The sequence below is a fragment of the Neobacillus notoginsengisoli genome, assembly GCF_003515685.1.
In the GTDB taxonomy this organism is placed as follows: Bacteria; Bacillota; Bacilli; order Bacillales; family Cytobacillaceae; genus Bacillus_D; species Bacillus_D notoginsengisoli.
Map to the genome: position 1 here is coordinate 57672 of NZ_QWEG01000009.1, position 57429 is coordinate 115100.

Consider the following 57429-nt stretch of genomic DNA (forward strand, 5'->3'; position numbering starts at 1 on the left):
CCTATCGAACTCAAGAAACTGAATAGGGCACCAGTTAAAATGAGAAAAGCGGCAATCATTTCACTCAGGGCGCTTGGGTTCAATGGCTACACCTCTTTCCAGGAACCTTGCAAAAGCAAGTGTTCCTATAAATGATAAAATCCCGATCAGCAAAATGACTTCAAAAAACGCGTGTGTCCTTAGAATGACGGAACTTACGGCAACGGCGGCGATTGAAGTTATGCCTATTGTGTCCAATGCTTGAATCCTATCCGGTATGGATGGTCCTTTGATTAATCGGTAGAAGGTCACTAGGATTGATAAAGCCAAAAAGAATAAAGAAATTTTTAAAATTAATTCGAACATTTCCGCGTCACCCTCTTGATCGAGTTTTCAAACCGTACTTTTGAATTCAAAATCGCCTCATTCGAATCAGACGTATCCAGTACATGTACAAATAACGTCTTGTTGTCTTCTGAAACGTTGATGACGACAGAACCTGGGGTCAACGTTACGAGGAGGGATAGGAGTGTCACCTCAATATCGGTTTCCAGGTCTGTTTCTAGCGTTATCGTTCCTGGGGCAATCGCTAGTGTCGGCCTAATCACATGGCGGATCACCATATAACCGGAAATAAATAATTCTTGAATAAAGACAGCAGCTAATTTAATGATATTTAAAAAAGTAATCAAATAAAAATTTTCCGGAAGGAAGCGCCGCATTAAAAACAAGACAAGCATTCCAACGAAATAGCCGCTAATAAAGGTCAAGACGCTCCAATCTTCTTGGAGAGCTGTCCAAAGTAGAGCAATAAACAGATTGGTTAATACCTGTAAAGGCATATCGACCACCCTTTTCTGCAAGATTTAAAGACTGGCTATCAATTCGGCCCTACCCAGTTATTACCGAGAACCGCCTCAATATAGAGGGAAGGATTCATTAAGCTTTCAACGGCCAGATCACTGAAGGCATAAATGCCTTCCGCACCAACCCCAAGCGCAATTGTCAGAGCTGTCAGAGCTGCGATGGGAAAAAGTAACCCTTTCGTTTTTCCTTTTTCATTTTCTTCATATAAATAGGATTCTCCCCAAAAGCCATTCATAAAGATTTTCATAACGGAATACAGGACCATTAAGCTTGTTAGTAGACCAATCGCACCAAGCCAAATGTAGCCGGCTTCAAATGTCCCTTCCGTGATAAAGACCTTGCCGATGAATCCGCTTAGTGGCGGGATTCCTGCGAGTGACAGCGCAGCTATAAAGAACATCCATCCTAAATAAGGATACGTCTGGATCAAACCGCTGATGTCCCTTAGGTTTGCTGTACCTGTAATAGCGATAATGGTACCGCCGATAAGGAAAAGAAGGGCTTTAACAATGATGTCGTGAATCAGATAATAGATGGCGCCTGTCAGTCCTTCCGGAGTGCCGGAAGCCAATCCAGCTAAAATAAATCCAACGCCGACAATCACGTTATACGTAATGATTTTCTTAATATTCCAATACGCAATCGCGCCGATTGCTCCTAAAACCATGGTTAAAGCGCTCATGATACCGATAATGAGATGCGTCACATTAGGCTCGTGGTAAAACACAAGTGTAAACATTCTTATAATCGAATAAATCCCAACCTTGGTCAAAAGCGCCGCAAATATAGCTGCAATGGCTGTCGGAGGGGCGCTGTACGAACCAGGAAGCCAAAAGAATAAAAGCAATCCTGCTTTTAAACCGAATACGATTAAAAACAGCAGTGAAATGGCTGTCAAAAGGCCGTTCTGCCCCGCTTCAGCTACACGGACTGAAAGGTGGGCGAAATTCAATGTTCCAATGGTCGCATATAAATAGGCAATGGCAACAAGAAAGAGGGATGACGATAGAACGTTCACAAGCACATATTTTATAGATTCCCTCAATTGTATACGGGTTCCGCCAATTGAAATAAGCACATAGGAAGAAATCAACATAACCTCAAAGCAGACAAAAAGATTGAATAGATCCCCGGTTAGAAATGATCCGTTAACCCCTGTGAGCAGGAATAAAAACAAGGGGTAAAAGTAGTGCGTTTCACGGCCTTTTCCGATGGAACGGAAGGCGTAGATGAGACAGAACAAGGATACAATACTACTCGTTAAAAGAAGCAGGGCGGAAAACATATCTGCAGCAAAACTGACGCCAAAAGGAGCTTCCCATCCGCCAATGTGCAGAACCTGGATGCCACTCGCTTTAATTTGAGAAATTAATACTGCTGATACTGCCCCGGTCCCGGCAATCGCAAGAATTCCCAGCACGCGCTGGACGTTTATTTTTTTTCTAATAATGACCATGAACATCCCTGTGATTAAAGGGATAATGATGGGCAGTATGAGTAAATTATTCATTTTCATTACCTCTCATTTGTTTCGTGTCATCCGTGCCAAGCACTTTGTATGCACGATAGCTCAGGACTAGGAAAAAGGCGGTTATCCCAAAGTTAATGACAATTGCTGTCAAAATAAGCGCCTGCGGCAGGGGATCTGTAAAAGTAGTGCCGCCCATTCCTAAAAGGGGCGGACCGCCAGTCTTTAAGCCCCCCATTGTAAGGATGAGCAAGTTGACAGCATGGCTGATAATCGAAGATCCTAAAATTATTCTTAATAGATTTTTTGATAAAATTAAATAGGTTCCAATGGTAAAGAGGATGCCTATAAGCACTGAGATTAAAGTTTCCATACCTATCGGTCCTCGCTTATTGTGATAATGATGGTCATGGCAGTCCCAATGACGGCCAAGGCTACCCCAAGGTCAAAAGCCATAGCCGTTGCGAGCTCAGTTTTGCCGAAGAGGGGGAGGTTGTAATAATTGAATGCCTGCGTTAGAAATGCGTCGTCATAGATCATTCCACCCACACCTGTCAAAATGGCAATCAATACGCCTGTTGCGGCCATGGCCTTGAAATCAACTGGCATGTTTTCACGTACCGATTCGATATCAAAAGTCAGGAAAAGAAGTGTAATCGCACAAGCAAGCGCAAGGCCGCCTACAAAGCCGCCTCCCGGTGCATGGTGGCCCGAAAAGAAAAGGTTAATTGCAAAGGTGAGAATGATGATAACCGCAATTCTCGTCACACTTCTTAGAATGACGTCATTTTGTTTCTTCATTCTTCCCACCCCTGTCCATTTCAAGTTTTATTAGCGTAAAGACTCCAAGAGCCGCAATCGTGAGAACGGCTATTTCCAGCATCGTATCCATTCCCCTGAAATCAACAAGAATCGCATTCACGATATTTCTCGCGCCGGCAAGCTCATAGGAGTTCTTATAATAGCTTGAGATAGGCTCAAACAGCCTGTTGCCATTAGCAGACAAGGCAAACAGGGTGACGGTAACCCCAACGCCAAGCGAAATGACAAAATTTATGGGCTTAAATGGAATGCGTCCGCTTCCTTTGAAAATTTTCGGCAAATGATAGTAACATAGAAGAAACAAAGCAGTTGTCACCGTTTCAATGACCAGTTGCGTCAATGCTAAATCTGGTGCCCTGAAAATAACAAACAACACCGATACAAGGTAACCCAATCCTCCAAGGGCGATAACGGCTGTCATGCGTGATTTTGCAAAAAGGACCGTAAAAGCAGCTGCAAGTAACGCTACGGCAATGGCACCTTCAAAAAGGCTAATTGACGAATTATTTGCTGAATGAATGGAAAGCCGGTTTGAAACAAGAAGCGCACCTCCACCGAACAGGATGAAAATCCCAAACGCATAGGCGAGGTAATCTCTTGTATAACCCGTCATATATCGCTCAGTCAGGAAGCGGGAGCCTTCCTCGCCCTTCTCAAGCCCTAACGCATAGAGATTATTCAGGGTGAGGGATTGAGGATACCTCCACAACAATCCGACCCATTTTCTTAAAAACCTATAAAGGAAATACCCTGCTACTACAACGCCGATTGTCATTAGTAGTTCAGGATTAACCCCGTGCCAGGCACTAATTTTTTTTGCAAACAAACCTTCCGGCAACCCTGGTAATACCGCATGTGCAGCTGGCTGCAGCAAGTATTCAGAAAGGGTGTTCGGAAAAAAGAAGATGCCTATAACAAGCGCAGCCAATACGATTGGCGGGATCAGCATCCCGAGGGGAGCTTCATGGGGCTTTTTATCCAATCTTTCTGGCTTATATTTCCCCCTGAATGTCTTAAAGACAAGGACCATGCAGTAAATGAAAGTGAACACACTGGCAGCCCATGCGAGGAGCGGGAAAAGAATCCCATATGTATCCATGCTGAAAATCGACATCCTGGATGCGTTCAGCATCGCTGTAAAAAACATCTCCTTGCTCAAAAAGCCATTAAATGGCGGAAGGCCGGCCATGGCAAAAGCTCCAATCACGGCAAGCGTAAAGGAGACGGGCATGATTTGCATCAAGCCGCCCAGCTTCCGGATATCACGCGTACCGGTTTCATGGTCGATAATTCCGACCACCATAAAAAGCGCACCCTTAAAGGTCGAATGGTTGATTAAGTGAAATACGGCTGCCAATACAGCAACAGCATAGACGGAGGACTCGTTTCCTCCTGTAAAATACAAAGCCGCTGACCCCAAGCCGAATAAGCTCATAATCAGGCCTAATTGGCTAATGGTTGAATACGCCAAGAGCGCTTTTAAATCTGTTTGTTTAACCGCATTCAACGAACCATAAAGCAAAGTGGCAAGGCCAACCCCGGAAACGAGCCAGAACCATTCCGCCTCTCCTCCAAAAACGGGCGTAAAGCGGGCAACTAAATAAATGCCCGCTTTGACCATTGTGGCTGAATGTAAATAGGCACTAATCGGAGTAGGAGCTTCCATTGCCCCCGGCAGCCAGATGCTGAACGGGAACTGGGCAGACTTGGTAAAAGCCCCAAGCAAAATTAACATCATCGCCGGCAGGAAAAGGGAGTGAGAAGTGATGTCCCCTGTATTGGCAATTATTTCCCTAATGCTGTAAGTGCCGGTGATCATCGAGAGCATAATAAAGCCAGCTAACATGGCAAGCCCGCCAAAAATTGTAATCAACATAGATTTTTGCGCTCCATAACGTGAGCGTTCACGCTGATACCAATAGGCAATAAGTAAGAAGGAAGATATGCTTGTCAACTCCCAAAACACATAAAGAAGAAGGAGATTGTCAGAGAAGACGACCCCGAGCATCGCGCCCATGAACAAAAGCATGTAGACATAGAAATTGTGGAGCGCTTCCCTGTGCTTGGACATATAATAAATGGAGTACAGGATGACAAGGGCACCAATGCCTGTAATCAGTAAACCGAAAATAAGGCCGAGCCCATCCATATAAAGGCTATAGTTAATACCAAACGATGGCATCCAGGGAACAGAACGTAAGAGGTCCTCACCTTGAGAGATGCGTGGCATAAAACGGAGCAGATATAGGAAGATCGTGATTGGGACGAGTAAAACAAACCATCCAGTATGTACCCGTGGAGCAAAATATTTATACAATACAGGTACAAAAATGGCGAATAAAAAAGGAATCATAATCATGAAGTGCAAGGTATGCAATTTAACCGCCTCCTTTATATATATATGTGGCAGTGGAGTCTAGTTTTTTCTGCCCGTATGTAAGAGATTTGGGAGCCAATGGGATTGACTAGCATTATGGCTTAAGATATAGTCAAGCAGAGCCATTCTCTATTCAATATTTGTTAAGTACTTCACATCTATACAGAGGTGACATCAAAATGGAAAAAATCAAGGGACGCATGGACGAAAGCATCCTCGTCTGTGTCTATTACGGCCCAAATGGTGAACGGCTGATTCAGCGTGGCTGCAAAATTGCGAGTATGCTGGACTGTCCGCTTTACATTTTAACCGTAGACCCAAAGCCGTTCAGTGAAATGGATGCAGAAAAATCTCACTATATTGCCAAGTGGAATAAAATAGCCGAAGCCCATGACACCGTTTCGTTTATCTTAAAAGATAATGAAAAAAGGCCGATTTCAAAGGTGATCGCTCAGGTGGCCAGGGAAAAGCAGGTTACACAAATTATCCTGGGCCAGACAGCGCAAAGCAGATGGGAGCAAATTGCAAAAGGATCGATCATTAACTCATTGTTGAGGGAGATTCCATTTGTCGATTTGCATATCATCTCGGTTCCACGTTATTTAAAGGAAGCAGAAGGTCACTATGAAAAGGGTGTACGCGCATACCTTGTCAAAGACGATGAAAACTACAGGATGATTTTTAAGCATACAAAGGACGTATTATTTGAAGGAATCTTCTTTAAGGAACAGGGAACGGATTTCAACACAGGCGTTTTCAAGTTTATGAAAGATCAGCAGATGCTTCATGTCCAAGTCATAGACGATTCTGTTGAGGTTCTTGAAAACGTTGAAATGGAATTGGATATTCCGGAAGAAGATGATGAATAGATAAGGATTGGGCCTCCGCTAAAAAAGCGGAGGTCTTTTATTTATAAATTTACATCCACACGTAAAAATGGATCCTCATCCGTTTCGATTCCAATATATTTTAGTGTCTCTTTTGGACTATGGTGGTTAAAGACCGCCATTAAGATAGAAATCGCGATACCTTTGCGATAAGCATGGTAACCGAACGTTTTTCTAAGTGTATGCGTCCCGATTTTTCCGGAGACTCCGACCTTTTTTGCAGCTTGATTGATAATTCGATAGGCTTGCTGACGGGTAATCGGAAGTTCATTCTTTTTGGACTTGAACAAATAATCGTTCTCTTCAAGCTGATGCCGCACGAAATAGATCCTGAGTTCAGTCTGAATACTGCTATTTAGATAAAACGCTTTTGGCTTCTCGCCATCGTCCTGAATAAATAAGAATTCCTTAAAAGATTCCCCGTCCCGCACATCTTTAACCTTTAGGGAAAGTAAGTCGCAAACCCTAATTCCAGTATTAATCCCCAATACAAAAAGCAATACATCTCGCTGTGAATGTCCTCTTAATTCTTTCTTCATGGCCTCGATTTGATCGAGGTCCTTAATAGGGTCCACGTACTCCACACGTATACCTCCCAATGTTACATAACGTAATATTATCACAATTTATGTAACATAACAAAACGATAAACTCACCGAAACGAAGATTTTTTTCTTGGGGAAAAGCAGGGGATAGTTGTTGATTTTATTTACAGACTCTCCGAACAGGAAAGCCCACTCCTTCAGGGGTGGGATGGGAGTGAGGCCGAGTAAGGGAATTTGGAATCCACAGCTTTTCGGGACAACAAGCATCCAGAAGCCAGGATAAGGCGTCATGATCTATTTTCATCCAACATGCTATTTCTTGTCTCTTTGCTTCAGCTATAGTATAATCAAAGTAGGAACATACGTTTGTTTAGGGAATGTTTGAAATGGCCATTCCACGCTCACCCTGCTTTGTTCTCACCTTGGAGCTCGACAGCCACCACCGCTTGTTTTCCGCTGCCGACAAAGAATTGGAAATCCTCCGTGTTATCTACAACACCGTCCTTGGCAACTATCTGAAGCTGGAAAACCAGATGAAACGGCAGAAGGAATATAAAAGATGGATCCGGCAGCTGAAGGGAATCAATAGGAAGCTGGCACGTGACGAGGAAAACCCCTTCCTGCAAAATGAGCTGAAATGCGTACGGGAAAAGCTCAAGGGCTTAAGGGATCAATATCAGCTGACCGAATATGCCTCCCATGCTTGGATAAAGAGCAATCGTAAGCATTTCGGGGACAGGGTAAACGCGGCCGTCTCCCAAAAAACTGCTTCCCGCGCCTAGCTTGCCTTCAGGAAGAAACTGTTCGGGAAGGCAAGGAAAGTCATGTTCCTCCAAAAAGGGGAAATGGTAAGCTTCGAAGGAAAAACAAACACTACAGGCTGGCGGTATATCAACCAGCATCTCGTCTATAACGATATGTCCACCCCGTTGAAATGGAAGGGGAATGATTACTATGTATCCGAAATCCTCTCACATCTCGAAAAGAAAACCCCATTCACCTATACCATCAAGAAAAAAGGGGAAACCCAAACCATCAACGATTTTTATCATGTCAAATACGTCCGGATTGTAAGGAAAATGACCCGTGGAAACGTACGTTTTTTTTGCTGACCTGGTTATCGCAGGCTCCCCCCCGTCAAGAGGCAGGAAGCTCGGGAGAGGGAAAGTAGGGCTTGATATCGGGACGGCGACCCTCGCTGTTTCCTCCCTTAAAAAAGTGGCCCTCTTCAACCTGGCAGAAGAGGTGAAAGACCTAGCGAAAGAAATCAGACTGGCCCAGAGAAGGATGGACCGTGCCAAACGTGCGATAAACCCCGGCAACTATCACGAAAACGGCACGGTGAAAAAAGGAAGAAAAGGCTGGCAGTTATCAAAACCGCTATCGAAAACAACGTGCGAGGGTAAGGGAACTGAACCGCAAGCAGGCCGCCATTAGGAAACTCTCACACCGGTTACTTGCGAATGCCCTGCTTCCGCTCCGGGATGCATACTTCATTGAAACCATGAACTTCAAAGCCCTGCAAAAAAGGGCAAAGGAAACAAAGGTCTCCGAAAAAACCGGTAAAGTTGCCAGGAAGAAACGGTTCGGCAAGACCATTGGCCACAGGGCACCCGCTATGTTTGTCAGCATACTTGAACAGAAGGTGAAGAGCCTTGGCGGGAGTTTCAAAAGAGTGAATACACAAACCTTCAAAGCAAGCCAGTACTGCCATGTCCGGAACGACTTCACGAAGAAACCACTGTCAGAACGATGGCATGTGATTGATGATGAGACAAGGGTCCAAAGGGACCTGTACTCCGCCTTTTTGTTAATGAACGCAAATTCTTTAGGAACAACAAAAGCAAAAAGGGATACATGCTTGAAGACCTTTCCACTATTCAAGAGCCTCCACGACCAGGAAATCAACTCAGTCAAAAAAGAGAAAAGAAGGATCTTCAATTCCGGGATTAAACTGTAAAGAAAATCCCCTCATAGGCGGTGTGATGCCACCGGGCTTGCGAAAGCGAAAAGATACGGCCGCTAATGGCAGCAAGGGCTGCTTTGGCCGTGAAAGTCCTGAAGGAAATTGTCCCAGTGTCCTGGCCCTAGATGCCGAGCGTATCAAGATACGTACTGTGGCTGCCGGCAAGGAAGAAGGCAATGGATTCAGAACCCCACGGGTATAGCCCGTGGGAGTATCAGCTTCTTAATATACTAGTTCAATCAATAAATTTTGCGAGAAAATAAAAAAGGAGCAGCAATTGGCTGCTCCTTGATTTTTTATTCTTGGGGAACTCCTGCATATTCTCCATTAATAAATACATGATATTCAATTCCACCAGCAGCATTCACGAAAGGAACGCCGACCATAACCAACGCGGGAAAAGGATTAATAACTTCGATAGAATGGGCTCCATTCCAGCTATATCCCTTTGCCCAAAGATCCGCTTTTACAACTTTGAAATTTTGGCTGCTTAATAATCCTGCAACTTTTACATTTCTGTCAGCTCCGGATATAGGAACCCATGTATGGCAATCACAAGGCTCTTCCGCTGCCTGTACTGCATTTCCAGGAACACCAAACACTCCAAATGCCAAAGCACCGCTGAATAAAACTGCTAACAACTTTTTCTTCATTCTTTAACCTCCTTTTTTAATACCTATATAGGATTCTACTTATATTTACAAAATCCTCCCTTATGCGAGGAAAAAGTTTCAAAAAGGAACATATTATGTCAGATTGGTGACTTTCAAGATTTGGAAAAAAGTCAGATGATTTGTGAACTTTTTGTGACAATTTACTGTTAATTCTGTTAATATAGTGGTAAAAGGTAGATGGAGGTTGGGGGATGGGTAAAATTCTTAAGTTTTTCTATTTGGCGCTTGGGGTTTATTGCATGGTTAGTTTTGCAGTTCTTTTAGTTCAACACGAATATCAACAAATGGTTTTATCCTTTTTTCTGGCTCTTTTTAATTTTGGTTTGTATTCTCTCTTTAGGAAAGAAGGAAGCGTTCCCCAGTTAAGATTAATCAGGGGGGGCAGAAGGTAGCAAAACCCGCCATATATTATTTAAAGGAAGATGAAAAAAGCAGGCCTCCGTTTTGGAAACCTGCTTTCATATTGAAACAAACAATTAATGGGAGTGGCCAGAGGTCAGCACCCAGATGGAGCCTGCCACAATAACAAAAGCCAGGAAAAAGGCATAGAGCATATTGATGGAATTGACAGTCTTGTTTTCTCCTTCCCTCATATGCATAAACAATAGCAATTGAATCGAGGCCTGAATGAAGGCAAGAGATCCAATAAACCACATAATGATCTTAGGCGGAAGAGAAGTCATCAATGCAACCCATGCGGCTCCAAACGTTAGAATAAGTGACAGAAAAAATCCAAAGACATGGCTAATAGGAAAGCGTTTTGCATGTTGATTCATTTAATTCACCAACCCTGCTAAATAAACAAATGTAAAAATGAAAATCCAGACAACGTCAAGAAAGTGCCAATACAAACCAAAAATGAAGGCTTTACGTGCCGTAATAGGTGTCAAACCTCGCTTCAGCAGTTGGACAATTAACAGAAGCGCCCAGCCAATCCCGATTGATACGTGAAGGCCGTGTGTGCCAAGCAAGACGAAAAAGCTTGAAAGGAACGCACTTGTCTGCCACGTCGCTCCTTCATGAACATAATGGGTGAATTCACGGATTTCCATGAACATAAATCCTGCTCCGAGAAGGAGAGTCAGGAGGAACCAGATAATCATTCCTTTCATATTACTCCTGCGCATTTCATAAATCGAAAGCCCCATCGTGAAACTGCTGGCCAACAAAAGGAAGGTTTGGATCAGGACGTCCCTGACGACAAAAATGTCCTGCTGGGTCGGACCACCCGCATAGCGGTGGCCCAACACACCATAAACACTGAAAAGGGTGGCGAAGAGGACAATTTCAGCACCAAGGAAAATCCAAAATCCAAGGATGTTCATTTTGTTTTGCTCGGTCTGCAATTCCAGAGGAACTGTCGTATGCACATTAGCTGACATGGCTCTTCACTCCTTTGCTTTTTCGTCTCCACTTGCGTTCAGTTTCTGCAATTTCGTCCTTGTGAACATGGAAGCCATCGTTGTAATCGAAGGATCGGAAAGCGAGCCCGGCAAAAATGCCAATCGCGGCCACACCCGCAGCGATTGTCCATTCGAAGACAAGCAGGAATCCGGCAAGTCCGAATACAACTCCCATATAGATTGGAATCCAGGTATTGCTTGGCATGTGGATTTCTTCAATCTCAGAATCATCTAATGGTTTTATTTCATTATTTCTCTTCATATGCCAAAACGCATCGAGTGACTTAACCTCTGGTATGCTGGCAAAATTGTAGTGCTGAACAGGGGTTGCAGTCGCCCATTCAAGCGTCCTTGCATCCCATGGATCGTTTCCAACATTTCTATCTGCATGGCGAGAACTGTAGTAGATGTTATAACATAATGCTGCAAAGCCAGCAGCCAGGATAACAGATCCAATTGCTGACAGAAGCATCAGCGGGCCGAAGCCTGTTTCAGCTGAATACGTATAGGCGCGGCGGACAGCACCGTCAAGGCCAAGGAAGAACATCGGCATGAAAGTTAAATTGAAACCAATGTTAAACAGCCAGAAATGCCATTTGCCGATTCGTTCATTCAGCATGAAACCGAACATTTTCGGCCACCAGAAGTACATGCCTGCAAAGATTGGGTACACGACCCCAGGAATTAAAACGTAGTGGAAGTGTGCCACAAGGAACAAAGTATTATGGTATTGGTAATCCGCTGCCGCCATTCCAAGCATGACGCCAGTTACCCCGCCAATGACGAACGTTGGCACGAATGCGAGCGACCACATCATAGGGGGAGTAAACTTGATCCGGCCTTTTCGCATTGTGAACAGCCAGTTGAATATTTTCACCCCGGTCGGAATCGCAATCGCCATTGTTGTAATCGAGAAGATCGAGTTGGCTGCCGCGCTGTTGCCCATCGTGTAAAAGTGATGGACCCAAACGAGCATACTCAATCCGGAAATCAATACAATCGAAAGGACCATCGACTTGTATCCATAAAGTGTTTTTCTCGCAAAAGTCGAAATGATGTCTGACAGCATCCCAAAAGCAGGAAGGACGACAATGTAAACTTCAGGATGCCCCCAAAGCCAAAACAGATTGGCCCACAGCATGTCAATCCCGCCGCCGGAAACTGTAAAGAAGTGTGTGCCAAAGACCCTGTCAAACGTCATCAACGCAAGAGCAACCGTAAAAATCGGGAAGCTTGCGGTAATAATGATTGACGTAATGAAGGTGGTCCAAGAAAACATAGGCATTCTCAACAGTGTCATCCCTTTCGTCCGCATCTTAAGGATGGTGACGACAAAGTTGATACCGGTCATCAGTGTACCGGCCCCGGCGATTTGCAGGGCAACTGCGTAAAAATTGTTCCCAATTCCTGGGCTGAATTCCTTTCCCGCAAGAGGGAAGTAGGAGGTCCAGCCAGCATCAGGAGAACCACCAATGACGAACGACAGGTTAAATAGCATCGCCCCGCTGAATGTCAGCCAGAAGCTAAGTGCATTCAGCTGAGGGAAAGCGACGTCACGTGCGCCAATCTGAAGCGGGACGGCGAAGTTCATCAGCCCAATCAGAAGGGGCATGGCAACGAATAGAATCATAATGACCCCATGCGTTGTAAAGACTTCGTTATAGTGCTGCGCGTTCAAAAACCCATTTTCCGGAACAGCCGTCTGGGCTTTCATCATCAAGCCATCAACACCGCCGCGGAAAAACATGAGGACGCCGACAAGAATATACATAATCCCGATCTTTTTATGGTCAACCGTTGTCAGCCAATTCGTCCATAGCCATTTCCACTTTTTGAAATAGGTAATACCTGCGACAATCCCAATTGAAGTAAGAAGGATTGCGATTTGAGAAGCAAAAATCAAAGGATCCCCAGTGACGAAAAATTCATCCCATTTAATTCCCATGATGCTCACCTCCGTGTGAATCCTCGGTTGAAGAACCGGAATGATGGCGGCTCCCGCCATCAGAATCTTTTAATCTGTTTTTATAGTTATTTTTGTCTTCGAAAATCTTCCCGGGCCAGCCGTGGCCTCGGTCATACATTTCGGGATTCAGATAGTTTTTCGAATTGTGGTCGGAATGGTCAACCCATTCCAAATGAGTGTTAGAGAACGTCTCACGTCCAAGATGAGATGGTTCAAGTTTCTTTTCGTACTCTTTTTCGGTCATCTGTGGCGCAGTCTCTTTCACTTCTTTGACCCACTTGTCGAAATCTTCCTTCGTTTGGACTAATGTTTCGAACTCCATTTCGGCAAAGCCGCGTCCGTTGAAGTTGGTGTTTTTGCCAACATAAGAGCCAGGATTGTCAGCGACCATGTAAAGCTGAGTTTCAGCATGTGCCATCGTGTATTTCTGGCCCGCAAGCTGTGGAATCCAAAAGCTTTGCATAGTTCCAGCGGAAGTCAATTTAAAGTCGATTGGCCTATCCTCCGGAATATTGACATAATTGATTGTCTCAATGCCCTGCTCCGGATAACTGAATATCCATTTCCAATCAGCGGATGTCACATGAATGACTAATGGCTTCTGGTCCTCATATCCTTTAGGCACTTTTTCAGTCGCATAAATGGTTTTAACCGTAGGAATGGTTAGAGCTACGATAATAACAATCGGAATGATCGTCCAAATCACTTCAAGTAGCGTGCTTCCGTGCTCTTCAGGCGGTTCGTAGTCCATATTTTCTTTCTTTTCGCGGTATTTCCAGACAATATAGATGAAAAGCGCGAAGACTACACCCGTAACAAGAAGCATCAAGACGATAGAATAGTTAATTAATCCCATGATTTCTCTTGCAACCGGTCCCTGTGGATCGAATACTAAAAGGTTGTTCTCACAGCCGGATAAAAGAAGGGCGGAAAAAATAAAAAGCAATAAAACGGAGAGCCCTTTCGTTCTGTTCATTCTCTTTGCTCCTTTCAATAAACCAGTTTGTTCAACTAATCACAATCAACCTCGGTCGCTATTTTCGGTATGCCAATCAGGACACGATAAGTGTGATAAAAGTCACAATAAATAACTTATAAGCTATTTTAACATGTAAATAAAGCAATAGAATAATGGTAATTTTGAACAAAATGTGAATTAAAATATTGCTATTTTTACCTATTGTAACCACTTGTATTTTGCTGGAAAAAATCGAATAATTTGTGAAACTTTTAAAAGGGATGTAACATGAAAAGAAAATGACAGTGGAGGCTTTTATGGGACGAGAGTTAAATATGCTTGGAGAGAAAATACTCGAACGGAAAAATGAAATTGCCAAAAAGGTACATGAAATCAGAATTTCAGATGCAACTGAAGAACAAAAGCAATTACTGCTGTCTATGATTAATGAAAAAGAAATCATAGAAGTCCGCGCGGGCTTTGTTTCGATGTTTGGTGAAGCATTACTTGATGGGGTTAGCAAAGAAGAGGCATATGAAAAAATTGAAAAATGGGCGAAAGAAACTGGAGAATTTACATACAGTATGGGAATTCCACTTGATGAAGCTCTGAAAGACACAAGTTATTACAGAAGTTTTATTTATGAGGTCCTGGAAGAGGAAGTCCTTCGCCATGATATGTCTGTAAAAACAGTGTTCGAGGTTGCCAGAAAGATAGACCCGCTGTTGGACCATGCTGTATATTGCTTTAGCCTTACGTATGTCCATTATTATAGAAATACAATGGAAGCTTCGAAAAATGCATTCCTTGAATTATCGGTTCCAGTCGTGCCGCTTACAAATGGAATCGCGATCCTGCCGTTGATCGGAAATGTCGATACTGAGCGGGCTCAGCTCATTATGGAAGAAGCGCTCGATGCCGCTGTAAAACTAAAGCTGAATACATTAATAATTGATCTCTCAGGTGTCATGATTGTCGATACAATGGTAGCAGACCAGTTGTTTAAAGTCATTTCCTCCCTCGAATTGCTCGGTGTCCAATCAGTCTTGACCGGAATCAGACCCGAAATTGCCCAGACAGTGATCAAAATGGGGATTAATTTTGCAAATGTCAATATTAAAACAAATCTTCAACAAGCATTTGAAGAGCTAGACCGGAAAAACAAAAAGCATCTGTAAAGATTAGTCTTCCTAAGCAATCTACAATTGTTAAACTTCTAAAAAATCAATCCATCATATAGATAAGAGCATTCTGAATCGAATTCGGGGTGCTCTTTTTTTGTTATTCCTACAGCCAAGTTGTTAAAAGTCTTTTTAGTAGAAAAAGATAAATTGTCAAATGTTTGTGAACATTTTGTTAACTTGTTTCAATGTAATTTGATATGAAGACTCGAGCAACTTACGATAAAAGGAAGTAAGAATTCAGAGGATAGGGGGAAACAGCATGGAGTTGAAAAGGAGAACTTTGTTAAAGGCCTCAGCCATTTCACTGGCCATGGCAGCGGCAGGCTGCAAACAAAAAGAAGGAAAACCTGCTGCAATAAACGATGTCCAGGCAGCTTCAATCGAACCCGATGAATGGAAAAAGACGGTATGCCGTTTTTGCGGGACAGGCTGCGGAATTCTTGTTGGCGTAAAAGACGGAAAAGTTATTGCGACAAAAGGAGATCCCGAAAACGGATCGAACAAAGGATTAAACTGTGTAAAGGGCTATTATATAGGAAAGATTTTATTCGGGGAAGACAGATTGACCAAACCGCTGATCCGGGAAGATAAGTCCAAAAAAGGGACAATGGATGGATTTAGGGAAGCTTCCTGGGAAGAAGCACTCGACTTAATTTCAATGAAGCTTCTTGAGGCTTATCAAGCAGACCCAAAATCAATCGCATTCTGGGGCTCCGGCCAGCAGAGTATTATGGAGGGGTATGCTAGCGTCAAATTTTGGAAAGCGGGTCTTTTAAACAACAATATCGATCCGAACGCAAGGCTTTGCATGGCAAGCGCGGTGACCGGATTCATGTCCACATTCCAATCGGATGAGCCGATGGGTTCGTTTCGGGATCTGGATGAAACGGATGTGTTTGTCACTTGGGGAGCGAATATGGCGGAAATGCATCCTGTTCTCTACTCAAGGCTGACGGCGAGAAAACTGAGCGCGCCGGGAACAAAGCATTATGATTTGACGACAAGGAAATCCCGGACTTCGGAAACAGCTGACAAAACACTTGTTTTTCGGCCGCAGACTGATCTTGCAATCGCCAATGCAATTGCAAACTATCTAATTCAAAATGAAAAGTATGATAAAAAGTTTGTGGAAGCGCATGTACAATTCAAAGCAGGGACAGAAAATCTCGGCCACTCATTTAAGGACGATTACGATGCAACCGAACCCGGCGCATCGGCTGATAAAGACTGGACTATCCCTTTTGAAGAGTACAAAGAAAGGCTTGAACCGTACACATTTGAGTATGCTTCCAAGATTTCAGGAGTCCCTGGAGCGGATATTGAAGCCTTAGCATTGGAATTTGCCGACCCTGGCAAAAAAATCGTTTCTCTCTGGACGATGGGTGTAAACCAGCACACGAGAGGAACATGGATGAACAATTTGATTTACAATCTTCATCTTCTTACAGGGAAAATCTCAAAGCCTGGAAGCGGACCATTCTCACTCACTGGGCAGCCGAGTGCTTGCGGAACTGCTAGGGAAGTCGGTGTCTTTTCACATCGCCTGCCATCCGATTTAGTTGTGAAAAATCCTGAACACAGGCAGTATGCCGAGCTGATCTGGAACCTGCCAAAAGGGTATTTGGATCCGATTGAAAAGCCGGGTTATCATACAGTGAAAATGTTCAGGGAGCTTGGCAAAGGAAATGTCAAATTCCTCTGGAGCATGTCCAATAACTGGGGCCAGACAATGCCAAAGCTGAATAGGTTCCGCGGCCAAGATGCGGACGGAAAGGGCGTTCTGGACGGTTTCATCGTCGTTTCAGAGGTTTATCCGACGAAGTCGACTGAGCTAGCCGACGTCGTTCTGCCTGCTGCCATGTGGGTTGAACGTGAAGGCCAGTTTGGAAATGCGGAGCGAAGAACGAGCGTTTTTGAAAAGTGCATTGATGCCCCAGGAGTAGCAAAATGGGATCTTTGGGCCATCGTGCAAGTTGCAAAAAGAGTCCTCGAAGGAAAGAAGATTGGCAGCAAGCCTGCCTTCGATGTTCTGTTCGGAATGGTTTGGGATAAAGCAAAAAATGATATGCTCGAAGACCAGCGCGAGGTAAATAAAATTCTTTGGGAGGAATACCGGCAGTTCACGAATCCTCATGAGCACACGAACCCAGAAGTTCAGGAGCTTGGCAAAAAGCTGAAAGTAAAGGCAAAGCAAATGGCGCCATACGAAGAATACGTGAAAAAGAGCATGTGCTGGCCGGTTAGGAACATGAACGGTCAATGGATTGAAACCAACTGGCGATATGCGGACGGTAAACAGGAAGATGGGTTCGATCAGGTGGGAATCGAGGATTTTGGCAAAAAGGGAACGGTCGATCAGATTGATTTTTATAAATCTGCGGAGCACCGTCCATCGGTCATTTTCAGGCCATTCGAAGATGCTGCCGAAATACCGGATGAGGAATATCCATTCTGGCTTTGTACAGGAAGGGTCCTCGAACATTGGCACAGTGGCAGCATGACTAGGAGGGTCCCCGAATTGCATAGGGCAGTACCGGAAGCTTTATGCGAAATCCATCCTGACGATGCATCAACCCTTGGCATTTCAGAAGGCGATAAGGTAAAGGTTGTCTCAAGACGGGGGGAAGTTGAAGTGAAGGCCGTTTTGAATGGAAGGGGCAACCCGCCAAAAGGCCTGATTTATGTTCCGTTTTTTGCTGAAGAAACGCTGATTAATCTCGTCACACTTGACTGTTACTGCCCGATTTCAAAACAGCCAGATTATAAAAAATGCGCCGTCAAGGTCGTAAAGGCATAGGGGGAAAGAACAATGAAATTGCATGAATTGGCTTACCTCGGTTTGTTTTTTGTCGTCCTCTTAACTGCGATTGGCGTGACAAAACTTTCAGAAGTGAGGGAAACCGCCCAGGTGCCGAAAAGCCAGGTGTCAGCACTTGTCCAGCTAGATGAAAAAGAAAGGCCGGATGCCGCGACGATGCAGCTGATCAGTCCGCCTCCGACTCAGCCTTCAGACCATGTAAACAGGTGGAATCCAGAGCTTCATCATGAAAGCTGCCTTGCATGCCACGGGAAGTCTGGGACAGGCGCACCAACGCCACCCGAGAACCATTATATTGATAGTGACCAGAAAGGGACTATTTTCAGGGATAATTGCATCCAATGCCATGTTACACAAAATGATAAAAAACCCGCCTTCAACCGTGAGAGTTAAGAGGCAGGTTCGACTAAGGTATGAATGGGAAGGGGGCATAGCTAATGGTCATATCAGGCCTCTATATCGATACAATTGAAGGGATGGCAATGTCGGCCGCTATCGCAATCAATAAGCTGAAGGGTGTCGAAGTACACCATGTCGAAGACGACAAAAAGATTGTTCTCACAATCGAAACTGAAACAATCGATGAAAGCTACCGAATTTCCGATTCCTTCAAGAAAATTGACGGTGTTTTGGGAACTTGCCTAGTGTTTAGTAATTTTGAAGAGGAGCCTTTCTACAAAGAGGCGGACAAAAAATGAACGGCCAAGTAAATAGGCGCAAATTTTTAACATTGAACCTTGAGGCGGCAGTCGGGTTTTTAGGGAATGTGCTTTTGCCAGAAATAGAACAGGAGCGTGACTATTTCAGGCCGCCCGGCGCCGGGGATGAGCTGTCCTTTCTTACATTCTGTACGAGATGCGGTGTTTGCAGGGATGTATGTCCAGAGCAGTCCATTTCCTTATTTACGGTATCGAGCGGTGCAAAACTCGCCCATACGCCTTATCTCGACCCAAATCTTTCACCATGCACATTTTGCGGAAAATGCATCGATGCCTGTAAGGTTGACGCATTAAGTAAGACCTCCCTTTCTTTAGAGAAGGCAATAGGCAAGGCAAGAATCATTGAATTAAATTGTCTCGTATATAAAGGCGTTATTTGTGATTACTGTGTTCAGGCCTGCCCCCGAAAAGGAGAGGCAATCCGGGTTGAAAACGGTAAACCATTGATTACTAGCGGGTGCGACGGCTGCGGGCTATGTGTTAAGCATTGCATATCTGATCAAAAAGCTATCTTGGTAGAACTGCTTTCTTGACATGTTTGTTCCTTTTTCGAATTACATGTTCCCTTGTCATTCCGGCATACTAAGGATAAAACCCGAAAGTGGTGGCATAATGGTCAAATGGGATGAACAAGGAGCTCCAAATAATAATCTTTCTCCAAAAACAATTAGAACGTCCAAGCTATTGGGCAAGGGTAAAGCAGATGAGGAATTTTCAATCGAGCATTATGAAGGACAGAAGGCGAATGACCCGGCTAATAAAAATCGGTAAAGGTAAAAGCGATGCGTCATGCATCGCTTTTATTATTTTCTTAAATTTACGGCCTCTAAAGTCTGTTTCACAGCCTGCTGTCCAAAAACCGCCACGCCAGTAGCAACAATCCCATTTGTAATCGCCTGGACGTTCAGACCAAACGCAAAGCATGCCAGAAAAAGTGAAATTGCAAATAAGACCCAAATAATAGACCAATCAGGAATGTGTGGCGTTTGTTTTAAGGCGTACCCAATAATCCAAAGAACGGGTACCAGGAAATAATAATTTTCATTTAAAAATTGCAGAAAATCACCCATTTTTCCACCTCCATTCAAAATACTATATGGAGAAATGGGAAAAAGGTTTGTACCATTCCCCCTCGCCAATAAAGATTATTTTCAAAATCAGTCAGCGGTGTAATATAAAAGGGAATAAATAGGGAAGGAATCAGATTATGGAAATCGGACAAACACGGGGGAATGTATTTGGCAAGGAAATATGATTTGGATTGGCAGCGGGTGCTCGCGACGTTTGCAGTATTTTTGTATCATATATTAATGTTTTTTAATCCTTGGCCCTGGCATGTAAAAAATAGCGAAACCGATTCACAAATGATCGTCGTAAGTTCATTGCCGATCGGAATTTGGATTATGCCTCTATTTTTTATCATTTCGGGCATGACTGCTTCAATCTCACTTCAGAAGAGAACAAAAAAACATTATGTAAGGGAACGGTTGTCCAGGCTGGGGATTCCGCTTCTCTTTGGAGTTATCATTCTCACTCCTCCCCAGGTGTATTTGGAGTGGATCAGCCACGGGCAGTTTACCGGCAGTTTTTTGGAGTTTTTAGAGGGTTATTTAAATGGCCCTTATCTTGAAATTGGCGGTAAAGGGAATTTTGCTTTTTTTGGACTGCATTTATGGTATTTATTTGTTTTGCTGCTGTTAAGTTTTCTTAAATGGGACAATCGCCTAAAACTTTACAGTAACCCCCGATTATGGTATTCTTTATGCAGCCGTTAATGAGTTAGTTTAAAAAGCTTCTAACATCCGTTAAAGCTTTATGCTGAACTAGCTTTATCAATCGTAATGGCTAATTTACACAAGGCTAAGAATGCCAATAGGAGGATTTGTTTTACATGACAAACGGTAAAGTAAAATGGTTTAACGCAGAAAAAGGCTTTGGTTTCATCGAAACAGAGGACGGAAACGATGTATTTGTCCATTTCTCTGCCATTCAATCCGAAGGCTTCAAATCTCTTGAAGAAGGCGAAGAAGTAACTTTCGAAATCGTGGAGGGTGCACGCGGTCCTCAGGCAGCGAACGTAACAAAACAATAATAGCCGACCAATATGGAACAGCCAGGCACACGCCTGGCTGTTTTTTTATTTTTGAAGAACTTACCTAAGATTGGGACCCTATTTGCCAACACGGATTATGACTATCCCTTGCTGAGTAAAAATCTTAATGGAACGGAAAAAGTTAACGGAATATTCATATCTTTATAGTGGATTGGATGAAGGGTTGATTAAAATAAGCTTATACGTTGATTTTAACAACATATGGAAAGGAGTGGCGGAATGCTGCTAAAAGCCCGATCCGAATCAAACGAATTAATGGGGATGCGCAATTTGAATGTGCGTATGGAGTTGTCCGAAAGTGATAAATATTATCTGTCCATTTTGGAAAGTGGCTTTGAGGGTGAGGTTGTTTTTGATAAGCTTGCGGCTAACCTGAAAGAAGAGAGGTACATCCTGAATGACGTGTTCCTCGAAGCGAATAATTCCCATACCCAGATTGACTCGATCATTATTTCTGAGGGAGTGATTTACCAGCTCGATATAAAAAATTATAAAGGAGAATACTACTGGGAAGATGGAAAATTGTATTCTAAGGCAACCGGAATGATCTGTAAAAACCCAGTCGAGCAATTAAACAGGAGTTCCGTTCTCTTCAATCAATTCCTCAGAAAGCACAAGTTAGTTCACCTCGTTGAACCCTACGTTATCTTCATCAATCCCGATTTCACCTTATATCAAGCCCCAATGGACCTACCGATTATCCTGCCAACCAAACTGGACCAGTTTATTGAGCGATTGAATAATACACCATCTAGATTAGACAACCGCCATAAGGAACTGGCTCAAATCCTATTAACCTCCGATCAGGAGCGCAGTCGTTTTACGAAACTCCCTGAGCATCATTATGAACAGATGAAAAAAGGTGTTTTCTGCAAAAAATGCGGAGAAATCCTGACTGAACGAAAAAATCACCATTTTATTTGCCGAAGTTGTGACCATCAGGAAAAGGTTGAGTCAGCGATTTTAAGGAGTGCGGAGGAGTATAAACTCCTTTTTCCAGAAAGAAAGATGACAAACCAGAACATCAGGGAATGGTGTCAGACTGATTTAAACAGGCGGACTATCTCAAGGATTTTGATGAAAAAGTTTCGGGTGATAGGAAGCAAAAAATATACTTATTACGAGTGATTTTTACCCAATTTAGTTACTAATTTGGCAATTCGTCAAAAGGAAATTTGCTCGAATCGCAGATGGGCAGAAGGCATGTTATGCAAGGAGTTTTTACGAGACACAAATTTGGTCCATAGCTTTATTGTAGTCGCATAGAGGCTTTCTATGCGACAGGATTTCGCTCCAGAATGGTAGTGAAGTCGCATAGGGGGTTTTTATGCGACATGATTTGGCTCTAGAACGGTATTGAAGTCGCATAGGGGGGTTTTATGCGACACAAACTTGGTCGAGGGCTTTATTGAAGTCGCATAAGGGGGTTCTATGCGACATGATTTCGCTTCAGAACGGTAGTGAAGTCGCATGGGGGGTTTTTATGCGACACAAACTTGGTCGAGGGTTGTATTGAAGTCGCATAAGGGGGTTCTATGCGACATGATTTCGCTCCAGAACGGTAGTGAAGTCGCATAGGGGGTTTTTATGCGACACAAACTTGGTCGAGGGTTGTATTGAAGTCGCATAAGGGGGTATTATGCGACATGATTTCGCTCCAGAGTGGTATTACTGTCGCATAAGGGATTGTTATGCGACATGAATTTAGTCCAAAGCTGTTTTGCAGTCGCAAAGAGGTCTTCAATGCGACAGGAAATCGTTTCAATGCGGCCTTGCAGTCGAATAAAGCATAACAAGTAACCGGCAGCAACAATATATCCGAGGAAAGCCTAAGTTTTAACCAGTTTCATAGAACTCTTTTGCCAGTAGAAAAAATGTTGGAATCCTGTGTTACAATATGGGGTAACTGCTATTCTTAACTCGAACGAAATAGAATTTTCCAGCAAAAAATAGTTTTCATAAATTTGTTTCAATCCGCACCTAGCCGGATTATCTTATAATGAAAGCAGTGAAATACGCTGAAAGAGGTGGAGTGAAAGTGAAATTTATCCATACGGCTGACTGGCATCTTGGAAAACTGGTGCACGGGGTATACAAGACTCCCTATCAACGGGAGGTACTGGAGCAATTTGTGGATTTGATTAAAGAAGAAAAGCCTGATGCGGTCGTTATTGCGGGTGATTTATATGATCGGTCAGTACCTCCTATCGATGCGGTCAACCTGCTTGATGACATCCTTTTCAAAATAAATGTAGAATGTAAAACGCCGATTATCTCGATTGCTGGAAACCATGACAGCGCCGACCGCCTTTCTTTCGGCAGTTCTTGGTACAAGCACAGCCAATTCTACTTATCTGGGAAGCTTACAGACAGCTTTAAACCAGTACATATTAATGGTGTGAATTTTTACTTAATCCCTTATGCCGAGCCGGGGGTTGTAAGAGAGATACTTGAGACCGACAAAATTCAAACCCATCATGACGCAATGAAGGCCATCATCGGTAAAATTGAGGAAGAATTAAACCCGAATGAACCGAACGTATTTGTTGGGCATGCGTTTGTCACAGGCGGGGAAACGTGTGATTCGGAACGGCTTCTTTCTGTTGGCGCGTCCGGTTCGGTAGGGGCAGAACTGTTCGCTCCGTTTTCCTATACCGCCCTCGGCCATCTCCACAGCCCAGAGGCAATCCGCCACGATACGATTAAATATTCTGGGTCACTATTAAAATATTCTTTTTCAGAAGCAAAACATAAAAAGTCCGTTTCGATTATTGAAATGGATAGCAACGGAAGATTTACCCATCGCTCAAGGTCGCTTTTGCCAGCCAAAGATATGAGGGAGCTTTCAGGTTATCTGGAGGAGCTGCTAGACCCTGCTTATTATGAAAAACAGAAATGCGATGATTTTCTTAAAATCACCCTTCTTGATGAAGGGGCGATCATTGACCCAATGGGGAAGCTTCGCCAGGTATATCCGGATGTTCTTCATCTTGAAAAGAAAATTGACATGGTGGACCAAAAATCAAAGCAGTCATTCTCAATTGGTGACAGGCGGGAAAGAAAATCAGAACTGGACCTCTTTGAGCAGTTCTACAAGGAAATGACGACACTCGAGTTTTCAGATGAAAAAAAATCGGTGATGGCGAGTGTGATTGAAACAGCGGTTAAGGAGGAAATGCCGGTATGAGGCCGATCAAATTGACAATGCAGGCGTTTGGTCCGTATGCGGGCAGGGACACGATCAATTTTTCCCAGCTAGGCAATCGAACAATGTTTGTAATTTCAGGAAAGACTGGTTCCGGCAAAACAACGATTTTTGATGCGATCAGTTATGCCATTTATGGAAAAGCGAGCGGAGAAGACAGGACTGGGACAGATTTAAGGAGCCAATTTGCAGATAGCAATGTCCTGACCGAAGTCTCACTCGATTTCTCGCTCCGGGGCAAAAAATATACAATCATCCGCACTCCTCAACAGGAAAGGAAAAAGGAGCGGGGAGATGGAACTCGCGTCTTGCCGGCCACAGCACTCCTTTATACGGTTGGCGAGGACGGGGAATCCAAGCTAATTGCGTCCAAAATTACCGAAGTAGATGAGAAAATCAAGGAAATCATGCTGATTGACAGCAACCAATTCAGGCAAATTCTGATGATCCCACAAGGGGAATTCCGCAAACTCCTTACCTCGGACAGTAAGGAAAAGGAAGTCATCCTCCAGCGGCTTTTTCACACCCAGCTTTATAAGCTTGTCGAAGAAAAGCTTCGCAACGAATCCCAGGAGCTGAAGAAACGGGTAGAGGACCGTATTGGGATGAGAAATGATGCCCTGAAAAGAATCCAGGCAGAGTTCAATGAAGAACTAATCGTATTTGTTGAAGCAGGCAGTACGAATGACGCCTTGATTCTGCCGCTTCTTACTGAGGAAATTCAGGCAATGGCTGCCGGAATTGATCGTTTGTCAGTGAAAATTGCCGAAAAACGCAGTGAGCAGGATAAATTGAAGCAGGAATACTTTGCCGCGGAAACGATCCTCAAGCAAATAAAGGATAAAGAAGAGCTTGAAGCAAAGAAACGAGACCTCGTTAACGCGAAGGAGCTATTTCTTGCAAAAGAAAAGCAGATTCACCTTGCCAGAAGGGCTGCCCTTTTGGCGTCCCAAGAAGAGCTTTGCCACAGGCTGAAGAAAGAGGTAGATTCAGCGAAGAACACAGCGGACCGACTTCAGGAAAGCGTAACCCGGCTCACCGAGCTGAAAACGATAAAGGAAAAAGCAGTTGAACTCGAAAAAACCAAGGAACCCGAGCGGCAGAAAGCCCTCGATCTTTTAAACAAGCTCTTGAACATGAAGGAAGATGTTTATTCCTTTGCGGAGGTCCAGAAAAACCTATACCAAGCTGAAGCTTCCTTAACTAAAATGAAGGAAAAGACCGTTCATCTCGAGGCGAAATTGGATCAAGCAGGGCAAACGGAAAAGAATCTTCTTTTGCAAAAAGTAGAAATTGACCAGGCGAAAATCGATAAGGTTGGTAATGAACGAAGCCTTGAGATTGTCGAAAATACCATTGGGAAGCTTACAAGACTCGAAACGCTAATGGACCGTTCCGAAAAAGCCAATGTGCAAAATGAACAAAAGGAAGCGTTTTTTAGAAAAGCAGAAGTTGCCCTAGCTGCTGCGAAAAATGAAGTTGACGTGCTTGAGGAAAAGTGGCTAAAAGGGCAGGCTTCCATCCTTGCCGGAAAATTGAACCTGGGGGACCCTTGTCCTGTCTGCGGTTCGGAACATCATCCGGCACCCGCCCACAATCACAGCGAAGAAGTGCCTGATGAGAACTTGCTAAAGCTTGCCAAGCAGCAGGCCGCCAAGGCGGAACAGGAAAAAGGAAAAGCCGAATCCGCTTACCTGGAAAGCAAATCCCTCAAAGAAAGATACTCGGAGGATGTGCAAACAGCCCTAGGAGAGCTTACAGACATGCATCCTTCCTTCGCAGAGTTAGGGCTAGAGAAGTTCTCAGCAAAACTTACGGCTGAAAAAGACCATGTTCTTGCCGCAAAAGCTGGGATTGAAAGAAAACTAGCCCATGCAGAATCCGTTGAAAAACAATTTAACGAGCTGGAATTAAACAAGCTCGCCATTCAAAAGGATGTGCAGGAATGCCGCGCTTCCGCGGAGGATTTGGCCATAAAGGCGGCGGAATTTAAAACCCAGCTGACTAGAATGGCGGCAATGGTTCCTGAAAGTCTCCGCTCCGTCCCTGTCTACGAAAAAGCGTTACAGGAAGCGATGGACCGAAAGGAAAAGCTGGACAGAGAATACGAAACTTCTCAAAAATCTTTCCAGGAGGCAGGAGAAAAATTGACTGCCGAATCAGCCCGGCTGAAAGACGCCCTAGAGAATTTTGTTAGAAAAGAGCAGGAACTCTCTGCCGAGAGGGAGAGCTTCCGGGCCCAAATGCACACACAGGGCTTTGACAGTTATTCGGCATATGAAAACGCAAGACTGACAGAACGTGAGATTGAAAAGCTCGAGCGGGAAGTCAGGGAATATAACGAGGAACTGCGGGTTTGCTCTGAACGGCTAGCGGAACTTTCCGGGATACTAGAAGGAAAGGCTCGTCCGGATCTCGATGGCCTATCCAAGGCGCTCGGAGCCATTGATGCTGAAATTGACCTGCTCCAAAAAGAGAGTAGGGACCTTTATTTAAAGAAAAGCCAGAATCAAGATGTCAAACAGCGTGTCGAAGCGTTGAACAAGGAAATGAAAAGCCTGGAGGAGCGCTATCAAATCGTCGGCCACTTGTCTGATATAGCAAGGGGGCAGAACACATACCGTCTCACGTTTGAAAGATATGTACTCGCTGCTTTCCTTGACGATATTTTGCGGGAGGCGAACCGCAGGCTTTCAAAAATGACCTCGGGCCGTTTCCAGCTGCGCAGGAAAACAGACAGGTCAAAAGGGAATGTCCAGAGCGGCCTTGAACTGCTAGTTTTCGACCAATACACGGCCCAGGAGCGGCATGTAAAAACATTATCAGGCGGCGAAAGCTTCAAAGCGGCGCTGTCACTGGCACTAGGCCTGGCTGATGTCGTCCAGGCAAATGCAGGCGGGGTTTCCCTTGAAACGATGTTTATCGATGAAGGCTTCGGAACACTTGATCCGGAATCCCTTGAGCAGGCGATTGATGCGTTGATCGACATTCAATCCACCGGCCGGTTAGTGGGAATTATCTCGCACGTTCCCGAACTGAAGGAACGGATTGATGCCCGGTTGGAAGTTACCTCGACCCAGGCTGGAAGCAAGGCCGAATTTGTCGTCGGAGTTTAAAACAAGAAGAAATTTTCAACATGACACGAGAATTAAAACCCCACCGGCTTATCGGTGGGGTTTTTATCAGGAAGATACCTCGACTGTTGTGAATTCCTGGATTGTACGACCGTGATCATCTGTATGTTCGGTATAATCTCCGCCAGTATATGAACGGATGGTCTTTCTCCAAAAAGCTTTTGCCGGTTCATTTGCCTGGATTTGTGTGATCCGCCACTTTCCTTGGAACATGGCAAAAAGCTGCTGGGCGGCTATTTTGCCATAACCATGACCAGTATATTTCCGGATAATATGGAATTCTTCAATTGAATTTGAAGATTGGCCTAAACCGGCTGTCACAAGGGCAAAACCAATCAGTTCATCTTCAAGCTGGATGAAAAAAGGATGATGATGTTCATCGGCCCAATATTCATCAAGTTGAAACCTTTTATAAGTGCCGTCCGTTTCAAGGCGTATTTCCGGTTTGAACACAGAGAAATCATAAAAATAAAACTGCATTAAATGATGGAGTGTTTCCTCTTGGTTTTTATCAACTTTAATTAACGTCAGCACCAACTATTCCCCCTCGCAAATATATAAACTACCTATTCGACAGCTCTATATCATTTCCTGCAAATGAATAGGCTTGGTTTGAAGTTCGGAAAATGTGGCTAAGTATAGAGTGAATCTTCCATCAGTAGGGTGCCTTTCCTTACTGATGGTTAGCCGGGCACAGCGGCAAGTTTCACTGTAATTCACTAATCGGACCTTTAGGTGGGATAAAGAAAACCATGAGTCACATTTAGCTTCTTAATGATGAGAGGAGATTTTCGTATGAAAATCGTATATGGATTAATGACAAACACGGGAAACGGCAACGAATTTTTGTATGATCTAGGCGTCTGGGAGACCGAGGAGTCTGCAAATGATTACCTTGTCAATAAGCTTCCGCATTCCACAGGAATTTGGGTTGAACAAATTGAAATTAATGATCCATCGCCCGAAGATCTTATGCCGCTAACGGAGAAAATGTTAGAATGCAGCCAGTGCGGGGTTAGCTATAGTCCCGAGGATATTCACATAATTGATGGAGTTGACGTCTGCTTAGATTGTGAACCGGCATTTAAGCAAAACAAGATTGGATAATTGAATAAAAGAAATAAACCGTATTTGGATTACCCGAATACGGTTTTTTGTTATTGATAAAAAAGGAATAAAGAGAGAATTTATAAAGTATACATAATTTTTAGAAAAGTCCTTTACTTTATATTCCCTATCATATATATTAGTAAACAATATCCAGATGAGGAAAAAGAATGAATAGGGGGGAGCAAATGTTTAAAAGTGTCGACAATTTACATTCAACACTTTTTGAAAAGAAAGTGGTGTTAGTAACAGGTTCAGCACACGGTATTGGAAAAGGTATATGTTTATCATTTATCAAGCACGGGGCAACGGTGGTTGGAACAGATATATTGGAAGAGGAACTAAAACAGGTAAAACAGGAAATCAACCAATACATAAACACGAATGAGTTACAAGCAAGTTTTCATACGTATCAAAGTGACCTGACAATGGAAGATGAAGTCAATAAACTAGTAAAAAATACTGTAAATGATTTTGGAAAAATAGATGTTCTCGTTAATAATGCCGGCGGTGTATGTGGCCAAGTCCATAAACCAATAGAAAATGTCAGTGCGGAAGATTGGAGTAAAATTTTTTCAATAAATTTGGAGACAGCGTTTTTTATGACCAAAGCGGTTGTCCCATATATGAAGGAAAATCGATTTGGAAGGATTATTAATATTTCTAGTGGAGCCGGGCGAAGTACAAGTTTAACAGGGATTCAAGCCTATGCAAGCGCAAAAGCAGGGCAAATTGGGTTTACACGCCAAATGGCGCAGGAACTTGGGCCATTTGGAATTACAGTAAATAATGTCGCGCCGGGTTTTGTCATTTCCAACCCATCTACCAAAAGGCAGTGGGAGGCGATGGGCAAGGCGAAACAGGAGAATTTAATATCCTCCATAGCATTAAATCGAATAGGTAAGCCAGAGGATATCGCTCATCCAGTCCTGTTTTTCGCATCGGATTTTGCATCTTATGTCAGTGGGCAAACAATTTCTGCTGATGGTGGACTACAACTATTCTAGGGGGATTTAAATGAAATTCACGATCATCGGTGCGGGAGCCATTGGGGGGGTTCTGGGAGCCTATCTTATAAAAGCGGGATATAAAGTAACATTCTTTGATATCGATGAAGAGCATGTAAAAGAAATGAATCATGGTGGTTTAACGATAGAAGGGCCTGACGAAATTTTTACAGTAAGGTGTAATGCGTTGACACCAAACCAGCTGGAAAGTGCAAACCCCGAACTGGAAACAGTGTTTTTATGTGTGAAAGCACAACATACCGAAAAAGCACTTGAACCATTCCTTCCTTTTATCAAAAAAGAGACCAATGTAGTATCTATTCAAAATGGCTTATGTGAAAAGATGATAGTCCCGTTGATTGGACGAGAAAAAACAATTGGCTGCTTTGTCAATTTTTCTGCAGATTATCTAGCTCCCGGAAAAATTCTTTATGGAGGGGTCGCATCTCTCTATATTGGGGAGCTCGATGGAACAATCAGCAGAAGGGTCAAGGAACTTCAGAAGGCTTTACTTAGCTGGGGGCCGGCGGAAATTACAGAAAATATCTGGGGATACCTTTGGGGGAAAATGTCTTACGCGGGCTTATTGTATGCAACAGCGCTTGTAGACGAAACGATGGCAACAGTGGTGAGGCAGCTTGAATTTAGAGAGACACTTATTGAACTTTGCGCGGAAATATTGGAAGTCTGCAATAAAGAGGGGGTGTTCCCGCTCGGGTTCGATGACTGGGAGCCATCCCTCATTTATCCAAGGGAAAAACAAAATGAAAAAGAACTGGCTGCTCAGTTAGAAAAGCTTGCAACCAGAATGGCTGAGAATAAGAAAACGAAAAGCGGCATTTGGAGAGACCTTGCGATAAGAAAACGGAAGACAGAAATTGATGCCCAGTTAGTCCCGATTCTCAGAATTGGAGCGAACCATGGCCTGGAAATGCCACTCACCTCCTTATTGGTCAATCTCATAAAACAGATTGAAACAGGTTCCCTTCAAATGGGGTGGGAAAATTTAACTAGATTAAAACAAATGTACGAAAGTGGCGAAAAATATGTTAAATCATGAAAACCTATCCGACCACGTTGCAAAAATTATCCGCAAGATGATCTTGAATGGCACCTTAAAACCAGGAGATAAAGTGAACCAAGCCCAGTTGGCTGAAAGCTTGAATATTTCGAGGGGGCCTATTAGGGAAGCATTGCATTTGCTTCAAAATGAAGGTCTCATAAAACACGAAACAAACAAGGGAACTCATGTTACAACACTTTCTGCTCAGGACGCGTATGAAATTTATTCGTTAAGAGCTTTACTGGAATCCAAGGCTGCGGAACTCGCAATGATGAATCTTACCCCCGCAGAGTTCACCCAGTTGGAAAAGCTTTTGGAGGAATTTAGGACATCTCTCTTTGCGGACGATCTTGAAAAGGAAGCAATTTGCGATATAAATTTTCACAAGGTAATCGTAAAGGCATCGCATCATCAAAGACTGATCAGGATGCATGAGCAGCTCGATATACAAGTAGGTGCCATGTTTCTGACAGTAGTAAATAAACTACCAGTTAGAGCAACAAAGGTGGTAGAAAATCATCAAAAACTACTCGATGCGTTACGATCTTCAGACCGGGCTAGGGTGGCAAAAGAATTCTCGGAACATTACATTCATACTCTAAATGAATTGAAGGACGCGCAGGGCCAACTGACTATTTAAGGTGGTGCTTACATGTTACTAGAGCTTTCCGATGTATCTCTATCATTAAAAAGGGATGGGAAATATGTCAAAATCCTTGACCAAGTTTCATTTGAGGTTAATAAAGGTGAGACAGTTGGCATAGTTGGAGAATCCGGTTGCGGGAAAAGCATGACAGCTCTATCCATTATGCGCCTGCTCCCTGAAAAAGCAAAGCTTAGCGGAGAAATAACCCTGGACAATGAAAATGTCATGAAATATTCAAGGAGGACGATGGAAAAAGTCAGGGGAAATAAAATGGCGATGATTTTCCAGGATCCGTTAACATCCTTAAATCCTCTGCAGACAGTTGGCAGGCAAATTGAGGAAACGCTTTTGCTTCATACAGACTTAACGAAAGATCAGAGAAAAGAACGTGTTATTCATTTGTTAACAGAAGTAGGGCTGCCAAGAGCTAAAGAAATTGCTTCAGAATATCCGCATCAATTATCAGGCGGAATGAGACAGAGGGTGATGATTGCGATTTCTATGGCTTGCAATCCAAGCCTGCTTATCTGTGATGAACCGACAACAGCCCTGGATGTAACCGTTCAGGCACAAATTCTAGATTTAATGAATAGGCTGAAGGTTTCAAACGAAATGAGCATTATTATGATCACCCATGATCTTGGCGTTGTAGCTGAAGTCTGTGATCGTGTAGTCGTCATGTATGCCGGAAAGGTTGTCGAACAAGCAGAAGTAAAAGAACTGTTTCTCAACCCCAAACACCCTTATACAAAAGGGCTATTGGAATCCATACCGAAACTAGGCGTTAAAAAAGAAAAACTTGGTTCCATTCCCGGTATGGTCCCTTCACCGGATAAAATGCCTCATGGCTGCCGCTTTTTTGAAAGATGCCCTTCTGCTATGGAGAAATGCAGGGGTGCGGTCCCGCCAATGGTTGAGGTAGGAAACGAACATACAGCAGCTTGTTGGTTATATGAGGGAAAGGAGGGTGAGGTTCCAGATGCCAATGTTGGAAGTAAGGGACTTGAAGCAGCATTACACAATTAAAAAAGGCTTCCTCGGAGAAAAGAAAACGGTTAAAGCTGTTGATGGAGTCAGTTTTTCTCTTGAGCAAGGCGAAACACTTGGGATTGTAGGGGAATCCGGCTGCGGGAAGTCCAGCTTGGGACGATCCATTCTTCAATTAATAAAGCCAACATCAGGAAAAATATTTTTTAACGGCAGGGATATTACCCATCTGCCCAGGGGTGAGATGAAAGCCCTCCGCAGAGATATGCAAATAGTTTTCCAAGATCCCTATGCCTCACTTAACCCAAGAAGCACCGTAAAGACGATTCTGGAAACCCCTCTTATCGTACATGGGATAGGAAATAGGGCGGCCAGGATGGAAATCATAAAAGGGCTAATAGATAAAATTGGTATTCGGCAGGATCAGTTGGACCGTTATCCCCATGAGTTTTCAGGGGGCCAGAGACAAAGAATTGGAATCGCGAGAGCATTAACTTTAAATCCAAGGTTAATTATTGCGGATGAGCCAGTTTCTGCACTTGACGTTTCTGTACAGTCTCAAGTATTGAACTTAATGGTCGATCTTCAAAAGGAAATGAATCTCAGTTATATCTTTATTTCTCATGACCTTTCAGTTGTCCAGCATATTTCTGACCGCGTTGCCGTTATGTATTTAGGAAAAATAGTTGAAATTGCCAGCGTTGAAGAACTTTATGTCAACCCTTTGCATCCGTATACAAAAGCACTCTTATCTGCAGTTCCGATTCCTGATCCTACTAAAAAAAGGGAGAGGATTATTCTCCAAGGGGATCTTCCTAGTCCTGTAAATCCGCCAAGCGGCTGCCCTTTTCATACAAGGTGCCCAATCGCAACTCCGGAATGTAAGGTCGAAACTCCCGGTTTACGGGAAAAAGCGATGGACCACTGGGCAGCGTGTATTCATGTACAGCCTGAACTTAACAAAAAAGAAGAGTTAATTATCTCTTAACAAAAAGGGGGCGGGATTGTGGATGCGCTACGCTATATCTTGAAAAGGCTGTTGTTAATGGTACCCATACTCTTTGGAGTTACATTATTAACCTTTTTTATTTCAAATAGCATTCCTGGTGATCCGGCCAGGCTTGCCGCAGGGCCTTATGCAAAAGCAGAGGTAGTAGAGGAATTGCGCGAAAAAATGGGCTTGAATGATCCAATGTACGTCCAGTACGGAAATTACATGAAAAAACTGCTTCAAGGTGACTTAGGAACGAGCAACTATACCCACCAACCTGTTATGAAAGATGTGAAACAATATTTTCCGGCAACACTTGAACTTACTTTATTTTCAATGTTTATCACGATTTTGATTGGCATCCCAATAGGAGTGTTGAGCGCCAGTAAGAAGGATAAGATAGCGGATCAGATTTCTAGAATCATAGCATTATTGGGAGTGGCAATGCCTGCGTTTTGGCTTGGAATCATCCTTTTATTGTTTTTCTATCTAAAACTCGGAGTGCTGCCAGGGTCAGGGCGGCTGGATAACGGCCTCTCCCCTCCAACTACAATTACCGGGATGTATACGGTTGATGCGTTATTAACCGGAAACTGGGTTGTTTTCAAATCAGCCATCATCCATTTAATCCTTCCGGGTATTACTCAAGCAGCGGTAACAATCGGAATGATTACCAGGATGACGAGATCCTCAATGCTGGAAGTTCTCAGGAGCGATTATATCAGAACAGCTTTTGCAAAAGGCGGTTCGGAAAAGAGAGTCCTCTATGGACATGCGCTCCGCAATGGCATGATGCCTATATTAACCTTGCTTGGCATGACCTTTGGGAATTCCCTGGGAGGAAGTGTCCTTGTCGAATCGGTCTTTTCTTGGCCGGGTCTAGGGAAGTATGCAGTCACAGCAATTACTTATCTGGATTTTCCAGCTGTAATGGCCGTTACACTTTTGATTGCTGTATTGTTTATTACTGTTAACTTAATCATTGATTTGCTGTACCAGGTTATTGACCCAAGACTTAATTATGACTAAAGGAGGATCGTTCATGGTTAGAAGGATATTCATGAGCCCATTGACGATGCTTGGGCTGTTTCTAGTATCGCTCTTCTTAATCCTCGCCTTTTTCGCGCCATGGATTGCACCAAAAGACCCATTACAAGTCAATTTGGGACAAAAGCTGCTTCCTCCGAACGCCGATCACTGGTTTGGTACTGATGAAGTGGGCCGCGATATTTTAAGCAGGATTATTTACGGTACCAGAATTTCTCTGAGAATTGGTCTGATGGTTGTCGCAATCTCCTTTCCTTTGGGCACTATTCTTGGTGCAATTGCGGGGTTTGTCGGGGGAATCGTCGACCAGGTTATTATGAGATTGACGGATATTTTCTTAAGTTTTCCAGGCATTATTTTGGCAATGGCCATTGCGGCTGCACTCGGGCCTTCAATTGAAAATGTGCTGTTAGCTCTCGCTATTACCTGGTGGCCATGGTATACGAGGATTGTCCGCTCATCGGTTCTATCTATCAAAAATTCAGAGTTTATTGAGTCGGCCCGTGCGATTGGCGCAAATCCGGCTAGGATTTTATTTAAAGAAATCATTCCTAATTCGATTGCCCCTGCAAGTATCCAGGCAAGCCTTGATCTGGGATTTGTCATATTGGCAGCGGCTGGCCTCAGTTTTATTGGACTGGGCGCCCAGCCTCCATCACCGGAATGGGGTGCGATGCTATCATCAAGCAGGGAAATTCTCCGTGATGCATGGTGGGCAGCGACTTTCCCTGGACTGGCAATCTTATTAACAGTACTCGGTTTCAACTTATTAGGAGACGGCCTAAGGGATCTACTAGACCCTAAGAACCGATAGATTAATAAAATAGTCTGAAAGGAGGCTGGACAATCTTCTGGTAATGTATTTCAAGGCTGTGTTAAAGAATTATGTTGATTCTTAACTACGTTGATTGAAGCGAAGGGCACCGACTCCGGCGGGATGAAGCGGCAAGGTGGAGACCCCATGAAAAGCGGAAGCGCCTTGGTCAGGGGCGACAGGCTTAAGACAAGCCGGCCAGAAGGCGCAGTTTGCCTTCTTGACGGTTTGGCTTAAGACCCCGAGCTCCTAGGCGCTGCAGCTAGACTGACAGGCGCAAAAGCGCCGAGGAGGCTCTACTGACGCCCCGCGGAAAGCGTGTGCCCGCAGCGGAAATCAACAGCCAAATATAACACAGCCATTTTTAAAGGTTTTGTACCTGCATTGAGGGAGCCAGACACCTAACAAGACTTATTTTACATCTGCCCTCATAGTTTCCTGGCATGAAGAAATGAATAAAACAATTGGGGGAAACCAAATGAAAAAGAATAAGTTTATTTTAAAAATGATGACAATGGTCTTTATCGCAATTCTAGCCTTGTCAGGGTGCAATAAATATAACCAGGACGATAAAGCATCTGGAAATACCAAAAACGAATCAGGGAAAGAAACGGATGTAAAAGGATCGGGAAATCCTGAAGTGTTTAATTTTGCAACTAACCAGGATATTCCACACCTCGATCCTCATGGAACAGCAGCAAATACTTCTTTCCGCGTCACTTACATGCTATATGACCGACTTGTTACGTATGATGGAAAAGATACTGAGGTTAAGCCCCAGTTAGCTGAAAAATGGGATATTTCAGATGACGGACTAACCTACACGTTTCATTTGAGGAAGGATGCAAAATTCCATGATGGAACTCCGGTTACAGCTGAAGCAGTAAAATATTCTTACTCACGCGCAATTGATATTGGTAAGTCCGCCGCGGGACAATTTAGCGGAGTTGTAACGAAAGAAAGTTTTGAAGTTGTCGATGACCATACGATCAAAATCAAATTAGTTAAGCCTTTTGCTCCGTTTATCAAAACGCTTGGAACGGTATATGCAAATATCGTAAACCCAAAACTAGCTGAAAATCATGGTGATGATTTTGGTGAACAATATCTTTCCGATAAAGATATGGGTTCAGGCCCCTACATTCTTGATAGCTGGGATCGCGGACAAAAGCTTGTCCTAAAAGCGAATGAAGATTATTGGGGTGGAGCGCCGAAATTAAAGACAGTCAACATTCAAATTGTTAACGAACCATCTACCGCAAGACTCATGATTGAAAAAGGGGAAATTGATCTTATTGATGATACAATGCTTTCTCCAGATGTAATGAAAGAAATGGAAGGCAAAGAAGGAATTGAAATTATCAAATCACCTGGATATCAAATTGATGATATCGCGATGAACGTAGAGAAAAAGCCACTCGACAATGTCAAGGTCCGCCAAGCGCTTGGATATGCGATTAACTATGAATCAATCATTAATGATATCCTCCTCGGTGCCGGCCAACGTGCCCACGGGATAATCCCTGAAGGAATGTTCGGCTACAACCCTGATACAAAGCTATTCGAGTATGACTTGGAAAAAGCGAAAGCGTTATTAAAAGAAGCTGGACAGGATAAAGGCTTTGAATTGGAAATCCTCATTTCAGAAAATAACGAAGTACGAAAAAACATCGCGGTCATGCTTCAGTCAGATTTTAAACAGATCGGCATTGATTTGAAAATCAAGACATTGGCATGGCCGACATTCCTTGAAACGGTTACTTCGGGCGGACACCAATTGGCTCTTGCCGCTTGGACGCCTGACTATGCTGACCCAGATTACAATCTATGGTACTTCGCGCACTCTTCAAGTAAAGGTCCTGGGTTCAATCTGGCTTTCTATGAAAATAAGAAAGTAGATGAGTTGTTAGCTGAAGGAAGGACGACTGTAGACGAAGCGCGCAGGGAAGCAATTTATAAGGAAATTCAGCAGATTATGAATGATGAAGTGCCTTATTTATTCCCTTCACAGCGTCTGGTTCAGGCAGCAAAAAGGTCTTGGGTTTCTGATTATGATATTAATCCAATGAACACATGGTATGTGCCTTTCCACAAAATTACGAAGGAATAATGAAAGGAAAGCGGCCGTATCTTCAAGCGTTACGGCTGCTTTTTAATGAAAAGGCTTAGTTAAAAACTATTGTCGATATTTAACTGCGTTGATTGAAACGGAGAGCACCGACTCCGGCGGGATGAAGCGGCAAGGTGGAGACCCCGCAGGCGCCTGCGCCGAGGAGGCTCCACTGACGCCCCGCGGAAAGCGTGTGCCTGAAGTGAAAATCAACACCTCAGTTTTTATAGAGGATAATAAAAAAGGAGCGGATCTATCTATGTGGCAATTCGGTAATTTGGAAGTTGAACGAGGTCAAAAAGTAACGGGGTATTTAGAGTTTCCTATTATTGAAGAAAAGTTGCCTGTATTTTTGCTTAACGGTGAATCAGAAGGTCCGACTGTTCTCGTTCTTGGCGGTATCCATGGCTGCGAATATACGTCGATAGACGCAGCACTTGAAATTGGAAGGAGATTGGAGCCCAAGGATATCAAAGGCCGGCTCGCTGTTTTGCCAATTGCGAATCCTGAAGGTTTTTTCTCAAGAAGTATTTACGTCCATCCGAAAGACAATAAAAATCTCAATCGGGTCTTTCCGGGAAATCCCAATGGAACTGAAGCTGAGAAGCTTGCATATTGCATAAATGAAACGGCATTTAAAGCCGCGGATTACCTAATCGATTTGCATGGGGGCGACATGATCGAAGCGCTAGTCCCTTTTACTATTTATCAAGTTACGGAGAATAGTAGCCTTACAGTTAAGTCCAAGGAACTCGCATCGCTTTTTGGAATCGAATATGTGGTTGGTTCTACAGGGCAAGTAGGAGGTTCTACATATAGTTCCGCAGCATATGACGGGAAGGTTGCTGTGATTGCCGAGGCTGGCCAGCAGGGTATCCTTGACCCAGAGCAATCAAAGCTTTTACAGGATGGGACATTGAATGCTTTGCGTTGGGCTGGTCTGCTCGACGGGGAGGCAAAGACATCTCCTGTAAAGCAATTATCTACTTTTGATTGGTCGTTTGCGGACGTTCAGGGACTTTGGTATCCATGTGTAGAAGTTGGACAGCAGGTAAAAACAGGCCAATCACTTGGACAAATAAAGAATTTGTTTGGCGAAACAGTAAAAGAATATTTTGCTGGTTCAGATGGGGTGGTATTGTTCCTGGTCACTTCTTTAGCAATCAACGAAAAAGATCCACTGATCGCCATAGGTAATTGATATGAAGAAGTGGCATGAACTTTCAATCGTAGAGTTAGCCCACCAATATAGGACGAAGGAAATATCCCCGGTTGAAATAGTGGATGCAACTTTTCAACGGATCAAAGAACAAGATGGCATGTTGAATAGCTTTATCACTGTTTTAGAAAGTGAAGCGTTGGAGCAGGCGAAGAAAGCTGAAAAAACCTTCATGGAAAATGAGGACGTGCACGTTCTGAGCGGTATTCCTTTTTCAGTGAAAGATCTATTTGATACAGATGGAATTAGGACGACTTGTGGGTCCAAAATTTTAAAAGATTATGTACCTTCCACAACTGCTCCAATCATTAAAGAGTTGGAAGAACTTGGAGCCGTGCTGATCGGAAAGACCAATATGCTCGAATTTGCCTATGGAATTGTCCACCCGGACTACGACCAAACAAATAATCCTTGGAATCCGGCTAAAACATCAGGAGGTTCCAGCGGAGGTTCCGCAGCTTCAGTTGCTGCGGGCTTAGGGTTCTTTTCTTTAGGATCGGACACAGGGGGGTCTATAAGAATCCCCGCCTCTTACTGCGGGATAGCTGGTTTAAAGCCAACTTATAGATTGCTTTCACTAAAAGGGGTATTCCCGCTTTCTCCATCACTTGACCATATCGGGCCGATGGCAAAAACAGCTGAGGATTTATCCGTTTTAATGAATTCCTTGACAATTATCAGGCCTGGAACGGTTTATGACCAGGGAAAGGTTCCGGTTGTCGGCATCCTTAAAGAAGAATGCCTAAAAGATATAACAGACAATGTGAAAAATGTTTACAGTCAAACAATCCAATTAATAAAAAGAATGGGCTGGGAAGTAAAGGAGATTACCTTAAAGTATTTTGACAGAACAGAAGAACTAATTATGAAAGTTCTTTTGCCAGAAGCCGCGCTTATACACGAGAAGTGGCTGGACAGGAGTGAGGATTATTCCCCGCTGACCTTCAGCCAGATCGAAGCTGGCCTGAATCAGAACACCTTGACATATTTAAGGGCAAAAAAGGAATGCGATCTCGCTTCCGAGGATGTTGATAACGTATTCAAGGAGGTTGACATCATCTTCATGCCTACTGTACCTTACCCGGCACCGGATGAAGATCCGGCGTTGGAAGTAGATGATGAAATGATGTTCACGGGGCTTTTCAACATAACCGGACATCCTGCTGTGTCCATCCAGGCCGGTTTTTCCAAAGATGGAATGCCGATTGGCATGCAATTGGCAGGGAGAAAGTATGGAGATTCATGGCTTTTGTATAAAGCATCCCAATTAGAAAATCAACTGGCTGGAATGAGAGGAAAAATGTGAATGTCAAAAATTCTTGATTATTTAAAGGAAAATCAGTTATCAATGACTGAAACCCTGCTGGCTTTGACAAGAGCCGAATCACCATCCTACTCCAAAATCGATGTTGATTATTGTGGTGAAGTTCTAAGGAATGAGTACACGAGGCTAGTTGGCGGAAATGTGGACGTGATTGAAAAAGAGGAAGTTGGCAATCAGTATAAATTTTCCTTTGGACCTGATAACGGTTTGAAACAGGTATTAATTATAGGCCATATGGATACGGTCTGGGATGTTGGAGCACGGCCAATTAGACAGGATGGAGACATTCTGTATGGACCAGGTGTTTTTGACATGAAAGGCGGTCTTACCATCACACTCTGGGCACTAAAAGCTATTAAAGAGACTGGTGCCTTTCTGGATCGGAAGATTACCTTCCTTGTCACGAGTGATGAAGAAATCGGAAGCAGTCACTCAAAAGAATTAATAGAAGAAGAGGCAGTAAGAAGTTCGGTTGTCTTTGTGCCTGAATCCAGTATCGGACCTGATGGAGCAGTGAAAACGGAACGTAAAGGAGCAGGGCAATTTCTTTTAAGAATTGAAGGAATAACCGCCCATGCGGGTATCAATGCATGGGACGGCGCGAGTGCGACCGAAGAGCTAGCTTATCAAATTCTGGACCTCAAAAAACTGGCAGACAGAGGGGAAGGAATTTCGGTTAATGTTGGGGTTGTCCAAGGCGGAACGAGGGCAAATGTTATCGCGAAAGAAGCGACGGCAGAAATTGATGTCCGGATAACAAAGAAATCGCAGGCAAAAAACCTATTGGATAAAATTCTCAATCGCCCCACCTTTGTCAAAGGAACAAAGGTCCATGTTGAAGGGGTTTTGGAAAGATATCCGCTTGAGAGGAATGAGCATGTAATTGAGCTCTATGAGCAACTAAAAGAAATTGCTAATGCGCATGGGTATGCATTGGGAGAGGGTTCTTCAGGCGGCGCATCGGACGGGAATTTTACCGCTGGGCTTGGCATTCCCACTATTGATGGCTTAGGGCCGATCGGTGATGGAGCACACGCGGAAACTGAACATGTTCTATTATCCAATCTTCCAAACAGGGCGGCGCTTTTGGCGGAAATCATCCTGAAAAATGCGGGGAACCCAAAGGAGGAGGAACTTTATGTACATGATGGATCTAACAGCCAGTCAGTTTAAGGAAATAAAAAAGAAGGTAGGAACCGTTCTTCTGCCAATCGGCATGATGGAAACACATGGCCCGCACTGTTCACTGGGCACAGATGTCTGGATACCAAGAGAATTTGTCAAAAGGCTTGATAAACTGATTGGCGATAAAGTTCTCATAGCGCCAGAAGTGCCCTATGGCCATTCCTGGGCTCTCGCACCTTTTGAAGGAACGATTGATATTTCAGCAGAAACCTTTTCCCAATATGTTTATGAAATCGGCAAAGAATTCAACAGGAATGGGTTTGATGAAGTCATCCTTTTTAATGGACACGGGGGAAACATTCCAAGCCTGATGATTGTTGCCGAGAAACTAGCCGACCTCAATATGAAAGTATTGACGATTAATTGGTGGACAGATTACCGCGAACAGATTTTAGGGATTACGAAAGGGCCGGGCCATGGAGGAGAAGATGAGACTTCATTGGTTCTTGCAATTGATGAGAAGCTTGCCGATCCATCACTGGCGGGAGACTGGAAAGTCAGCCTCAATCCAAAACTCAAATTTTTCAATATGGGGAAGACATTATATAAAGATGGATACATGGGAGATGCAGGCAGTGCCACAGCTGAAAAAGGCGAAAGGCTGTACGAAATGATGATCGAACTGATTTTGAAAGATATTGAAGAGCTTTGGAAGTTGCAAAGTAATTCCGAATTATAAAAGGGAGGCATAACAATGAGTCTAGAAACAAAAGGAACCAAGCAAGTGTTGAGATGGCTGGATGAAGGAGCAGGGGAAAAAGTCGTTGATATCGTAGTCAGCTTGAATGAACAGGCTGGAAAGTTGCATGGACAGGAAGTGGCAACCGCCAGTTATAGTGATGTGAAACCCACATTAAAAACATTTGATGAAATTGGAGTAGCCCTTGACGAGGTTGAAACTGTTCTGAAGAAAAAAGAGGGGCACGAAGGCGAGTATTTGAAGGCCATGGTGAACGGCTTCCGTTACTTCGCCCGAAGCCTCCAGGGAGACGATGTCCCTTACAACGAGTTAATTGAAAACATCCAGGAACTCCCGTCAGACCTGATTTCCGATGAACAGTTAAGCCACGCAAGGGAGTTGGTTGACAGCGGGCTTAGCAATCTAGGTTATAAGGGCACTCTTCGCGAAAAATCGGAGGCATGGCGATCGAATACATTGATTGACCCAGAGCAGGTGACTGCTGTAGCCGAAAATTTCCGTGAAATCAGCAAGCAGGGGACGTTGAAAAGAGTCATAAGCCTACCGGAAGAGGATGGAATCGACTGGATTAAACCAATCAGGGGCGTTTTTTGGAGCGGGTATTCCAAATATACCGGTGATTACCGTGGTAATCTTACTTTTAATATTGACCGGCCGTGGACAGAACCGATTTTGGCGCAAATTATGACTCATGAGGCTTACCCGGGCCACCAGGCATTTTATTGCCGCTGGGATTATTTGTTCCAACAAGGAAAACTTCCGCTTGAAGCATCGTACTATTTAATCAATAGTCCAACAAACGCGTTATTTGAAGGCGGACCGGAAACCGCACTAAGCTTCCTTGGCTGGGATGATGTGAGCGAGGAAACACAAGATATAAAAGATGAACAGAAGCAGCAATATTTGTTAGCCCGGAATTTCCTTGATTATCAAAGGATGTTTACAACCAACGCCTGCTATATGTATAACCTCGGCCAGATTTCAAAAGAAGAAGCAATAGATTATTTAATCAATAAGGGCGGCATCACGGAAATAGAGGCAAATAACGCTTTCCGCTTTTTCTCTGACCCTGTGCAAAAAACCTATTTCCCTTGTTACTTCTATGGCCGCTGGATGGTTGGCAATGCTTACAAAGGGACTCCAAAGGATAAGCGAAGTGAATTCTTCTCCATTCTTTATGATACACCGCATACGACCAAGACGTTTATTAAGGCAATCAGCCAATTGCATGGCAAGGAATTCGATGCCTTTAATACTTTGAAACAGTAAGGACAGGAAAGAGGGATGGCGATGAAAGGAGACCAATTGTCACTAAGAGAAAGAGAGATTATGGCAAGGATAAATGCTGAAAGCTTGATGGAATACAACCGGAATATTGCCCGGGAAGTACGTCTATCTGGGTCTGAGGAAGAGCTCCGGGCATTTCATTATGCAAAACAAGTCCTAGAAAGCCTCGGAATGGAAACAGAACTCTCCTTTCACGATGCCTATATTTCATTGCCCAATGGAGCGAGTCTGAAAGCTGGCAAGGCGGACATTCCATGCATCACTCACTCAATGGCACCTACTACTGTCGGCCTGGTCGGAGAGCCGATCTATATTGGGCGCTTTAACGAGGAGAAAGCTGTAGTTTGCAAAGGTAAAATTGCCCTGATCGAGGGGATTGCCAATCCGAGTATCATTACCCGGCTTGAAGCAGTGGGTGCGGCAGGGGCCATTTTTATAAATGGAGTATACACTCATGAGATGATTGTTTCGACTGTATGGGGAAGTCCGACAAAAGAAAATATGGACCTAATGCCCCGGATACCAGTGGTCTCCATTAATGATAACAGCGGGAAAAAATTGCTGGAAATGATGGCCGGCAGACTTGCTGAAGTGGAAATTACTACAAAGGTAGAGACAGCATGGAAGACAATCCCGACCTTAATAGCTGAAATAAAGGGGAATGAGGAGCCGGAACATTTTATTTTGTTCAGCGGGCATATCGATTCATGGCATTACGGTGCCATGGATAATGGTTCAGCTAATGCTTCCATGCTGGAAATCGCGAGGGTCCTCTCCGATTTTCAAGCAGATTTAAGCAGGACGGTCAGATTCGCATTTTGGTCAGGGCATTCTCATGGAAGATATGCGGGTTCACAGGCATATTGTGATGAGAATTGGGAAGACATCCATGAAAATTGTGTGATGCATTTTTATATTGATTCAGTTGGGGGGAAAGGTGCAACAATCCTTAGTGAAAGCAATTGTATGGCAGAAACGAAAGAAATTGCCGCGCTATATGTAAAGGAAGTTGCAGGGCAAAATTATATTGGCAGCAGATACGGAAAATATGCCGATCAATCGTTTTGGGGGGCTGGAGTCCCATCATTATTTATGGGAATGTCAGAACAGCCTCTTTCGGACGACCCTAGGTCACAAAAGGTTTTTGACGTATTCGCAGGGAAGGAAGCAGGAGGCTTTGGCTGGTGGTGGCACACAGTCGAGGATACCATTGACAAAATTGACCCGGCTAACCTAAAACGGGATTGTGAAATTTATGCCATGTCCATTTATAAAGTGGCAACTGAACCAATTCTTCCAATAAACCAATTGGAAGCTGTTAGGGAAATCAAGAATATTATTCTTAAATTTCAAACTTTAGCCGAAAACAAGATAAATTTAAACGGGACTGTTGATAGGTTAATAAAGCTTGAAATCTTATTAAATACTTTTGATTTGAATTTATACCGCGAGAGCCCACCAGAATTACGAAAACAAATCAATCGGACGATCATGAATTTATCTCGTTGCCTTGTCCCAATCAATTATGTTGGAACAGATGTATTTGAGCATGACCCTGCTATTGCCTTAAAGCCAATTCCGTCATTGGCAGATCTATACAAAATCGCTTCCGTTGAGGAAGGGACACATGAATTTCATTTACTTAAAACGGCAATCACTAGAAAATTGAATAAGGTTAATTATCTATTAAAATTGGCAACTAAAGAAGCGGAAAAAATCGCTGATGTTCCAGTTGTTATTCAATAATAGGAAAAAGAGAGCAGGAACGACTGCTCTCTTTTCAATTATTCTTCTCCGGGCTTCATCATATGAAGTGGCGGTGGGACGAGCCAGCCTTTTTCCTTGTTCAAGCGAAGGAAACGCGCGCCTAGCTGGGCTTTCGTCATGTGGAATTCACCGAAAAGCAAAGCGATGTCTTCCCGGATGCTGTTCCCCATCACGCCGCTGCAGGTGACCAGGCCGGCTGCGATGTTTGCCGAAGCGGCATAAGAAATTTCATTGTCCATGAACCTCGCTCCGGGAGGGATGCTTTCCAGGTCGGCTAACGGCCTTTCGGGAGGCGTAGGGGGAAGCCCGATTCCATTTTCTTTCAAAATTTCCTCCACCCGCTTTTCCTCTGTCTGGCACGCTTGGATACTTTCCTCAATCAGATTTCTTAAATCTTTGTCCCCAATATGGTTCAAAAACGTCTGATAGGCGGCTTTCATTGCCTTGCTGCCTAATACATAGGACCAAAGTGCATACACTTCCCCGTAATGGAGTGGTTCGTTTTGCGGATTGCCACTTAAAATACCCATTTTATGAACACTTCCTTTTTTTAATAATCCTTCCACAAGAATAGGTTTTCTAGTATCGAAAAAAATATTCGCTATTTATCCGGGAAAAAAAGCCGCTGGCACTTGGCCGGCGGCTTTTGAAATAGCATTTACATAGTTTTTTTTTCTTTTAAGGTTTGTTGGCATCAATAAAGGTAATCAATTCTTCGAGGCTTGCAGACTGGAAAACTGGGCCTTTTTGATCAAAAAGGACATAGCATGGATCGCTTTTTAATTCAAGGTCCGGATAGATGATTTTTGCCTGTTTCGAGTTTTCCAGGCTTAGGATTTCATTGACATATTGAATGACCTGTTTATTCGTTTCGAGCGGATTTTTTTCACTTTGCGGGCCTATGGCAAGCATGGAATACGTATGCCTTTCGACTGGGAGCAACTGCGGGTAGACAAAGTCAGTGACAACTGGCTCAACCTTCTCCACATTAATTTTAAAAACATAGTCGGCATGGCCATGATAAAAGTTGGCTTTTACAAGGATGTCATGCTTTCCCTCGGATAAATCCGGCACAGAAAAGGAACCGTCTTTAACTTTATTCAGAGCAGGTTTTTTCTCATCGGGATTCAGGACTGCTGTCTGGAGGGAGGTCGGCTCAATGGAAAAATGCAAATCAATTGAATCGCCAGCAGCGGCTTGTACGGCCTTAAGTTCTTTTGCAAGGTCTTCCGGTTTGCCTTTATCAGCCTCGTCGGCCTTTCCTTTTTGCGACCAGGCGTATGAGCCGGTAATGGTTTCAACTTCTTTGCTGCCCAGGGTAAACTCTGGCTTAGGAAGATTTTTTTCAAGATTAGTGTCCTGGCAGCCTGCCAGCAACAAGAAAAGCAATGTAAGCGGAACGATGAATTTTTTCATGGGAGCCATCCTTTTATTTAATTTGTATATAACTTCACAATAGCACAAAACAACCCGCGTCTTCCGTTCCTTTTGTGGAAGAATCGTGAAAAAATCAATTTCACGCTTCTTCCTATATAATAGAGATAACTTGCAAACATAATAGGAAAAGAGGGATAGGATGGCCACCACGATAGGAATCGATGCCGGCGGTACACTGCTAAAAATCGCCTATACGGAAAATGGAAAAACAAAATTCCGTCAGAGTGATTATTCAAAGGCTGATTCACTGCTTCAATGGTTGAAAATGCTTGCACCGAATGCCGCTGTTTCCATAACCGGCGGAAGAGCGAGATGGGCGAAAGAGAATTTTTTTCCGAGTGCTTTTTTGGCTGATGAATTCCAGACACTCTGCACGGGGGCATCCATGCTATATTCAAAGGACGCAGATGCTGTAGGAACTCAATTTCTTCTTGTGAATATTGGAACTGGAACTTCAATTCACCTTGTTGGAAACGGGAGCTGCAAAAGGCTCGGAGGAACCGGGCTTGGCGGCGGAACATTGACCGGTCTTGGGCAGCTGTTGGCTGGTACTTCCGACTTCGATGACCTAGTAAGTCTCGCATCAAAAGGTGATCGACGAAAAGCAGACTTGCTAGTCAAAGATATTTATGGAGATGGCAGGGAACCACTGAGCGGTGAACTGACTGCCGCCAATTTTGGTAAGAGTTCGTCTGCGGACAAGGCAGACCTAATGGCAGCGCTTATGAACTTGATCGCTGAAACAGTGGTGCTGCTAAGCTCTCAGGCCGCACTGTCAGAGAAAGTGGAGTCGGTTGTTTTTGCCGGCAGCACGCTGACAGCGAACCAGCCGCTTAAAGACAGCCTTGCCGCATACACGACAATGTTCGGCTTGAAACCGGTATTTTTGGAGAACGGGGAATTTTGCGGAGCGCTTGGTGCGTTAATGGAGAATAGGGGAGCTGAATGAGCTAGCGATAAAAGTCGCTTGAAGAAAGGTCCCGCATGAGTCAGAATAAGAGTGAGAATGGTTGAAGAAGGTGGCAAATTTGGAAAAAAGGTTTTTTACGATTGGAATGGCGGGCCATATAGACCATGGCAAAACTTCGTTAACGAGAGCATTGACGAATGTAGATACAGACCGCCTGAAAGAAGAAAAAGAGCGGCAAATTTCAATTGAGCTGGGCTTTGCCCCGCTTTATGAAGATAAGGAAATTCAAATTTCGGTCATTGATGTACCTGGGCATGAACGTTTTATCAGGCAGATGATTGCCGGTGTTGCCGGAATTGACCTCGTTGTCCTTGTAGTCGCTGCCGATGAAGGAGTGATGCCGCAAACGAGGGAGCATCTTGAAATCCTTGGCTTCCTTGGCATTAAAAATGGCATTGTCGCGATTACAAAAATGGACAGGGTCGAAGAAGAGTTCATTGAGTTGGTGAAGGAAGATATTCTTGAGGAGCTGATGGGCACTGTTTTTGAAAACGCCCCGTTCATGCTCGTCGACAGCCTTTCAAATAAAGGGATTGACGAACTAAAAGATCTGATTGTAACCACCTTGAAGGACCAGGAAATGAGGGATGCGAGAGGCGCGTTCAGGCTGCCGATTGACCAGGTCTTTACCGTCAAAGGACAGGGTACGGTCGTTCGCGGTACAGTCTATGAAGGGGCGGTTGAAGAAGGCCAATCATTAAAAATAATGCCGAAAGGGCAAGACGTCCGGGCACGGCAGCTTCAGGTCCACCATAACCCTGCCCCAAAAGCCTATGCGGGCCAGCGGGCGGCCATCAATATTTCTGGAGTGGCAAAAGAGGAGATTGAACGGGGCGATGTCCTCGTTTCCTCGGAGCATTTCATTGTCTCTAAGACGCTGGACGTTGCAATCCGGGTTGTCGAAGACTTGGATTATCTGGTAAAACAGCGGATGCCGGTCAAGCTCCATATCGGCACGGCCGAGGTCATGGGGCGGATTGTCTTTTTTGACAGAAATGAATTGAAAGAGGAATCTGGCGAGATTTTATGCCAGCTCAGGCTTGAGGAAGAAGTGCTGACGAAGCGGGGGGACAGGTTTATCCTCCGCAGGCCAAGCCCGCAAGAGACAATCGGCGGAGGCTGGGTGATCGACCCGCGCGGCAATAAGTACCGATTCGGGAACGAGACAATTGAAGAGCTTGAGAAGAAGAAAGCCGGCAAGCCGAAAGAGCGGATTACTGCCGCGTTGGCAGAAGCGAAAAGCCTTGATTTCAATGAGTTGATCAAAAGGACTTCGCTCGACAGCGAAACGCTTGCATCCGAATTGGAAGACCCAGAATTCCTCTTGTACAACGGAAAGGAATATACGCTCCAGTCGATGGTTCACGTAATTGAAGAGGATATGTATGACAGGCTGCAGGATTTCCATAACCAGTATTCGATGAAACAAGGGTTGAATAAGGCGGAACTGCTTCAAACGATGAACAAGTCATTTCCGAAGGGGCTGCTTGATTATACGGTTGAGCAGGCGATCTCCCAAGGGACTTTTGCCAGTAGAGGACAGTACGTTTCAGTGGCAAAATTCACGCCGCATGTCCCGAAAAGCTGGCAAAAACGGGCGGAAAATCTTGTTGAAGAATTAAAACGGGATGGGCTGCAGGTCCGTTATCTCGCAGATTATTTTTCAAAAGCCGGCATTCCAGACAGCCTGGCTGGCGATTTGCAAAGGTTTTTAGAGGAAACCGGCCAAATTGTTCCGCTAGACGGGCAACATTTTTATCATGGGGATGTGTTTGCAGCGGCTGTCCAGTCCATGCGTAAAAGGACCGGTTCAGAGTTTGAAGTGGGGGATGCGAAGGAAATCCTTGGGCTTTCACGGAAGTATATGATTCCTTTCCTTGAACGGCTCGATGCAAAAGGGCTGACGAAGAGGATTGAGAACAAAAGGGTATGGCAGGATAGATAAATAAAATGACGCGCCGGCGATGAACCGGCGCGTTTTTTTTTGTAATTCAGTTTCAGCGGCTAGGGGCGTGGGGTCTAAAGTGAATCCGTCAAGAAGGCAAAAACCGCCTTCTGGCCATCTCGTCTAAAGCCTGTCGCCCCTGATCGAGCCACTTACACTTTTTATTCTTAAATCGCTTTTTTAATTTTATTTAAGTTATAAAACTTTCTAATATTATTGAATGTAACTTTTAAGACGGAAAACAGTGGAATCGCGATGATGATTCCGATAAACCCATAGACCGAGCCCGCAATCAATAGGACAAAAATGACGGTGAGCGGGTGGAGGTTCAGTTTGTTTCCCATGACTCTAGGCGTAATTAGATTCCCCTCCAGCTGCTGAACAAAAAACATGACAAGCAGGACTTTGATGACAAGCATTGGGCTGTCAGTTAGAGCAATCATTACCGCAGGCAAAATACCAAGAATTGGCCCGAGAAACGGTACAACAGCCACGCTCGTTGCAAATAAAGCCAGGAGCAGGGCGCTATCAAGACCAATCATCAGATAGCCGCCATAGAGGAGAATGCCGTCCGCTACCGCAATGATGAATTGGCCGACGATATAGGAAGAAAGGGTCTTATCTATGTCCAAAAGAATTTTCCTGCCCTCATCCTTTCTGTCATCCGGTAAATGCTTTAATAGGGCAGGCTGGAGCTTTTCGCTGTCCTTAAGGAGATAAAAGACAATGAAGGGGACAACAGCCAGAACGGTTACAACGCTAGCAATCGCTGAAACAACATTCCCAATATTTTTTTCTGCCTTATGAAAAACTTTCCCAACCATGCTTCTGGCCTTGCTGCCGAGATTGTCTACTGATTGTTTCGCATTTTCATTGTTTTTAACCATTTCTTTTGATTGATCCGTAAACTCAGCGACCTTAGCAGGAAAATGAGCGCTGATTTCTTTTACTTGGTTGGCAATGGAAGGGCCGGCAAAATGGAAAAATACATAACCGAGCCCGAAAAGCAAAGCAAATACGAGCAAAATGCTAGGTGTCTTTGGAATATATCTTGAAAGAAGGCGGACTGGCGGCCTTAAAATATAGTACAAGAATCCGGATATCAAAAGAGGGAAAAATACAGTCGCGACAAGCTTTTGGAAAGGCCATAAAAAATAATCGATTTTTCCGAGCAGAAATATGATTAGTAAAAGCATGATTACCGCAGTTCCATACCTGAAAAAAGGTTTTTCAATCCACATATACATCCTCCGATTTCTATCTCTATTACAAGGCTTTTTCCCTCTTTAGTCGCTAATGTAAACAAGAGAAAGTTTTGCGAAAAATTCATAGTTTTAGTAATTGACTTTTCATTATGAAGGAAATATAGTTATACACGTGAATAGTTAAACTGTTTAACTACCTTCGGGAAGGGCGTGCTAAAAACATTGGATCTACAGACAATCCAAAAGCTAATAGACAGATATATTGCGGTTTCATTTTCTGTAAATAAAAAAGGCGAATCGATGCTCAAGGAACAGATTGGCAGCGATTTGACGAATGACCAGCACTACATGCTCCGCTATATTCGGCAAAGCGGGGAATGCACTTCTACAGAGCTTGCAGAGGTTTTCGAGGTAAATAAGAGTGCCATTACAGCGATTATTACTCGGCTTTCGGATAAAGGCCTAGTTAAGCGGAAAAGGGATGAAGCAGACAGGCGTGTTGTTTATTTAACATTGACTGAAGAGGGAATGGATCTATTTGAAAAAACTGAACAGCGCATTCATGCACTCGTAGAGTCAATCATTACGAAATTTGAGCTGGACGAAATCACGTCGTTCATTGATACGTATGAAAAACTATCCGGCATTTTAACAGATCTTGCGCATAATCAACTGGGGGAATAAAAGCAGATGAAGTATATTTTAAAATATAAATGGCTCGTAATTGCCGCCTGGGCCGCCATTATTGCGGTACTCATGATGATTGCGCCAAATATGGAGACGCTTGTCCGGGAGAAAGGGCAGATCAACGTTCCTGACGGCTATTCATCCACTCTGGCTGGCAAAATTTTGAACGACAGCCAAAAAGATACGGGTACACGACACGAAACACAGGTGGCCCTGGTTTTCCACAGCGATAACAAGCTGACCGAGCGTGATTTTGCCGAAGCCGAAAAAGCGGTGAATAAGCTGGAGGCTGAGAAGGCGGAGCTTGGTATTACGGAAATTATGTCCCACTTTAAAGAAACGTCGCTTAAAGACCAGCTCGTTTCAAAAGATGGAAAAACCATTCTTGTTTCAGTAAAGGTCGATCTGAAGGGCCGTGAAGCAGGCGACGTCACAGAGTTTTTGTATAATGCGCTTGATGGGGTGAAGCTGGACCATTACTACACATCGAGCTGGATGATTGGCGATGACCTTGTGACCAATTCGCAGGAAGGGTTGAAAAAGACGGAATCAATTACCGTCGTGTTCATTCTGGCCGTCCTTTTGATTGTGTTCAGGTCGTTGATGGCGCCAGTAATCCCTCTGATTGCGGTCGGGGTAAGCTATTTGGCGTCTCAATCAATTGTCGCGATTCTCGTTGACAAAGCGGATTTCCCGCTATCAACATTCACACAGATTTTCCTCGTAGCAGTTCTGTTCGGAATCGGAACGGACTACTGTATCTTGCTGATGAGCAGGTTTAAGGAAGAAATGCAAAGGCATGACAATGCAAGTGATGCTGTGATTGCAACCTACCGGACCGCGGGCAAAACGGTATTTTTCAGCGCGCTTGCCGTCATGATCGGTTTTGCATCGATTGGATTTTCCGAATTTGTCCTTTACCAGTCAGCAGCAGCCGTCGCGGTCGGAGTTGCGGTGCTGATGCTCGCACTCGTAACCGTTGTCCCGTTTTTCATGGCTTTGTTTGGCCGGAAGCTGTTCTGGCCAGCAAAGGGTACACTTGAGCATAAAGATAGTAAACTATGGGCTTTCGCGGGGAGATTCGCGCTTGCCCGGCCGCTCATTGCGCTGCTGATTGTCATGGTTGTCTCTTTGCCATTCTTGTTTACGTATGATGGCAAGTTGTCCTTCAACTCTCTTGAGGAAATCGGCGACGGGTTTCATTCCATCAAGGCGTTTAATATTATCGCTGATGGGTTTGGCCCTGGTGAATCTATGCCGGCACAAGTTGTCATTAAAAATGACGAACCGATGGACAAGGCAGAATACCTTGCCGTGACAGAGAAAATGAGTGAAGAGTTGGCCAAAGTTAAAAATGTCAAAACAGTCCGTTCTGTTACAAGGCCGACCGGTGAGCCGATCGACGAGTTATACGTATCCAATCAGGCGAAAACGCTTGGCGAAGGAATCGGCAAGGGAAATGACGGCATTAAGCAAATCAGCGGCGGTTTATCTGACGCTGAGAAACAGCTCGCCGCATCCGGTCCAAAGCTGAAACAAACGACGGATGGCATCTCTAAGCTAATTTCAGGTACGAATGAACTAAAAAGCGGAATTGGAACCGTTCAGTCGAATCTAGCAAAAATTGAGGACGGTATCCGTCAGGGGGCGGCTGGGTCTGAACAGATTCGGACCGGGCTTGCGGATGTGAAGGCCAATTCAGAAATGATTTTGGAAAACCAAAAAAAGCTGCTGGCTGGATATAAAGATGCCGCTGCAGGGCTTGGCGAGTTGGAAAAGGGATATTTAGGAGTCGCCGGTGGACTTGAACAGCTGAAAGGCAGACTGGCCACTGCGGCGAATGCGATGGAGGAACTTGAAAAGAACCCGGCAGCAGTCGGAGCTTTAACGGATCCGAATTATCGTGTGGTGAAAGAGAATGTCCTTTACTCCCTTGGGATGATGACGGATCCGAACCAAGGCCTACAAGTATCTTTGGCTAAACTGAATGGCGGGCTCGCAAAAGTTCAAAATGGGGTAGGGACTGCCAATAGCGGCTTGGCCGAACTAATCACCGGCCAGGAAAAATTGGTTGCCGGAATGGGGCAGCTTATTGGTGGCATTTCGAAACAGCAGGCGGGGCTTGCCCAGCTTGCCAATGGACAAGGTCAGATAGTTGCGAATCTGCCTAGAGTTTCCAGCGGGCTCGCTGGCATCAATGACGGCCAGCAGCAACTGCTGACAGGCTTCGAGCAGCTTGATGCCCAGATGGGCGAACTGACAGATGGCCTTGGCAAAAGTGCGGACGGGCTAAATGAAGTTGCCAAGGGACTTGAACAAGCACAGGATTATTTGGGCGAAGTATCGAAAGAAGCGCAAAATGGCTTCTATATTCCTGAAGAAGTTCTTGCCAGCGGGGAATTTGACAGTGCTCTGGATGCGTATATGTCCCCCGACCGGAAAGTGATGACGATGGACGTTGTCTTCAAAGTGAATCCGTATTCAAATGAAGCAATCGATTCAATTAAGCCAATTGAGCAGGCGATTAAGCGAGTGGTGAAGGATACTGGCCTTGAAAATGCCGACATTGCCATCGGCGGTGTTTCAAGCATGCACAATGATCTGGATGCGATTTCCGGCCAGGATTATTCAAGGACTGTACTCTTTATGCTGTCAGGTATTTTCCTGATTCTGCTGCTGTTGTTCCGTTCAGTCATCATGCCGATTTACCTGATCGGATCACTTATTTTGACTTACTATACGGCAATGGCGATTTCTGAATCCATTTTCGTTAACGTCCTTGGCTATTCCGGCATCAGCTGGGCCGTGCCATTCTTTGGCTTCGTCATCCTTGTTGCGCTTGGGATCGACTACAGTATCTTCCTGATGGACCGTTTCCATGAGTTCAAGACAATGCGGGTCGAGGATGCGATCCTGGAAGCGATGAAGAAAATGGGCACAGTCATCATTTCCGCGGCTGTCATCTTGGGTGGAACCTTTGCAGCCATGATGCCTTCCGGCGTCTTATCCCTATTGCAAATCGCTACCATCCTGATGATCGGGCTTGTGTTGTACGCCTTGTTCATCCTGCCATTGTTTGTACCGGTTATGGTGAAAACCTTCGGCCAGGCAAACTGGTGGCCGTTTAAGAGGGATCGGGATGCTGCCGTTTTTGAAAGCGGAGGGGCGACGTTAAGTAAATAATTTTTTGGCAAAATTGCCGCCGGATTCATTTAATGATAAGTTCGGCGGTTTTTTCGTTTGTGGCCAATTTAGCGCTTTGCTGGGGAGATGGGTTTTGGTGGCTGGCCATTGGTTCAATATGGGGTTAAGAACATATTGAAAAAGGGCCAGCCAGAATTATAAAGCGTACGCTTTGTGAGTGGAAGGTTTTATATAACCGGCCTTTCGTATAATCGAAGTTATATTGCCGAAGGGCCAGCCAGTTAGTGCAGCGGTGCCTTGGTGGCGGGGATATGTTTGGGTAACCGGCATTTCGTAAAATAAGGGATAAATCTCACAGCTTTGATGTGTTTATTTGTGGCGAAATTTTGACAGACTCTGATATATTGAAAAATTTATTGATATATGCTATAAATTTTTCGATATATGAAAAAGTTTAGCGATATAATGAAGAAAGTCTCCGATATATTTTTTTCCAGTCCTCCCGCTCCGCAAATCACCTCAATTAATACCCTTTAAATTCCATTTAACCTCATTCTGTTAAAAAATTTGCCGCAAGAAAGGGGAATTCCAATTTGGTTGTACTCGAAAGAATGGTTCCGCTTGTCATTTTAATGCTAGACGCGCTTCTAAGAAGGATAAATCATAACCATCCTAAGAGAAAAGAGATTGAAGAAGCCTATCGAACCCACAAAGCGGGATATAATGGCGAAAAATCGGTGGATTATTACATGAATTTCCTTGATGAAGGGAAATTTCAAATTTTCAAAGGCATTCGCCTCCCAAATAAGGAGTTTCATTTTCAAATTGATACTTTGATAATCACTCCGTTTTTTGCGATCATCCTGGAAATCAAGAATTGGGGAGGGGAAATTTATTTTGACAAAGATTTCTGCCAAGTGTACCAGGAAAAGGACGGGAAGACCAATACTTATCAAAATCCTGTTTCACAAGCGATACTGCAAAAAATGCATTTAAAAGAGTGGCTGAGGAGAAACAAATTCCCCGATCTTCCAATAGAGTTCCTTGTCGTAATGAGCAATACATCGTCTCGGCTGAAGTCAGATCCCGGTTACTATGAAGTTTTTCAAAAAGTTCTGCATTCGATTAGGCTGCTTGAAAAAATCGCTCAAATTGAAAAGAAGTACAAGCAGGAAGTTATCTCCGAAAACGTAATGAAAAAACTTAAAAAGACGCTCTTGAAAAAGAATACTCCACTCAGGCCAGATATCCTGAAAAACTTCGAGATTAGCCCCACAGCTATCATCCCCGGAATCCAATGTCCCACTTGCCATACATATTCAATGAAACTTTATTATGGTAAAAGTAGGTGCCAAACGTGCAAAACCATCTCAAAAACTGCACCCTTTCTGGCTATAACCGACTATTTTTTACTTTGCGCAAACACATTAACAAACCAAGATATTAAATCATTCCTTAAAACTACAACCTCCTCTCAAACCTATTTCCTTTTGCAAAAAATGAACCTCCAAATCACTGGCACAAATAAAGGTCGGGTCTACAGCCTGCCTCTCGATTACGATTTTGAAAAAAACACGAGCCAAAATTCCATCACCGCCTATTCCAAACAAGATTAACTTCCCCAATTCGTGGTAAATGTTCTGTAAGATTGTCTAAAACAGGAGATGAGAATATGCAGGACAGAAATCCAGAGGAAAAGAGTATGTATTTTGTCGATATAAAAACCGGTGAGATTACGATGGAACCGACTCCGGAGCATACATTTACCGTGATTGCGAACGAGGATGAAATACAGGATTTAAGGGATCTGTTTGAGCAAAATTACGATGCCGATAAGAGAGGGTATTTGAGGGCGCATGTGCCATGGCAGGAATACCACACCTTTTCCGCGAATGAAAATGCCGATTACGACACTTCCATTGAATTAATTTATGCAATGCTTTACAAGCTTGGGGATGGGGAAGCGAGGAAACATATAAAGAACATGGGGATTTTGAAAGAGCAGAATTATGATAATGAGAACTTCAAGTGAAAACTACAAAAAAAGCTGTTCCAATCAAGGAACAGCTTTTTTGCGCTAAAGCATAGTACCGTGACTTACCAGCCTCGGCCGGCACCGCCGCCGCCGGAAGATCCTCCACCGCCGCCGCGTGGACCGCCACCGCCACCGCCTCCACCGCCGCCGCCCCGGCCAATCATAGACAGAAGCAGAAACGTAAAGGTACCGCGGAAGAAAACAAAATCAATGAACAGGAAACCGACAACAAGGATAATGACAAGCCAATCCGGCAATCCGCCGCTTTGTTCCGATTCAGCTGCACCGGAAGGGTTCGTTTCTCCGCTGATGCCGTCACCGGCAATCTCATTGCCGAGTGCCTGATACGTTTTCATAACGGCCTGGTTTGGGTTGCCGGCCTTGAGGGCAGGGACTGCATGCGTATCAAGGATTCGGCCGGCTTTACCGTCAGGGATAATCCCTTCAAGGCCGTAGCCAACCTCAATCCAAATTTTTCTTTCCCCCATGGCAAGGACAATTAGCACGCCATTGTCCTCTTTGGCACTGCCGAGCTTAAATTTCCGAAAAGCCTCATTCGCATAGCCTTGAATATCACGGCCGCCCATTGAGTTGACGGTCAGGACGGCCACCTGGGCGCCATTCGCCCTGTCTTCAATTTGCCTGCCCCAGCCAATAAGCTGCTGCTCTTCAACCGGGCTTAATACATCCGCGAAATCCTGGACGTATATATCGCCCCTTGGGGCAGGGATTTTGTCATCAGCAGCGAAGGCCCCCGCGCTTCCACCTAAAAGAAAAAGGACAAGCAGCGCAAAAATGGAGGAGGCCTTGAGCAGTTTCATTACTCGCCGCCCCCGAAGTCAACGTTCGGCGCTTCCTGGGAACGCGGATCGGCGCGGAAATATTCTTTTTGATCAAAGCCGGTTACCGCCGCTACGATTGCGCCTGGGAATCTTTTTACTTTTTTGTTATAGACGGCTACTTCGTCATTGTAGTCTTTGCGGGCAACGGCAATTCTGTTTTCCGTTCCGGCCAATTCATCCATCAGCTGCCTGAACTGCGCATCCGCCTTCAGGTTCGGATAGTTTTCGACGACAACCAGTAAACGGCTTAGCGCACCCGAAAGCTCTGCGTTTGCGGTTGCTTCTTCTTCAGGCGACCTGGCGCCAGCGAGCCGAGCGCGTGCATCGGAAATCGCCGTGATTGTTTCTTTTTCATGTGCCGCATAGCCCTTAACTGTATTCACTAAGTTAGGGATAAGGTCAAGCCTTCTTTGCAGCTGGTTTTCAATTTGAGCATAAGACTGGTCAACATTTTCTTCAGCAGTTACAAATCCGTTATAGCTTGACGCTAGCATTATGCCAAGTACAACGATAATAGCAATTATGATAAGTCCTGCTCCCTTAAAGCCTCTACCCATTCAAGTCACTCCTTACCTGATCATTTATACGTGTATCTTCCCTCGGGGATTGGGGTTTTAAACCCCTGGCAAATTGGACTTCAGTCCGCAATGTCAAATAATAATACGGGTAAACATCCATTTAGTTTCAAAAAAGAGTTATTTTTTTGAGAAAAGCATATGATGTACAAGGCAGTGTGCAAGAATAAAATTAGCTGTTGCCATAGAAGCCAGTACATACTATAGTTAAATGGGTATGCATAAATGCACATCATCAGGGGGAAAAAGG

At 44.2% G+C, this 57429-nt stretch carries 59 protein-coding genes (1 of these 59 cut by a window edge); 39 read left to right on the top strand and 20 right to left on the bottom strand.

Translation table 11 applies throughout. The annotated features are described in order from the left end of the window. The 7 genes in view from mnhG to D1B31_RS14555 are tightly spaced (at most 38 nt apart) and all read right to left on the bottom strand, a layout consistent with a single transcriptional unit that may run on beyond the window. A protein-coding gene (gene mnhG, locus D1B31_RS14525) for a monovalent cation/H(+) antiporter subunit G (protein WP_338036480.1) crosses the window boundary here: on the bottom strand, window positions 1-83 show its 5' end (the start). The gene continues 265 nt to the left of window position 1, outside the view; the window shows 83 of its 348 coding nt (coding positions 1-83); the start codon lies at window positions 81-83; its stop codon lies off the left edge, out of view. Further along, complete coding sequence (locus D1B31_RS14530; RefSeq protein ID WP_118921620.1) at window positions 61-345, bottom strand: Na(+)/H(+) antiporter subunit F1; 285 nt, start codon at window positions 343-345, stop codon at window positions 61-63. Before D1B31_RS14530 ends, mnhG begins: the two co-directional genes overlap by 23 nt. Next, the gene (locus D1B31_RS14535) at window positions 333-821 is read right to left on the bottom strand and encodes a Na+/H+ antiporter subunit E (protein ID WP_118921622.1); all 489 of its coding nucleotides are present in this window, start codon (window positions 819-821) and stop codon (window positions 333-335) included. The genes D1B31_RS14530 and D1B31_RS14535 overlap by 13 nt, the downstream gene beginning before the upstream one ends. Before the next feature lie 38 nt (window positions 822-859). Then, the gene (locus tag D1B31_RS14540; protein ID WP_118921624.1) at window positions 860-2356 is read right to left on the bottom strand and encodes a Na+/H+ antiporter subunit D; all 1497 of its coding nucleotides are present in this window, start codon (window positions 2354-2356) and stop codon (window positions 860-862) included. After that, window positions 2349-2687 (bottom strand): Na(+)/H(+) antiporter subunit C, encoded by a 339-nt coding sequence (locus D1B31_RS14545; RefSeq protein ID WP_118921626.1) that lies wholly within the window; start codon window positions 2685-2687, stop codon window positions 2349-2351. The genes D1B31_RS14540 and D1B31_RS14545 overlap by 8 nt, the downstream gene beginning before the upstream one ends. A gap of 2 nt (window positions 2688-2689) precedes the next feature. Next, window positions 2690-3115, bottom strand: coding sequence for a Na(+)/H(+) antiporter subunit B (locus D1B31_RS14550; RefSeq protein ID WP_118921628.1), 426 nt, complete (start codon window positions 3113-3115; stop codon window positions 2690-2692). Continuing rightward, window positions 3099-5513, bottom strand: a complete 2415-nt coding sequence (locus D1B31_RS14555; RefSeq protein WP_118921630.1) for a Na+/H+ antiporter subunit A — start codon at window positions 5511-5513, stop codon at window positions 3099-3101. The genes D1B31_RS14550 and D1B31_RS14555 overlap by 17 nt, the downstream gene beginning before the upstream one ends. A 179-nt stretch (window positions 5514-5692) precedes the next feature. On the opposite strand from D1B31_RS14555, the gene D1B31_RS14560 reads away from it, so the two are divergent. Beyond that, window positions 5693-6382 (top strand): universal stress protein, encoded by a 690-nt coding sequence (locus tag D1B31_RS14560; protein WP_118921632.1) that lies wholly within the window; start codon window positions 5693-5695, stop codon window positions 6380-6382. Window positions 6383-6423: 41 nt separating this feature from the next. On the opposite strand, the gene D1B31_RS14565 is transcribed toward D1B31_RS14560, so the two are convergent. Beyond that, window positions 6424-6984 carry a tyrosine-type recombinase/integrase gene (locus D1B31_RS14565; RefSeq protein WP_118921634.1) on the bottom strand — a complete coding sequence of 187 codons (561 nt, stop codon included), beginning with the start codon at window positions 6982-6984 and terminating at the stop codon, window positions 6424-6426. A gap of 347 nt (window positions 6985-7331) precedes the next feature. Here D1B31_RS14565 and D1B31_RS14570 point away from each other — a divergent pair, with 347 nt between their 5' ends. From D1B31_RS14570 to D1B31_RS14590, 5 genes are all read left to right on the top strand, one after another. Continuing rightward, window positions 7332-7727 carry a hypothetical protein gene (locus D1B31_RS14570; RefSeq protein WP_118921636.1) on the top strand — a complete coding sequence of 132 codons (396 nt, stop codon included), beginning with the start codon at window positions 7332-7334 and terminating at the stop codon, window positions 7725-7727. Window positions 7728-7790: 63 nt separating this feature from the next. Next, window positions 7791-8057: a hypothetical protein gene (locus D1B31_RS14575; RefSeq protein ID WP_158587554.1), complete on the top strand. Its 267-nt coding sequence runs from the start codon at window positions 7791-7793 to the stop codon at window positions 8055-8057. Then, entirely contained in the window at window positions 8032-8382 is a 351-nt protein-coding gene (locus D1B31_RS14580) for a hypothetical protein (protein WP_118921640.1), read from the top strand. Before D1B31_RS14575 ends, D1B31_RS14580 begins: the two co-directional genes overlap by 26 nt. Before the next feature lie 67 nt (window positions 8383-8449). Next, complete coding sequence (locus D1B31_RS14585) at window positions 8450-8905, top strand: hypothetical protein (RefSeq protein ID WP_118921642.1); 456 nt, start codon at window positions 8450-8452, stop codon at window positions 8903-8905. A 37-nt stretch (window positions 8906-8942) separates the two neighbouring features. Continuing rightward, on the top strand, window positions 8943-9113 hold the full coding sequence (locus D1B31_RS14590) for a hypothetical protein (protein WP_158587555.1): 171 nt from the start codon (window positions 8943-8945) through the stop codon (window positions 9111-9113). Between the two features lie 94 nt (window positions 9114-9207). Here D1B31_RS14590 and D1B31_RS14595 read toward each other — a convergent pair whose 3' ends face one another. The 5 genes from D1B31_RS14595 to qoxA form a co-directional block, all read right to left on the bottom strand. Continuing rightward, the gene (locus D1B31_RS14595; protein WP_118921646.1) at window positions 9208-9564 is read right to left on the bottom strand and encodes a hypothetical protein; all 357 of its coding nucleotides are present in this window, start codon (window positions 9562-9564) and stop codon (window positions 9208-9210) included. A gap of 497 nt (window positions 9565-10061) precedes the next feature. After that, window positions 10062-10361, bottom strand: a complete 300-nt coding sequence (gene qoxD / locus D1B31_RS14605; protein WP_118921650.1) for a cytochrome aa3 quinol oxidase subunit IV — start codon at window positions 10359-10361, stop codon at window positions 10062-10064. Continuing rightward, window positions 10362-10967, bottom strand: a complete 606-nt coding sequence (gene qoxC, locus D1B31_RS14610) for a cytochrome aa3 quinol oxidase subunit III (protein WP_118921652.1) — start codon at window positions 10965-10967, stop codon at window positions 10362-10364. Beyond that, complete coding sequence (qoxB, locus tag D1B31_RS14615) at window positions 10957-12933, bottom strand: cytochrome aa3 quinol oxidase subunit I (protein ID WP_118921655.1); 1977 nt, start codon at window positions 12931-12933, stop codon at window positions 10957-10959. The genes qoxC and qoxB overlap by 11 nt, the downstream gene beginning before the upstream one ends. Continuing rightward, window positions 12923-13930 (bottom strand): cytochrome aa3 quinol oxidase subunit II, encoded by a 1008-nt coding sequence (qoxA, locus tag D1B31_RS14620; RefSeq protein WP_118921657.1) that lies wholly within the window; start codon window positions 13928-13930, stop codon window positions 12923-12925. Before qoxA ends, qoxB begins: the two co-directional genes overlap by 11 nt. A 299-nt stretch (window positions 13931-14229) precedes the next feature. Between qoxA and D1B31_RS14625 the strand changes: the two genes are divergently transcribed. The 6 genes from D1B31_RS14625 to D1B31_RS24310 all read left to right on the top strand — a co-directional run bounded on the left by D1B31_RS14625 (window position 14230) and on the right by D1B31_RS24310 (window position 19404). After that, complete coding sequence (locus D1B31_RS14625; RefSeq protein ID WP_118921659.1) at window positions 14230-15090, top strand: STAS domain-containing protein; 861 nt, start codon at window positions 14230-14232, stop codon at window positions 15088-15090. Between the two features lie 265 nt (window positions 15091-15355). Then, entirely contained in the window at window positions 15356-17893 is a 2538-nt protein-coding gene (gene napA, locus D1B31_RS14630; protein WP_118921661.1) for a nitrate reductase catalytic subunit NapA, read from the top strand. Window positions 17894-17905: 12 nt separating this feature from the next. Then, window positions 17906-18307 carry a nitrate reductase cytochrome c-type subunit gene (locus D1B31_RS14635; RefSeq protein ID WP_118921663.1) on the top strand — a complete coding sequence of 134 codons (402 nt, stop codon included), beginning with the start codon at window positions 17906-17908 and terminating at the stop codon, window positions 18305-18307. A 44-nt stretch (window positions 18308-18351) separates the two neighbouring features. Then, window positions 18352-18612 (top strand): chaperone NapD, encoded by a 261-nt coding sequence (locus D1B31_RS14640; protein ID WP_118921665.1) that lies wholly within the window; start codon window positions 18352-18354, stop codon window positions 18610-18612. After that, window positions 18609-19166: a 4Fe-4S dicluster domain-containing protein gene (locus D1B31_RS14645; protein WP_118921667.1), complete on the top strand. Its 558-nt coding sequence runs from the start codon at window positions 18609-18611 to the stop codon at window positions 19164-19166. The genes D1B31_RS14640 and D1B31_RS14645 overlap by 4 nt, the downstream gene beginning before the upstream one ends. 79 nt (window positions 19167-19245) lie before the next feature. Beyond that, window positions 19246-19404 carry a hypothetical protein gene (locus tag D1B31_RS24310; protein ID WP_158587556.1) on the top strand — a complete coding sequence of 53 codons (159 nt, stop codon included), beginning with the start codon at window positions 19246-19248 and terminating at the stop codon, window positions 19402-19404. Between the two features lie 32 nt (window positions 19405-19436). Here the strand turns inward: D1B31_RS24310 and D1B31_RS14650 are convergent, their stop codons facing one another. After that, the gene (locus tag D1B31_RS14650; RefSeq protein WP_118921669.1) at window positions 19437-19703 is read right to left on the bottom strand and encodes a phage holin family protein; all 267 of its coding nucleotides are present in this window, start codon (window positions 19701-19703) and stop codon (window positions 19437-19439) included. Window positions 19704-19871: 168 nt separating this feature from the next. Between D1B31_RS14650 and D1B31_RS14655 the strand changes: the two genes are divergently transcribed. The 5 genes from D1B31_RS14655 to D1B31_RS14675 all read left to right on the top strand — a co-directional run bounded on the left by D1B31_RS14655 (window position 19872) and on the right by D1B31_RS14675 (window position 27067). Continuing rightward, window positions 19872-20408, top strand: a complete 537-nt coding sequence (locus D1B31_RS14655; protein ID WP_240035276.1) for an acyltransferase family protein — start codon at window positions 19872-19874, stop codon at window positions 20406-20408. 116 nt (window positions 20409-20524) lie between these two features. Further along, window positions 20525-20725 (top strand): cold-shock protein, encoded by a 201-nt coding sequence (locus tag D1B31_RS14660; protein ID WP_118921673.1) that lies wholly within the window; start codon window positions 20525-20527, stop codon window positions 20723-20725. Between the two features lie 240 nt (window positions 20726-20965). Beyond that, complete coding sequence (locus D1B31_RS14665; RefSeq protein WP_118921675.1) at window positions 20966-21874, top strand: nuclease-related domain-containing protein; 909 nt, start codon at window positions 20966-20968, stop codon at window positions 21872-21874. Between the two features lie 910 nt (window positions 21875-22784). Then, the gene (locus D1B31_RS14670; RefSeq protein WP_118921677.1) at window positions 22785-23933 is read left to right on the top strand and encodes an exonuclease SbcCD subunit D; all 1149 of its coding nucleotides are present in this window, start codon (window positions 22785-22787) and stop codon (window positions 23931-23933) included. Beyond that, the gene (locus D1B31_RS14675; protein ID WP_118921679.1) at window positions 23930-27067 is read left to right on the top strand and encodes an AAA family ATPase; all 3138 of its coding nucleotides are present in this window, start codon (window positions 23930-23932) and stop codon (window positions 27065-27067) included. Before D1B31_RS14670 ends, D1B31_RS14675 begins: the two co-directional genes overlap by 4 nt. A 66-nt stretch (window positions 27068-27133) precedes the next feature. Here the strand turns inward: D1B31_RS14675 and D1B31_RS14680 are convergent, their stop codons facing one another. Continuing rightward, window positions 27134-27619 carry a GNAT family N-acetyltransferase gene (locus D1B31_RS14680; protein ID WP_118921681.1) on the bottom strand — a complete coding sequence of 162 codons (486 nt, stop codon included), beginning with the start codon at window positions 27617-27619 and terminating at the stop codon, window positions 27134-27136. A 261-nt stretch (window positions 27620-27880) separates the two neighbouring features. On the opposite strand from D1B31_RS14680, the gene D1B31_RS14685 reads away from it, so the two are divergent. The 16 genes from D1B31_RS14685 to D1B31_RS14755 all read left to right on the top strand — a co-directional run bounded on the left by D1B31_RS14685 (window position 27881) and on the right by D1B31_RS14755 (window position 44318). After that, on the top strand, window positions 27881-28192 hold the full coding sequence (locus tag D1B31_RS14685) for a hypothetical protein (RefSeq protein WP_118921683.1): 312 nt from the start codon (window positions 27881-27883) through the stop codon (window positions 28190-28192). 188 nt (window positions 28193-28380) lie between these two features. Continuing rightward, complete coding sequence (locus D1B31_RS14690) at window positions 28381-29199, top strand: SDR family NAD(P)-dependent oxidoreductase (protein WP_118921685.1); 819 nt, start codon at window positions 28381-28383, stop codon at window positions 29197-29199. A gap of 10 nt (window positions 29200-29209) precedes the next feature. Next, on the top strand, window positions 29210-30259 hold the full coding sequence (locus D1B31_RS14695; RefSeq protein ID WP_118921687.1) for a ketopantoate reductase family protein: 1050 nt from the start codon (window positions 29210-29212) through the stop codon (window positions 30257-30259). After that, on the top strand, window positions 30246-30902 hold the full coding sequence (locus D1B31_RS14700; protein WP_118921689.1) for a GntR family transcriptional regulator: 657 nt from the start codon (window positions 30246-30248) through the stop codon (window positions 30900-30902). Before D1B31_RS14695 ends, D1B31_RS14700 begins: the two co-directional genes overlap by 14 nt. A gap of 12 nt (window positions 30903-30914) precedes the next feature. Next, a complete protein-coding gene (locus tag D1B31_RS14705) occupies window positions 30915-31934 on the top strand; it encodes an ABC transporter ATP-binding protein (protein WP_118921691.1) in 1020 nt (339 codons plus the stop codon). Beyond that, window positions 31888-32883: an ABC transporter ATP-binding protein gene (locus D1B31_RS14710; RefSeq protein WP_118921693.1), complete on the top strand. Its 996-nt coding sequence runs from the start codon at window positions 31888-31890 to the stop codon at window positions 32881-32883. The genes D1B31_RS14705 and D1B31_RS14710 overlap by 47 nt, the downstream gene beginning before the upstream one ends. A gap of 18 nt (window positions 32884-32901) precedes the next feature. Further along, window positions 32902-33915, top strand: a complete 1014-nt coding sequence (locus D1B31_RS14715) for an ABC transporter permease (protein ID WP_204563026.1) — start codon at window positions 32902-32904, stop codon at window positions 33913-33915. A 13-nt stretch (window positions 33916-33928) separates the two neighbouring features. Next, window positions 33929-34747: a nickel transporter permease gene (gene nikC, locus D1B31_RS14720; protein ID WP_118921695.1), complete on the top strand. Its 819-nt coding sequence runs from the start codon at window positions 33929-33931 to the stop codon at window positions 34745-34747. Between the two features lie 90 nt (window positions 34748-34837). Then, the gene (locus D1B31_RS24315; protein WP_158587557.1) at window positions 34838-34984 is read left to right on the top strand and encodes a hypothetical protein; all 147 of its coding nucleotides are present in this window, start codon (window positions 34838-34840) and stop codon (window positions 34982-34984) included. 241 nt (window positions 34985-35225) lie between these two features. Continuing rightward, window positions 35226-36857 (top strand): ABC transporter substrate-binding protein, encoded by a 1632-nt coding sequence (locus tag D1B31_RS14725; protein ID WP_158587558.1) that lies wholly within the window; start codon window positions 35226-35228, stop codon window positions 36855-36857. Window positions 36858-36945: 88 nt separating this feature from the next. Further along, window positions 36946-38058, top strand: coding sequence for a M14 family metallopeptidase (locus D1B31_RS14730; RefSeq protein WP_158587559.1), 1113 nt, complete (start codon window positions 36946-36948; stop codon window positions 38056-38058). A gap of 1 nt (window position 38059) precedes the next feature. Then, window positions 38060-39382, top strand: a complete 1323-nt coding sequence (locus tag D1B31_RS14735; RefSeq protein WP_118921701.1) for an amidase — start codon at window positions 38060-38062, stop codon at window positions 39380-39382. After that, window positions 39383-40573, top strand: coding sequence for a M20 family metallopeptidase (locus tag D1B31_RS14740; protein WP_118921703.1), 1191 nt, complete (start codon window positions 39383-39385; stop codon window positions 40571-40573). It begins immediately after the preceding gene. After that, window positions 40545-41264 carry a creatininase family protein gene (locus D1B31_RS14745; protein WP_158587560.1) on the top strand — a complete coding sequence of 240 codons (720 nt, stop codon included), beginning with the start codon at window positions 40545-40547 and terminating at the stop codon, window positions 41262-41264. The genes D1B31_RS14740 and D1B31_RS14745 overlap by 29 nt, the downstream gene beginning before the upstream one ends. A gap of 15 nt (window positions 41265-41279) precedes the next feature. Further along, window positions 41280-42554: a hypothetical protein gene (locus D1B31_RS14750; protein ID WP_118921707.1), complete on the top strand. Its 1275-nt coding sequence runs from the start codon at window positions 41280-41282 to the stop codon at window positions 42552-42554. A 21-nt stretch (window positions 42555-42575) separates the two neighbouring features. Beyond that, window positions 42576-44318 (top strand): M28 family metallopeptidase, encoded by a 1743-nt coding sequence (locus D1B31_RS14755; protein WP_118921709.1) that lies wholly within the window; start codon window positions 42576-42578, stop codon window positions 44316-44318. A gap of 38 nt (window positions 44319-44356) precedes the next feature. On the opposite strand, the gene D1B31_RS14760 is transcribed toward D1B31_RS14755, so the two are convergent. After that, window positions 44357-44869: a DUF3231 family protein gene (locus tag D1B31_RS14760; protein ID WP_118921711.1), complete on the bottom strand. Its 513-nt coding sequence runs from the start codon at window positions 44867-44869 to the stop codon at window positions 44357-44359. 148 nt (window positions 44870-45017) lie between these two features. Beyond that, window positions 45018-45755: a hypothetical protein gene (locus tag D1B31_RS14765; RefSeq protein ID WP_118921713.1), complete on the bottom strand. Its 738-nt coding sequence runs from the start codon at window positions 45753-45755 to the stop codon at window positions 45018-45020. 160 nt (window positions 45756-45915) lie between these two features. On the opposite strand from D1B31_RS14765, the gene coaW reads away from it, so the two are divergent. Together coaW and selB are read left to right on the top strand one after the other, a co-directional pair. After that, entirely contained in the window at window positions 45916-46725 is an 810-nt protein-coding gene (gene coaW / locus D1B31_RS14770) for a type II pantothenate kinase (protein ID WP_118921715.1), read from the top strand. A gap of 79 nt (window positions 46726-46804) precedes the next feature. Next, window positions 46805-48691, top strand: a complete 1887-nt coding sequence (gene selB, locus D1B31_RS14775; protein ID WP_118921990.1) for a selenocysteine-specific translation elongation factor — start codon at window positions 46805-46807, stop codon at window positions 48689-48691. Window positions 48692-48858: 167 nt separating this feature from the next. Here selB and D1B31_RS14780 read toward each other — a convergent pair whose 3' ends face one another. After that, window positions 48859-49932 (bottom strand): AI-2E family transporter, encoded by a 1074-nt coding sequence (locus D1B31_RS14780; protein ID WP_118921717.1) that lies wholly within the window; start codon window positions 49930-49932, stop codon window positions 48859-48861. Between the two features lie 186 nt (window positions 49933-50118). Between D1B31_RS14780 and D1B31_RS14785 the strand changes: the two genes are divergently transcribed. The 4 genes from D1B31_RS14785 to D1B31_RS14800 all read left to right on the top strand — a co-directional run bounded on the left by D1B31_RS14785 (window position 50119) and on the right by D1B31_RS14800 (window position 55759). Next, entirely contained in the window at window positions 50119-50580 is a 462-nt protein-coding gene (locus D1B31_RS14785) for a MarR family winged helix-turn-helix transcriptional regulator (RefSeq protein WP_118921992.1), read from the top strand. 6 nt (window positions 50581-50586) lie between these two features. Continuing rightward, window positions 50587-53766 carry an MMPL family transporter gene (locus D1B31_RS14790; RefSeq protein ID WP_118921719.1) on the top strand — a complete coding sequence of 1060 codons (3180 nt, stop codon included), beginning with the start codon at window positions 50587-50589 and terminating at the stop codon, window positions 53764-53766. Between the two features lie 554 nt (window positions 53767-54320). Further along, entirely contained in the window at window positions 54321-55343 is a 1023-nt protein-coding gene (locus D1B31_RS14795; protein WP_118921721.1) for a nuclease-related domain-containing protein, read from the top strand. 56 nt (window positions 55344-55399) lie between these two features. Beyond that, window positions 55400-55759, top strand: a complete 360-nt coding sequence (locus tag D1B31_RS14800; RefSeq protein WP_118921724.1) for a hydrolase — start codon at window positions 55400-55402, stop codon at window positions 55757-55759. Window positions 55760-55824: 65 nt separating this feature from the next. Here the strand turns inward: D1B31_RS14800 and D1B31_RS14805 are convergent, their stop codons facing one another. Beyond that, the gene (locus D1B31_RS14805; protein WP_118921726.1) at window positions 55825-56583 is read right to left on the bottom strand and encodes a TPM domain-containing protein; all 759 of its coding nucleotides are present in this window, start codon (window positions 56581-56583) and stop codon (window positions 55825-55827) included. Continuing rightward, complete coding sequence (locus tag D1B31_RS14810) at window positions 56583-57161, bottom strand: LemA family protein (RefSeq protein ID WP_118921728.1); 579 nt, start codon at window positions 57159-57161, stop codon at window positions 56583-56585. Before D1B31_RS14810 ends, D1B31_RS14805 begins: the two co-directional genes overlap by 1 nt. Between the last annotated feature and the right edge of the window lie 268 nt (window positions 57162-57429).

Bases quoted from the DNA above. Each gene is read 5' to 3' on its own strand.
- D1B31_RS14530 (WP_118921620.1), bottom strand. From the start codon at position 345: ATGTTCGAATTAATTTTAAAAATTTCTTTATTCTTTTTGGCTTTATCA.
- D1B31_RS14535 (WP_118921622.1), bottom strand. From the start codon at position 821: ATGCCTTTACAGGTATTAACCAATCTGTTTATTGCTCTACTTTGGACA.
- D1B31_RS14540 (WP_118921624.1), bottom strand. From the start codon at position 2,356: ATGAATAATTTACTCATACTGCCCATCATTATCCCTTTAATCACAGGG.
- D1B31_RS14545 (WP_118921626.1), bottom strand. From the start codon at position 2,687: ATGGAAACTTTAATCTCAGTGCTTATAGGCATCCTCTTTACCATTGGA.
- D1B31_RS14550 (WP_118921628.1), bottom strand. From the start codon at position 3,115: ATGAAGAAACAAAATGACGTCATTCTAAGAAGTGTGACGAGAATTGCG.
- D1B31_RS14560 (WP_118921632.1), top strand. From the start codon at position 5,693: ATGGAAAAAATCAAGGGACGCATGGACGAAAGCATCCTCGTCTGTGTC.
- D1B31_RS14570 (WP_118921636.1), top strand. From the start codon at position 7,332: ATGGCCATTCCACGCTCACCCTGCTTTGTTCTCACCTTGGAGCTCGAC.
- D1B31_RS14575 (WP_158587554.1), top strand. From the start codon at position 7,791: ATGGTAAGCTTCGAAGGAAAAACAAACACTACAGGCTGGCGGTATATC.
- D1B31_RS14585 (WP_118921642.1), top strand. From the start codon at position 8,450: ATGAACTTCAAAGCCCTGCAAAAAAGGGCAAAGGAAACAAAGGTCTCC.
- D1B31_RS14595 (WP_118921646.1), bottom strand. From the start codon at position 9,564: ATGAAGAAAAAGTTGTTAGCAGTTTTATTCAGCGGTGCTTTGGCATTT.
- qoxD (WP_118921650.1), bottom strand. From the start codon at position 10,361: ATGAATCAACATGCAAAACGCTTTCCTATTAGCCATGTCTTTGGATTT.
- qoxC (WP_118921652.1), bottom strand. From the start codon at position 10,967: ATGTCAGCTAATGTGCATACGACAGTTCCTCTGGAATTGCAGACCGAG.
- qoxB (WP_118921655.1), bottom strand. From the start codon at position 12,933: ATGGGAATTAAATGGGATGAATTTTTCGTCACTGGGGATCCTTTGATT.
- qoxA (WP_118921657.1), bottom strand. From the start codon at position 13,930: ATGAACAGAACGAAAGGGCTCTCCGTTTTATTGCTTTTTATTTTTTCC.
- D1B31_RS14625 (WP_118921659.1), top strand. From the start codon at position 14,230: ATGGGACGAGAGTTAAATATGCTTGGAGAGAAAATACTCGAACGGAAA.
- napA (WP_118921661.1), top strand. From the start codon at position 15,356: ATGGAGTTGAAAAGGAGAACTTTGTTAAAGGCCTCAGCCATTTCACTG.
- D1B31_RS14635 (WP_118921663.1), top strand. From the start codon at position 17,906: ATGAAATTGCATGAATTGGCTTACCTCGGTTTGTTTTTTGTCGTCCTC.
- D1B31_RS14640 (WP_118921665.1), top strand. From the start codon at position 18,352: ATGGTCATATCAGGCCTCTATATCGATACAATTGAAGGGATGGCAATG.
- D1B31_RS14645 (WP_118921667.1), top strand. From the start codon at position 18,609: ATGAACGGCCAAGTAAATAGGCGCAAATTTTTAACATTGAACCTTGAG.
- D1B31_RS24310 (WP_158587556.1), top strand. From the start codon at position 19,246: ATGGTCAAATGGGATGAACAAGGAGCTCCAAATAATAATCTTTCTCCA.
- D1B31_RS14650 (WP_118921669.1), bottom strand. From the start codon at position 19,703: ATGGGTGATTTTCTGCAATTTTTAAATGAAAATTATTATTTCCTGGTA.
- D1B31_RS14660 (WP_118921673.1), top strand. From the start codon at position 20,525: ATGACAAACGGTAAAGTAAAATGGTTTAACGCAGAAAAAGGCTTTGGT.
- D1B31_RS14665 (WP_118921675.1), top strand. From the start codon at position 20,966: ATGCTGCTAAAAGCCCGATCCGAATCAAACGAATTAATGGGGATGCGC.
- D1B31_RS14675 (WP_118921679.1), top strand. From the start codon at position 23,930: ATGAGGCCGATCAAATTGACAATGCAGGCGTTTGGTCCGTATGCGGGC.
- D1B31_RS14685 (WP_118921683.1), top strand. From the start codon at position 27,881: ATGAAAATCGTATATGGATTAATGACAAACACGGGAAACGGCAACGAA.
- D1B31_RS14690 (WP_118921685.1), top strand. From the start codon at position 28,381: ATGTTTAAAAGTGTCGACAATTTACATTCAACACTTTTTGAAAAGAAA.
- D1B31_RS14695 (WP_118921687.1), top strand. From the start codon at position 29,210: ATGAAATTCACGATCATCGGTGCGGGAGCCATTGGGGGGGTTCTGGGA.
- D1B31_RS14700 (WP_118921689.1), top strand. From the start codon at position 30,246: ATGTTAAATCATGAAAACCTATCCGACCACGTTGCAAAAATTATCCGC.
- D1B31_RS14705 (WP_118921691.1), top strand. From the start codon at position 30,915: ATGTTACTAGAGCTTTCCGATGTATCTCTATCATTAAAAAGGGATGGG.
- D1B31_RS14710 (WP_118921693.1), top strand. From the start codon at position 31,888: ATGCCAATGTTGGAAGTAAGGGACTTGAAGCAGCATTACACAATTAAA.
- nikC (WP_118921695.1), top strand. From the start codon at position 33,929: ATGGTTAGAAGGATATTCATGAGCCCATTGACGATGCTTGGGCTGTTT.
- D1B31_RS14725 (WP_158587558.1), top strand. From the start codon at position 35,226: ATGAAAAAGAATAAGTTTATTTTAAAAATGATGACAATGGTCTTTATC.
- D1B31_RS14735 (WP_118921701.1), top strand. From the start codon at position 38,060: ATGAAGAAGTGGCATGAACTTTCAATCGTAGAGTTAGCCCACCAATAT.
- D1B31_RS14740 (WP_118921703.1), top strand. From the start codon at position 39,383: ATGTCAAAAATTCTTGATTATTTAAAGGAAAATCAGTTATCAATGACT.
- D1B31_RS14745 (WP_158587560.1), top strand. From the start codon at position 40,545: ATGATGGATCTAACAGCCAGTCAGTTTAAGGAAATAAAAAAGAAGGTA.
- D1B31_RS14750 (WP_118921707.1), top strand. From the start codon at position 41,280: ATGAGTCTAGAAACAAAAGGAACCAAGCAAGTGTTGAGATGGCTGGAT.
- D1B31_RS14755 (WP_118921709.1), top strand. From the start codon at position 42,576: ATGAAAGGAGACCAATTGTCACTAAGAGAAAGAGAGATTATGGCAAGG.
- D1B31_RS14760 (WP_118921711.1), bottom strand. From the start codon at position 44,869: ATGGGTATTTTAAGTGGCAATCCGCAAAACGAACCACTCCATTACGGG.
- D1B31_RS14765 (WP_118921713.1), bottom strand. From the start codon at position 45,755: ATGAAAAAATTCATCGTTCCGCTTACATTGCTTTTCTTGTTGCTGGCA.
- coaW (WP_118921715.1), top strand. From the start codon at position 45,916: ATGGCCACCACGATAGGAATCGATGCCGGCGGTACACTGCTAAAAATC.
- D1B31_RS14780 (WP_118921717.1), bottom strand. From the start codon at position 49,932: ATGTGGATTGAAAAACCTTTTTTCAGGTATGGAACTGCGGTAATCATG.
- D1B31_RS14790 (WP_118921719.1), top strand. From the start codon at position 50,587: ATGAAGTATATTTTAAAATATAAATGGCTCGTAATTGCCGCCTGGGCC.
- D1B31_RS14800 (WP_118921724.1), top strand. From the start codon at position 55,400: ATGCAGGACAGAAATCCAGAGGAAAAGAGTATGTATTTTGTCGATATA.
- D1B31_RS14805 (WP_118921726.1), bottom strand. From the start codon at position 56,583: ATGAAACTGCTCAAGGCCTCCTCCATTTTTGCGCTGCTTGTCCTTTTT.
- D1B31_RS14810 (WP_118921728.1), bottom strand. From the start codon at position 57,161: ATGGGTAGAGGCTTTAAGGGAGCAGGACTTATCATAATTGCTATTATC.